Origin of the sequence: Phytohabitans kaempferiae, assembly GCF_042433955.1 — a bacterium.
GTDB classification, from domain to species: domain Bacteria; phylum Actinomycetota; class Actinomycetes; order Mycobacteriales; family Micromonosporaceae; genus Phytohabitans; species Phytohabitans kaempferiae.
In genome coordinates this window covers 1-55001 of the sequence record NZ_JBHLUH010000094.1, presented here as the reverse complement: position 1 = coordinate 55001, position 55001 = coordinate 1, and the positions used below count along the sequence as shown (strand labels likewise).

Genomic DNA, 55001 nt, shown 5'->3' with positions numbered 1-55001 from the left:
CGCTGGTCATTCAAGGGACATTCGGCGAACCCACGACGGGCCAGGTGACGCTTCTAGCGGCCATCCCAGGACTCATCGGAGTGCTGGGGATGGTGGTCGTCTCCAAGAGCGTGAAGCGGTTCGGGCACGAGATGCTGCACCTGTCAGTCATCTTGTCGACGTGTGGCGTCCTCGTGGCCCTCAGCGTCATGGCCGGACCCAATCCGCTCGGCTTCGTGCTGCTGGTGGTCGGCGCGGGTGCCGCGTTCTCGGTCGGACCTGTGATCTGGCAGATCGCAGGCCGCTACATCACCGGCGTCGCCGCGGCCGCCGGATTCGCGCTCATCAACTCGGTGGGTGGTGCCGCGGGCTTCGGGATCCCATATCTGATCGGTGCGGTCAAGGATGCGACCGGTTCCTTCTCGATCCCGCTGTACGTGGTGGCCGCGGCGCTGTTTGCCGCCAGTCTGGTGGCCCAGCTCCTCCGATTCCTGCCTGATCCGGCCGCACGCGGGGTCAGCCATCCGGACTCCGCGGAGATGGTGCAGGACCGGCAGGCCTGAACCTCCCGCCGGACCTTCAACCCGTCGGTAGGTCCACGGCACTGGCAGAGTCCGTGGACCCACCGCACGAACCTTAAGGAACTCACGTGAAGCAACTCGATGGCAAGGTCGCACTCATCACGGGCGCAGCGCGCGGGCAAGGGCGAGCACATGCGGTGCACCTCGCGCGGGCAGGCGCGGCCATCATCGCCCTCGACGTCGGCCAGCAGGACGCCGTCACGAGCGTGCCCTACCCGCTGGGCAGTTCGTCAGACCTCGAGGAAACGAGCCGCCTCGTCAGGAAGGCCGGCGGCGAGATCATCCACGCTGTCGCAGACGTCCGCGATGTCTCGGCGCTGGAGCACGCGGTCCGTCATGGCATCTCCAGTTTCGGCCGGCTGGACATCGTCGTCGCCAACGCGGGCATCTCCAGCCCCGCCTCGTGCCTTGGCATGTCCGAAGACACCTGGCAAGAAATGATCGATGTCAACCTGACAGGGGTATGGAAGACGCTCAAGGTCACGGTTCCGCACATCATCGACGGGCGCCGTGGCGGGAGCATCGTCATCGTGAGCTCGGGTGCGGCGGAAGGCACCTTCGAGCACCTCGCTCACTACAGCGTCGCGAAGGCAGGCCTTCTGCCACTCATGCGGATTCTCGCGAAGGAACTTGCCCCTCACAACATCCGGGTCAACAGCCTTCACACCGCCACGGTCGCGACGCCGATGGTGTTCAACGACGCGACCTACCGCGCGGCGAGCCCGCATCTGCCGTCGGCCACACGGGAGGACTTCGAAGAGCGGGTCAGGGCGACGACGCTCCTGCCGATTGGCGCGATCGAGCCTGACGATGTCGCGAACGCGGTCCTGTACCTGGTCGGCGACAGCGGAAGGTGCGTCACCGGAACCAAGCACTACGTGGACGCAGGCGCCGCGCTGCGCGGCTAGGGAGCTCATGAACGACGTTCGCCGGCCGCGATCCGGGGCCGCTACGGAGTCACCTCGGTATGCTCAGACTGTGGATCTTCGCCTGCTCAAGTACTTTCTCGCGACCGTCGACCACGGGAGTGTGACGCGGGCGGCCGAGGCTCTCTACATCACCCAACCTTCGCTTTCGCAGGCCATCAGGACGCTGGAACTCGACTTGGGCGTCAAACTCTTCGACCGCTCCAGCCGTGGGGTCACCCTCACCGCGGAGGGCTCGGCCTTCACCGCGCCCGCGCGGCAGTTGCTCGCCGATGTCCACAGGGCTAGACGCACGGCCCAGGAGGTCGGAGAGCTGCGGCGCGGTCGACTCGACCTCTCGGTGCAGTCAACACTCGCGCTCGAGCCGCTTCCGCACCTCACGAACGCGTTCTCGCACCATCATCCTGATGTCCTGATCGTCGTCAGAAACCCTGGCGGTGCTGCCGGGGTCGAGCAGGACCTACGTAAGGGCCGAGCGGAGCTCGGCATCACCGACATGTCCGAGACGCCCGAGGGTCTCGCACGTCGCACCTACCGGACTCAAGAAACCGTCATCGTTCTCCCGCCGGACCTCGCGCAGGATCTGCCTGACCCGGTCCCACATGCTCTCGTCGCGGCGATTCCGCTGATCGTCGAGCTTTCGAACGACCGAAACCGGATTCTCGTCGACAAGCCACTTGAAGCGCTCATCGGCAATGTCGCCATCGAATGCGCCCACCGCCAAGCGGTCTGGGAACTCGTCATGCGCGGAGCGGGAGCGACGTTCCTGCCCAGAGACTTCGCGGAAGCCGCTCTCAGGAGAGTCGTGGTGAGGTCGCTCGAACCGAAGATCGTCAGAGAGGTCAGCTTCGTGTTTCGACCCGGTCTTTTGTCGCCGGCCGCTCAAGCCTTTCTCAGCCTGGCGAATCTGGGTTCAGGCGGGCGAAGCGGTGGGCCACCTCGATGAAGGCGCTGCCGGGCGGGGAGAGCGCCGTCCTGTCATAGACGATCCCGTACTGCCTGCTGATCGCCGGCTCGACCGCCCTCACGACGGCACCACATGCACGCGCCAGCTCGGCCATCGACCGCTCGAGGAAACTCGCGCCCACGCCGGCGAGGACGAACGGCATGCGCGCTTCGTGGTCTTGGACGACAGCGACCGGCCTGATCACGCGGCCCGCTCGGATCACGGCCTGCTCGATCTCACGAGCTTGGGATCCACCTCTGGGCACGACCGTATGGGGAATGTCGGGCAACTTCGACAGTGGCAGTGGATCGTCGGGAGGAAGCTCCGTGCCTTCGGGACACGCGAGCCACCACTCTTGGGTGCCCAACGGGATCACGTCCAAGCCCTCGATGTCCTGCGCGGGCAGGTGGCACACCACGAGTTCGCAATGGCCGTCTCTGATGAGGCGCCCGCCCTTTTCCTCGTCGCGAAGGTCGGTGACTCTGATCGCGACCCTGGGATAGCGCGCCCTGAACTCCGCGATCGTATCCAGGATCGGTTGGGCGGCGAACGAACCGATCGCGACCAGGTCGAGCCGCCCCGTGACTCCGGTCGACGCGTGGACCAGCGAGTTCTCCAGCATGACGACATCGCGCATGATCCGGCGCGCCGGACCGACGAACGCGTGACCAGCGGAGGTCAGAACGACACCGCGTCCCAAGCGGTGGCAAAGCTGGACGCCTAGTTCGCGCTCGAGCCGGGTGATGGAGTACGACACCGTCGGCTGAGCGAGATCCAAAGACGCGGCGGCCGCGTTGATCCCGCCGTGATCGACAACGGCGAGGAAGCACCTGATCTGTGCTAGATCCACTAATGGATACTAGTACGGCAGCCGCCGTTCGGGATCATGGTCGGGCTTTGAGATTGAGGTGTCGGTTCAGGGCTCGGTGTGCGCGGCCTTGGTGCTGGCGTCGCGCAAGGTCCCAGGACATCACCGCGTTCCCGCTGGGTCTCCTTCGTAGCCGTGCGGCGGTCGACGATCCATCCAAGGCATCGCGACCTCGAGTTGCCGGGCGACCCGGATGAGTACGTCCTCTCGTCCGTAGGCCGCCGCCAACTGCACCCCCTGGGGCATGCCGTCACGTCGCTGAACCAGGGGGAGGGACAGGGCAGGCTGGCCGGACACGTTGAACATCTGAAGGTTCTGGACGAGGGAACGCGTGACTGATGCCCCGGGATTCTCGGCTGTGGCGGCCAACTGGCCGAGCTGCGGCGCGCCCACCGGCACGGTGGGCGTCAGCAGCAGATCCCAGCCGTCCTCCTCCCACCAGCGTTCCATCTCTCGCGCCTGCTCGCGGAGAGCATCCACTCCTGCGGCGTACGCGATCCCGCCCACCTTCCGGCCCTGCTGCATGTATCCCCACGTCGCCGGTTCGACATCGTCTTCAGTGAATTCGCGGCCGATGAGCCCTGCGAGCCGATCGAGTTCACGCGCGATGATGACCCCGACGCTCTGGAACCAGAGTTCGTTGTAGGTACCGGATCCGAGGATCTCGGGGTGCCCCTCGGCGACATCGTGTCCAAGCTCCGCCAACACCTCGGCGACCTTCATCGTGGCCGCGACCGCTTCGGGATCGGCATGCGTCTTGCCACTTGGGTCGTCCGCCATGACACCGATGCGCAGGCGTCCGGGGTCCGCATCCACCTCCGTGGCGAAGGATCGCCGGGGCGTCGGAGCCCAGTACGGATCGCCCGCATGATGACCACTGATCAAGTCCAGGACAGCGGCCGCATCGCGGATCGACAGCGTATGCAGCCCTTCGGTCGCTTTGCCGGAGACGTTGTCGGACTCCGCGATCAGGGGTCCCGAAGAGACGCGGCCCCGGGTGGGCTTCAGCCCCACGACGCCACAAAAGCTCGAGGGCATCCGGATCGAACCACCGCCGTCGTTGCCATGCGCGATCGGCACCATCCCCGCCGCGACCGCGGCCGCTGAGCCCCCGCTGGAACCGCCGACCGACCTCGTCACATCCCAGGGATTCCGCGTTGGGCCCCATGCCAGCGGCTCCGTAGAGGCGTACATGCCCATCTCCGGCGTGTTGGCCTTACCGACCAGGACGAACCCGGCCTCGCGCATGCGCCGCACGAAATGAGAGTCGTGATCCGACCGGTAGCCGGCTGACTTGAGACCGCGGATTCCCCCGCTGTACGGGTCGCCCTTGGAGTGGACGGTCAGGTCCTTCAGCACGTACGGGACGCCAGCGAACGGCGCGTCACGTGGAACGGTCTCCGCCTCTGCCCTGGCCTTCTCGAACAGCGGGACGATGACCGCGTTGATCTGTGGGTTCGTAGACTCGATTCGCTTGATGCACTCGTCGAGTATTTCGACGGGCGTGGCCGTACCGTCGTGGACGAGTCGTGCCGTTGCGGTGGCGTCGAGGTACTGAGTCGACATGGTGGAATCCTTTCCGTTCTTTCCGGCGCACTACGTCGTAGATTCAGGCTCAATCGCGGGTGGTTGAGCCGATCGTGGCGTACTGCTGACGGAGTTGCGTCTTCAGTACCTTCCCGCTGGGGTTTCTCGGCATCTCCGCGATGACGACCAGATGCTTGGGGCGCTTGAAGCCGGCCAGGCGTTCCCTGCTGAAGGACTCGATCTCAGCGAAGGTGGGAGGATCGGCGGGAGCGAGCGGGACGACGAGGGCCATGGGGACCTCGCCCCACTTCTCATCTGGGACACCGATGAGGGCGACTTCCGAGACCTTGGGGTGCGTGGCAAGGACGTTCTCCACCTCCGCGCAATAGATGTTCTCGCCGCCGGAGATGATCATGTCCTTCTTGCGGTCCACGACATAGACGTAGCCCTCCTCGTCCTGTCGAACGAGGTCGCCGGAGTGAAACCAACCGCCACGAAACGCCTCCGCGGTCTCGTCCGGCTTCCTCCAGTACTCCTTCATGACCATCGGGCTCCGGTAGACGATCTCGCCGACTTCGCCGCGCTTGACGTCGACCATGTCCTCGTCGACCACTCGGATCTCGACGTTGCGAATCGGCTTGCCCACCGACCCGAGCTTGCGGATCGAGTCCTCGCCACGGAGCAAACAGGTCACCGGACTGCACTCGGTCTGGCCGAACGCTGACGAAACCTCGGCCGTCGGGAACTTTTCGATCATGGTCCGCAGGAGCGTCGTCGTGGCTGGAGCGGCTCCCCAGGAGGCCCTGCGCAGGCTCGACAGATCGAAGGAACCAAGGTCGGGGACGTTGCAGACCGCCGCCCACTGCGAAGGAACCATGAAACAGGAGGTGACCTTCTCATCCGCCATCTTCTTGAGCGTGCTGCGCGGATCGAAGCTTCCAGAGCGCGGGATCACGATGGTTCCGCCCACCATGAGCGCCGATGCCGAACCAGACACGCCGGCGACGTGGAAGAGCGGAGCCGCTGACATCCACACCTTGAACGAACTCGTGTTGCCCACCGTGGTGATGGCGCTGAACGCGTGCACCATCAGATTGCGGTGAGTCAAGACGGCGCCCTTGGGCCGTCCCGTCGTGCCCGAGGTGTACATGATGTATGCCGGGTCGAGGTCGGACGGCTCCAACTCCGGAAGCGGCTCGCCGGTCGGGCGACTCACGATGCGCTCGTACTCGGACCCGTAAGAGATTGTCGGGGCGTTGGACCCGGCCAACTGCTTGGCCGTTTCGACGGTTGCCGCCAGGTCCTCGTCCACCACGATGACCTTGGCCTCAGAATCGCCGAGCATGTAGGCGATCTCGTCGGCGACGAGTCGAAAGTTCAGGGGAACGGCGATGGCCCCCAGGCGTAGCGTGGCAAGCCAGGTTTCGATGACCTCGCCGCGATTCTTGCCCAGCACCGCGACGCGGTCACCGCGGCCGACCCCCAGGTCAGCGAGAGCGCGCGCCAGTCCCGTCACTCGGAGGTCGGCCTCTCGATATGAACGCCGCTGATCGTCGAACACGAAGACGACGGCGTCCGGAGATCGCCGTGCCGTGCGGGCGAGAACGTCGCTCATCGTCATGCCGTGGCCGAACATGTAACCTCCGAACTTTGATCCAACAGGGATGCGGAAATGAGTGCCCGGTGATGCCGGGGAGCGCCAAGGAGTTCGTTCGTGGACAGGGCTCGCTTGAGATAGAGGTGAGCGTCGTGCTCCCACGTGTAGCCGATCCCGCCATGGATCTGGATGCTCGCCTTCGCCGTCTCGACGAATGCCTGAGAGGCATAGGCCTTGGCGAGGCTCGCGTGACGCCCTAGGTGCGTCGGATCATGGTCGACGGCCCACGCCCCGCCGTACGCGATCGCTGTGGCCGTGGTGTTGGCGAGGAAGCGGTCGGCCAGGATGTGCTTGATCGACTGGAACGAACCGATCGGCTGGCCAAACTGGGTCCGGGTCTTCGCGTAGTCGACCGTGAACTCAAGACAGCGCTCAGCGGCGCCAGTCTGTTCGCACGCAAGGGCGATCGTCGCCTCGACCAATGAATCGCCCAGGGCCTCACCGGCAGCGCCAACGGTGCCGATGACCTCAGCCGCCGCTTGTCGCAGCACGAGACGTCCCTGCGGTCTGGTGGGGTCGATGCTCTGAAGCGGTTCGGGATCGACGCCTTCTCCTCGGCGGACCGCGAACAGCGTCGGCCCATCGGGAGCTTCTGCGAGGACGACGAAGAACTCTGCCGCGAGGGCGTCCGTCACGTAGCTCTTGACTCCGTCCAGCCGCCACTGCTTGCCGGCGCGGACCGCGACTGTCTTGGGGTCGTGGGCTCCCCAGGTCTGACCCTGCTCGAGGACAGCCAGCGTGCCGACGACATCACCAGTGACCAACGGAGGTACCCAGCGTTCGCAGGCAGCCGCATCCCTGGTCGCGAGTAGCGTTCGTATCGCCAGAATCGACGAGGAAAGGAACGGAACGGGGGTGAGCGACCTACCGAGCTCACCCATGACCACGGCGAGTTCGCAGAATCCTTCGCCCGCGCCACCGTACTCTTCGGGAACGCCGATACCGCAGACGCCGATCTCCTCGACGAGCCTCCTCCACAGCGGCTCGTCGTAGCCGTGAGGCTCGGCGATGACAGCCCGCACGCGTGACAGAGGGGCATGCCTGCTGAGGATGTCGCGCAGCGATTCGCGTAGGGCCGCCTGTTCCTCGCTGAGCACGAATGTCATGCGCGCCCTCCCTTGTCGTGAGCCCTGTTTCTGTCGCGAGGCAACCCGAGGACGTGCTCGGCGATCGTGTTTCTCTGGATCTGGCTGGAACCGCCGTAGATGGTCCCCGCGCGAGCGCTCAGATAGCCGTCCTGCCACGCCGCCGGAGAATTCGGCGAGCCGAGCGGGTCTGCGCCGCGGAGCCCGACCGCGCCAGCGCCGCTGCACACAGTGGCATCCATACCCAGCACGTCGAGGGCGAACTCGGTCACCGTCGCGTGGTACTCACTCGTGCACAACTTGAACAGCGACGACTCAGGGCCCGGCTGATTGCCGTTGGCCGCCGCGATCAGGATTCGTAGGCCGAGGTGGCGGATTCCTTGAAGCCGCGACCAGCAGTCGGCCAGGCGATCCCTCACGATGGGATCATCGGCGAGACCTCGTTCTCTGATCAGCTCGATCAGGCGCTCCAGTTCTATCTGGAACTTGGCGTACACGGCTCCCGAGGCGGATCCGCGCTCGTATCCCAGGAGAGTCAACGCGACCCGCGCTCCCTCGCCTCGCGGACCCACGAGATTGTCAGCCGATGTCGTCGCGTCGCTGAAGAACACCTCGCAGAACTCGTGATGACCGACCATCGTGCGAATCGGTCGCACTTCGACCTGTGGCTGGTCTATGGGAACCAGTAGCATCGACAGTCCGCGATGCCTAGACTCGTCGGGCTCTGTCCTGGCGAGGATGAAAATCCAGTTCGCGGTGTCTCCGGCCGTCTGCCAGATCTTCTGCCCGTTGACGACCCACACGCCGTCTTCCAAGGCCGCGCGCGTGCGCAACCCGAAAAGGTCGCTCCCAGCCTCTGGTTCGGAGTAGCCCTGCGCCCATCGGTGTTCCCCGGAGAGGATCTTGGGAATGAAGTAGCTCTTCTGCTGTTCAGTTCCCCACTTGAGCAGCGTCGGCCCGATCAGGTTCAGCCCGAAGGAGTCGTTTGGCATGGGCAGCAGCGGCGCGCCGGCCCGGGCGAACTCCTCCTGAAGCACACTCTGCTCCAGGATGGACAGGCCCGCACCTCCATACTCTCGGGGCCAGGAGATTCCGAGATATCCATTGCGCTGTAACACCTCGCGCCAGCGCCGGCAGAAGTCCGGGCGGTCGTCGGGATCCAATGCGCCGAAGCCGGCCCAGTTCGAGGGTAGGTGCCGTGCCAGGAAGTCTCTGACGCTCTCGCGGAAGCGTTTGACATCGGGATCACGTGTTGGGTCCATTCCGCTACGGACCCTCGACTGGCTCGCCGCCGGCCGCATCCTTGCGTGCCGGACGGATCGGCCCCGCATCGCGCCAACGAGGGACGCCGTCCGAGCCGGTGGCTATCGAAGCGCCATTTGGGTTGATCTCGGCCCAGTGCGAGTGGTTGATGGTGTGCAGGCTGAAGGCGGACGCCAGCGCGTTGGAGAACCCCTGCTGGTCCAATGTCTGGTTGACCGAGTCCTTGATCAGCAAGGCTGTCATCGTCGGTACGTCCGCGATTCGCTCCGCGAAGCGGAGTGTCTCCTCGACCAGGCGATCGGCCGGAAAGACCTTGTTGACCATCCCGATGCGATACGCCTCGTCGGCATCGATCGAGTCTCCGGTCAGCAGCAGCTCCTTGGCCCGCCGGGGACCCAGCTCCCAGGGGTGGCCGAAGTACTCCAGCCCACACATCCCGTACCTGGTACCGACGACGTCGGCGAAATAGGCATCGTCCGCGGCGACGATGAGATCGCACGCCCACATGAGCATGAGCCCACCGGACACGACAGGTCCCTGGACCGAGGCAATCGTCGTCTTTCGGAGGTTGCGCCAGCGCTTGGTGTTGTCGAAGAAGTAATGCCACTCCTGGAGCATTCGACGCTCCGCGCCGTGGCGGGTTCCCCCGTTCTCCCGGTATGTTTGGTGTTGATCCGGGCCAGGCTCCCGAAGCTTGCGAGCGTCGGCCGACCCGAGGTCGTGCCCCGCCGAAAACGACGCGCCCTCGCCGCGCAGCACGACCACGCGGACCTCGTCGTCGGCTTCGGCCTTCATAAATGCTTGATCCAACTCGACAAGCAAGCCGCGATGCTGTGCGTTTCGGGCCTCCGGCCGCTGCAGGGCAATGATCGCGATGCGTCCGTTGCTCGTCTTCTCATACGACATGTATTTCCACGACGTCATCGGTACTCACTCCCTGCCGGACGCGCCGTCCAGCGCCAGGCCAACTTCTTCGGCAGCGCGCTCTCCCGAACGGAGCGCACCTTCCATGTAACCCATCCATACCGTTGACGTCTCAGATCCGGCCCAGTGCACGCGGCCTGTCGAGCGACGCAGGGCCGGTCCGTACCGCGTCCAGCCCCCGGGCGCCAGGTTGGCGCTGTAACAGCCGCGCGTCCACTCCTCCTCAGACCACTCGAACTCCAGGTACTCGTCGGGATCCGCGGCGCGCTCGCCGAAGAGTTCGACGAAGCGCGCCACCACGGCGTCGCGACGATCCGTGTCGGAAAGACCTATGAATTGGCGCGCCTTGTCGGCCTCGATGAATCCGACCAGCACACCTTTCGAACCATCCGGCGGCGAGTTGTCGAACGTGACCGAAACATATCCCGAGCCGGTCAGCGATCGACCGTTCCATCCGTTGTCACGCCAGAAGGCATCCGGATAGACACAGTGAACCTTCACCGCGGCGCCGGTCGCAAAGCGCTGAATCAGCTGGACCCGAGCCGCCGGAAGCGGAGGCTCGAAGGAGATGCGATCCGTGAGGACGATCGGGACGGCGACGATGGCTCGTCGCGCGGTGATGACCTCCGAATCGGTCGTGACGCGGACGCAGGAGTCATCCTGGGCGATGGCCGTGGCCGGAGATGCGAGCCGGACGACGTCCGGCCCCAATTCGTCTGCCATGCGAAGGGACAGCGTCTGGGCACCACCGGTGAGTCGATTCTCTTGAGCCACCTTGATCAGCTGATGGAGGGATCCGGCCGACCTGATGTAAGTGATCACATGCAGCAGCGACAGCTCTTCGGGCTCCATCGTGAAGAGGCCGGTCATCAACACTCGGAGAAGCTCCCGAGAAACGTCGTCGAGCGAGCGACCCAGCAGCCAGCTTTGAAGCGTCTGTCCGTCCCACGCACTTGCCTCGTCGGCCTCCCAGGGCGCTTCGACCGGAACCTGAGCGGCCATGCGGTCGAGCTCGTCCATCGCCGCCCGCGCGTCGGCTCGCTCCACCTGCGAGGTCTCCAGGATGGAGTACTGGGTGGAACCGGCGGCGTACGTCGGGAAGGTCTCGATCCCCAACTCGGCGGCGAGTGCCGTGACGCGTTCCTGACTCGGTCCGATCCACTGCCCGCCGAAGTCGATCGGAACACCGGAGGCGGCGGTCCTGGTCCACGTCCGACCTCCCACCCGGTCGCGGGCCTCCAGGACCCTCACGCTGCGTCCAGAAGCGCTCAGAGCCCTGGCGGCCATCAGCCCGGCCAGGCCTCCTCCGATTACCACCACGTCAACCTCAGGGGTCGCCATGACGACTTCCTTTCTAGCTTCTGCTCCATCCGTCGCGTTGCGCGCTTCGGAACGGCGTCTTGGGGGTGCGGGCCTACGTGCAGGACCGACCGAGCGCCCTGACCACCTGAGTCTCACGCGGGCTGGCGAGGAAGGCCAAGGTCGCGAGAGTTCTTGATCCCATCGAGACAGCCTATGGCTGAGCAGGTTCTCTACGGCGCTGACCTGCACGACTCGGCCCGGTCGCCGCCGGCCCGACATAGGAAGGCGCGAACGACACGATCGATCGGATCCTCTTGTCGTACCTCAGCCCAGAACGTGATCCTTGCCGAGTCAGGCCTGAAATCTCGATGGTCGGAGGAACCGGTGACTGATCACGTCGTATTCGAACGCGACGGGCACATTGACCTGTGGACGCTGAACCAGCCTGCTACCCGCAATCCGGTCTCGGATCCCGCGACCGTCGACGCACTGGTCGCCCGAGCCGCAGAAGTCAACCTCGACCGCTCCGTCCGAGCGGTCATCATCACCGGCCGCGGCAAGGCGTTCTCGTCAGGCGGAGACGTCAAGGCCATGAAGCGTCACACCGAGTCCGATCCACCAGCTCCCCATGTCGTGGTCGACGACTACCGCAACGGGATTCAGCGCCTCACCAGGGCGATGTACGCCTGTGACGTCCCCACGATCGCCGCGGTCAACGGACCGGCCGTCGGCGCGGGATGTGATCTGGCCCTGATGTGCGATCTGCGGATCGCTAGCGAGTCGGCCTTCTTCGCCGAGAGCTTCGTCAAGGTCGGCCTGATTCCCGGGGACGGTGGAACATGGTTCCTTCCGAGGATCCTGGGAACGGCGCGAGCCGCCGAGATGATCCTCACGGGTGACCGAGTCAGCGCGCAGCTCGCAGCGAGCTGGGGCCTCGTCTCCCAGGTGGTCCCCGACGCCGAGCTCGCGCGCGCAGCGCGCGAGCTCGCGGACCGAGTAGCCGCAAATCCCCCCATCGCGACGCGGGCAGCAAAACGCCTGCTGAGAGAGAGCATCCGCGCCGATCTCGATGCCGTGTTGGAGCGATCCGCCATCGAGCAGGCGATCTGCCACCAGACCGAAGACCATCACGAGGCGGTCCTGGCATTCATCGAGGGCCGAACGCCGGCGCCGTTCACCGGAAACTGAAGCGACCGCTCGGAACAGCACCTTCTGCCAAGCCAGTAGCCGCACGCATGAGAGAGGCCACCTGTGAACGCACGTGTGTTCCCGTGGGGCGAGCCCGAGGCTGCACCGCTTCGCACCCTGCGAAGCGACGTCCGGACCTACCTGAAAGAACAGATCCAGAGGGGGCGATTCAGACCGAGTGTCGATGGGTGGAGCACAGGTTGGGACGAGGACTTCTCGAAGGACCTGGCGTCGCGAGGGTGGGTCGGCATGACCATTCCCACGGAGTTCGGTGGGCACGGAAAGAGCTTCGCCGAACGATTCGTCGTGACTGAGGAGCTGCTGGCATCCGGTGCTCCGGTGGCGGCGCACTGGGTCGCTGACCGGCAGATGGCTCCGTCGCTGCTGCGATACGGTTCTGACGGACAAAAACGACGGTTCCTGCCGGAGATTGCCCGCGGCGAGAGCCATTTCGCCATTGGAATGAGTGAGCCAGACTCCGGTTCTGACCTCGCGAGTGTCAGAACCAAGGCCACACAAACAAAATCCGGGTGGAAAGTCAGCGGCTCAAAGGTGTGGACCTCAGGAGCTCATAAGTCGACGTGGGTCTGTGTACTCGCGCGTACGGCTCCGGTAGATCCGCATGACCGCCATGCCGGCCTGAGTCAGTTCATCGTGAATTTGGCATCGGCGGGAGTCGAGATACGCCCCATCATCTCCATGTCGGGTCACCATCACTTCAACGAGGTGTTCTTCGACGACGTCGTCGTACCGGACGAGCTGGTACTGGGACAGATCGGCGAAGGATGGCGACAAGTGACCTCTGAGCTGGGCTTCGAGCGAAGCGGGCCCGAGCGTTACCTGTCAACGTACCTGATCCTTGCCGAAGTCATCAGGCAGGTCCGCGCCGGCGCGCTTCCCCACACAACCGCTGTGGGTCAGTGGATCGCGAGACTGGCTGGCTTGCGGAAAATGGCGTTCTCGGTTGCGACCGCCATCGATCGTGGCGAGTCGGTGAACTCCGCGGCTGCGATCGTCAAGTCATTGGGCACGAAGACCGAAGGGGAAATTGTTGAGTTCGCGGATCGTTTTCACGACCAGGCAGGACAGGAGCTTGCCGTTCTTCGCCAGTACGTGGAGACCGGGCTACTCCAGCGTCCCAGCTTCACGCTACGCGGAGGAACAAACGAGATTCTTCGCGGCGTCATCGCGCGTGAAATAGGGCTCCGCGGATGACCGTCAATCACGTTGACCGTGACCTCAGCGCGATGATCAACGCATTTCTCGCCGACCAGCCGGCTCCGACGTTCTCGCGCTCGCCTCAGGCCCTTCGCGGACGGCTCCGATTCGACCGCTCCCAGTGGCAGGAGCTCGATGCCCTGGGGTTGGCCAGGCTCACGACCGGCACGGAACTCGGCGGGAGCGGTGCCGGGCTGCCTGAGGCCTCCATCCTGCTCTCCTCCGCCGCGTATCACGGGGTCTTCGCACCTCTCGCGGAGAACGACCTGCTTGCGAACTGGCTACTTCAGACCGCTGGACTCCCGATCCACGGCGGGGTGAGGACGGCCTGCGTGCGCCGGGAACCCACCGAAGTCCTGGCGGTGCCGTGGGCCGGCGACGTCGATGGCGTGGTGGTCCTCGACGTGTCCGACGACGGTTGTTGGGTTTCGGATCTCCGGTCGTCGGACTTCCAGACCTCGCCTGGATCGAACATCGCTGGCGAACCCCGAGACGACGTCCGGCTTCTCTCGGATCGATCCGAACGGGTTCAGGTCCCGCGATCGGTCGCTGAGGAGTTTATGCTCCGGGGAGCGCTCGCCCGGGCCATCCAGATGTGCGGGTCGATGAGCCGGATCCTCGAACTCTGCGTCGATCACGCAACGACGCGTCAACAGTTTGGCCGTCCGATCAGTCGCTTTCAGGCCGTCCAGCATCTCATCTCGGACATCGCCGCGGAAACGGCCCTGGCGCGGATGGCAACCGATGCGGCCGTGCGTGAGGTGTCCACCGACAGGTGGGACACGAACAGTGCGAAGTTTGCCATCGCTACCGCGCGCTCGTGCGCGGGTCACGCCTCATCTGTGGTGGTGCCGAACGCCCACCAAGTCCATGGAGCGATCGGTACGACCCTGGAACACAGTCTCCATCTCTACACGCGGTCGGTGCTGGCGTGGCGATCCGAGTTTGGATCGGTCAGCCATTGGGACGACGTCGCAGCCCGCCTGGTTACAGAACAGGAGGACGCATGGGGCTTCATAGTGAGCGGTGAGTCTCCCGCGACCGTGGTCTGATCCATCCAGCCACGCGGTCGCGGATCCGTCTCGTCGCCGTCAGGCGCACTCCGCCGGACCTCCGATGACGCGACGGCACGCGCTCCGGATTCGCGCGGGTCGCGGACCAACACTTTTCTCACGACGAACGAGCCCGAGGGACTCATGCACACCACAGCACGGTCGAAAGATCATGATGCCTTCCGCAAGATGGCACGGGACTTCCTGACCAATGAGATTGCGCCATCATTCCCGGAATGGGAAGCGGCGGGGATCGTCCCGAGGGAGATCTTCCACAAAATTGGCGATCTTGGCGTACTCGGACTTCAAGTGCCAGAGCGCTATGGCGGCGGTGGCGTCGACACATTCGCATACTCCGCCATCTGGATGGAGGAGACAGCACGTTCGCATGTGCACCTCGGCGGCCTGAGCGTACACATGAACGTCTGCATCCCGTACTTCGTTTCCTACGCCACCCCGACTCAGGCAGAGCAATGGCTACCTAGACTCGCAAGCGGTGAGGCGATGGCCTCGATCGCCATGACCGAACCCAGTGCCGGTTCCGACCTGGCCGGGATCAAGACCACCGCAAGGGACGGTGGCGACCACTACGTGCTGAACGGCGCCAAGACGTTCATCACGGGCGGAATCAACGCCGATGTCGTTCTCGTGGTCGCTCGAACGAGCACGGGCGCCAGGCGGCAGGACGGGTTGTCGATCTTCATCGTCGATGCCAAGAGTCCAGGCTTCTCACGCGGACGCAACCTCGACAAGTTGGGGCTCCGAACGCAGGACACCGCGGAACTCTTCTTCGAGGACGTCGTCGTTCCCGCCGACAGGCTTCTCGGAGAACCTGGACGTGGCTTCGAATATCTCACGAGCAACCTTCCCCAAGAGCGCCTCAGCATCGCGATAGCCTCCCAGGCCGCCGCCGAGACCGCCTTGGCGACGACGACCGAGTATGTGAAGAGTCGAGCCGTCTTCGGCACCACCGTGGCAGCCTTCCAGAACACCAAGTTCGAGCTGGCCTCGTGCGCCGTGGAGATTGAGGCCGGGCGGGCGTTGGTCGACCAAGCGCTCGCGGCTCTCGACGCGGGCGTGTTGAGTCCCGCCGACGCGGCCAAGGTGAAGATCTATTGCACCGAGTTGCAGGGGCGCGTGGTGGACCGATGCCTCCAACTCCACGGCGGATACGGCTACATGCGCGAGTATCCGATCGCCAGGTTGTACGCGGACGCCCGCGTGACCCGGATCTTCGGTGGCTCGAACGAGGTGCTGAGGACGATCGTCGCCAAGTCAATCGGACTCTAGCCCGAAACTGAAGGTGAGCGGGCGTGCGGCAGGTTCCGGCCGGGACCTGGCGGCGGTGATGGTGTAGCCGAGCGCTTTCGAGTTGGCGGATGTGGTCGCGGGCTCGTCACACGGGCTTGATGCGGCTGCCGAAGAGGTCGACGCCGGGGTCACGGAAGATGGCCTCGGCGTCGGACACCATGTCCACATGCGATGAGGGCGGATCTCGCGAGACCGCCTGCCACGGGTCGAGATCGTCTACACCTACGCGGCGGCCGGCGACGAGCCGGTCAAGGCGCTTCCGGCGGCAGGTGCGCTCGGGCTGGTGGTCGCCGGAACGCCTTCGCCGAAGCAGACCGAGGCATTGATGGAGGCGGCAAAGACGGGCACGGTCGTCGTCGCGGCCACCCCCGTCGATGGCGGCGCCGGCCGGCGGCCCGGTGGTATGGGCTTGTCGGCGCGGACCTGGCAGCGGAGGCCGGGGTTTCGGCGAGCGCCCGCGAGCCGCCGGCCTGCGCGGTGCCCGCGGGAGCGTGCGGTCCGCAGGTGGCCAAGGCGTTGGGCAGGTCGCGTGTCGACCACCGGTGGTTCTAGGAGGACCGCTGAAGGCCGCTTCGTGGATGCGCGGGTCGGTGATGGCGTAGGCCGGGTCACCGCGACGACAACCTGCCAGGCGGGTCCTGGTCGCGGTCTCGCCCGGCGTGCCGGCGGTCGCGCGTCGCGAGGTCGGTGAGCATCCGGTTGTAGGCGGCCAGTTCCGGGTCTTCGCCGCCGTCGGCTTCGGCGCGGTCGGCGGCGCGATCGCGGCGGCGCTGTTCGCGTTCGTCGGCGCGGGCCCACTGGAACAGCAGCGCGCCCATGACGACGAGCGTGGGGAGTTCCCCGAACGACCAGGCGATGCCGCCGGCCGTGCGCTGGTCCTGAAGAGGTGTGGGACCCCAAGGGCGGGCCAGCGTGGTGTACCAGTCAGTGGCCAGTACGGTGCCGGACTGCATGAGGGCGACCCCGAGGAAGGCGTGCAGGATCATGCTGACCAGGACCAGGAGCATCCGCGGCGGGTAGCCAGGCCGGTTGGGGGCGGGGTCGACGCCGAGGACGACCCAGAAGAACAGACAGCCGACGGCCAGCATGTGGGTCAGCATGAACAGGTGCGCGGCGTGCGAGCGCAGCGCGGTCTCGTACAGGCCGGTGAAGTAGAGGGCGTAGAGGCTGCCCACATAGAGGGCGAGCGCGATCAGCGGATGCGTCAGCAGTGCGACCGGCCGGGAGTGCAGGAGGCCTTGGATCCACTCGCGGGGGCCGGGCCACGCCGGGTCGGTGTTGGCGGGTAGCGCGCGTAGGGCGAGGGTGACCGGGCCGGACAGCACGATCAGGATGGGGACGACCATGGTCAGCAGCAGATGCTGGACCATGTGGACGCTGAACAGCACCGGTGCGTAGCGGGCCAGTCCGCTGCTGGTCGCGAGCACGATGACGGCGCAGCCGGCCAGGAAGGCGGCGGTCCGGGCCGCGGGCCAGGCGTCGCCGCGCCGACGCAGCCGCCACGCAGCGATCGTGTAGAGGCCAGCGGCGGCGAGGGCCGCAGTCAGGTAGAGCGGGTCGGGGAGCCAGTCGCCGAGCAGCCGGCCGGCGCTCAGCGGGCCGGGCATGGGATAGCCGAGCAGGTCTTGGGCGACGCTTTCCTCACCGGTGTCGGCGCCGACCGGCGCCGGTGTGCGCGCCAGGGCGACGGCGGCGCCCATCGCGGCGGCGAAGACGAGCACCTCGACGGTGGCGACGCGGACGAAGGGGCGCCGGTCGCCGGCGGCCAGCGCGGGTATCGCGCGTGCGCGGTGCCACAGCCCGGCGAACCCGATCGCGACCAGGGCCGCGGTCTTGACCAGGATCAGTTGCCCGTAGCGGCTGCCGGTCAGGGCGTCGAGGCTCGGCAGCCGGACGTAGGCTGACAGCAGCCCGGAGACGGTAACCGCGGCCAGGCAGGTGGCGGCGAGGGGTGAGAAGCGGCGGACCGCGCTGGCCAGGTGTTTGGTTTGGGCGCGCCAGGCCAGGACGAGGGCGAGCAGCCCGCCGGCCCAGAAGGTGACCGGGACGACGTGCAGCAGCAGGCCGGAGATGGCCAGCTGGTGATTGCCGGCCGCGGCCGCGTGACCGGTGAAGATCGGCGGCAGCACCGCCGCGACCGCGGCCACGAGCGCGATCATCGCGCCTTTCGGCGTGAGCGTGGCGCAGCAGACCAGGAACACCACCGCGGCCAGCCCGGCCGACGTGGCCAGGGCCTGGCCGAGGCTGACGGTGGTGGCGAAGTTGAACACCGAGTTGACCGACACCGCCTCGCCGAACGGCTGCCCGAGCAGGTCGGCGAGGGTGTAGCAGAGGGCGGCGACCGCGCAGACAAGCCAGCCGAGGGCGGTCCACGCCGCGGCCCGCACGCGTCGGTAGGCGGCAGCGGACAAACCTCCGCCCTCCGCGCGCGGCGAGAGCAGCACGGCGGCGAGCAGCAGGCCGATGGTGGCCACAGCGCCGACCTGCATGCCGAGCCGAGCCGCCGGTAGCGCCCACACGGTCGCCGCGCCTGGGTCGGGCAGGCCGGGGATCGGTTGCCGGTCGGTGGTGCCGCCGAACCGCAGCAGCGCGGCCATCACGCCACCGGCCACCAGCAAACCTCCGGCGGCGAGTCCAGCGGCGTGCTGGCGGCTCCTGCCGGCGGGGGGAGCGGCGGTCATGGCCTGGCGGCCCGCCGCCGCCAGAGCAGCATCCCGAGGCCGGCCATCAGCACGGCACCGGCTGCGGCCAGCACGACCGTCAGGCCGGCCCCGCCCGTGCCACTATCGTCGTCGCCGGCCGCGACCGCTGGTGACGGCGGGACGTCCGGGGACGGGGAGGTGGCCGGCGGCTGGGTGACGATCGGGCTGTTCAACGGCGTGGCTGTGGCGGCGACGGTGAACGACAGCGAGCCCTGCACGGGGTGGCCGTCGAGGGAAACCACCCGGTAGGCCACGGTGTACTGGCCGGCGGGCATGGCATCGGTCAGCGGCTGCACCGCCTGCGTTCCGTTCACCTGGAGTGGGCCGGTGGCTATCGTGCTGCCGTCGGCGCGGCTGACCGCGATCGTGGTGAACTTCGGGTCGAGGCGCTCGGCGAACCGCAGGACGACCTGCTCGGGTGGCGCCGACAGGCGGGCGTCCTCGGCCGGGGTGGCCGAGCGCAGCTCGTTGTGCGCCCATGCCGGCGATCCCACCAGCGGCACCGCGGCCATCGCCGTGACGGCCACGGTCAGCAGACGGGACATGATCTTCACGATGGGCTCCGGTGGGTGACGACGCTGGGCGTGGCATCTCGGTAGTCGGTGCCAGGGCCCAGGATGGTTCCCGCCATGCACCCACTCGTGGCGCGGCTCACCGGCCGGCTCGACCCGCGAGGTGGCGGGGTCGATGGCGACCACGGCGTCGGTCGGTCTTCCAGGCTCGTCACCCGCACGACGTCTTCGCCACCGACCGGGTCAGCAACCACACACGTGGACGAGCCGTTGACCTTTGGGCGGTCGACGGACGAACCGTCGCCGCGCAGCGTGGCGATCCGGCGAGCGCGGCACAGGCTCTCATGGGCGAGGCGTTGCGTGGGGGCAGCACCGAGGTCGGCGGCCCGTGGGTGGTGTCGGCGAATGGTCGCACCAGCTTCACCAACACCGTCTCGGATTCGACTGACGCCAGTCGCGAAAGGAATGACCGCGCGTGGGCTCACCCAGCGGGCCGATGGCTCCCCGTCCGGATGCGACCAGGGACGGGCGGCGTGACCGGCGCCGGTCGCCGCGACGGATCCTGGCGGGGGTCACGGCACTGGCCGTGCTCGCCCCGGTGGTGGTCGTCACCGGGTACGCGTACGCCGGCGATGTGCCGCGCGGCACGACCGTGCTCGGGATCGAGATCGGCGGACGCGATGCGGCGGACGCCGCCCAGGCGCTGCGTACCGGCCTGGCGCGGCAGAGCGACCGGCTGGCGGCGCCGGTGCCGGTCCGGCTCGGCGACAACGCGCGGGACACTCGCGTGATCCCCGGTGAGGTGGGGCTGGGCGTCGACGTGGACGCCACCGTGCGGGCCGCCTCGGTCGGCGGCGCGAATCCCTTCACGCTGCTGTTCGGTTCCCGTGCGGTGGCACCTGTCGTGACGGTCGACGCCGCCAGGCTCGACGAGGTGCTGCGCGAGGATGTCGGCGAGGACGCGCGGGCGATGCGGATACCAGCCATCACCTTCGACGGCACCACCGCTCGCGCCGTGCGCCCCAGGCCCGGCCGAGGGCTGGACCCGCAACGGTCGGCGCAGGCGTTGCGCGACGGCTGGCTCGGCGGTCACCCGGTCCTCGTGCCGCTCGTGGACGTCCATCCGGTGACGACCGCCGACGAGGTCGAGCAGCTCCTGACCGAGCTGGCCGAGCCGGCCGTGGCCGCCCCGGTCACGGTGACCACCGACCGGGGCACGATAACGGTGCCGCCGGCCGCGATCGCCCAGAGCCTCCTCCTGACCGCCGACCAGACCGGCAGGATCACGCCTCGGGTGGACGAAGGAAAGCTGCGTGCCGCCCTCGCCGCCCCGTTGGCCAGGATCGAGACGCCGGCCAGGGACGCGACCGTCTCGACGGTGGCCGGCAAGCCGAAGCTGGTCGACGGCCGCGACGGCCAGCGGCTGGACACCGCGGCGCTCAGCCGCGACCTGCTCGCCGTCCTACCCGAACGGGACGCCCGCGTCGTCCGCGGGGGGTTCACGCCGGCCGCCCCGGCGGTGACCGGCGACCTGCTGGCCAGCCTGGGCATCAAGGAACAGGTGTCCACGTTCACCACGACGTTCACCGGTGGACTCTCCTCGCCCCGCAGCCAGAACATCGTGCGGATCGCGGAGGAGGTGGACGGCGCGATCGTCAGGCCCGGGGCGGTCTTCTCACTCAACGAACACACCGGTGAGCGCGGCTACGCCCAGGGCTACAAGGACGCCCCGGTCATCATCGACGGCAAGCTCACCCCCGGCGTCGGCGGCGGCGCTTCCCAGTTCACGACGACGCTCTTCAACGCCTCCTACTACGCCGGGCTGGAGGACGTCGAGCACAAACCGCACTCCTACCACTTCAGCCGCTACCCGTCGGTGATCGAGTCGACCATCTTCTATCCAAACCTGGACCTCAAGTTTCGCAACAACACCCCCTATGGCGTACTCATCCACACCTCCTACACCGCCGACTCGATCACGGTGTCCATGTGGTCCACCAAGCTGTACGACAGCGTCACCACCGAATGGAGCGCCCGCCGCGACATCACCAAGCCGCGAACCGTCATCCTCGAGCCAGGCCCGAGCTGCATCGCCACGGACGGCATCGACGGCTTCACCCAGGACGCGTTCCGGATCATCCGGCAGGACGGCAAACAACTCAAACGGGAGAAGTTCACCTGGACCTATCAGGCCGAGCCGCGTTTCATCTGTGGCGGCAGCCAATCCTGACGGTCCGTCCCCGCTCAATCGTGTTCCGGGGCCCCGGTCAGGTGATGGTCCGCGGCGCCGAAGCTTGAGCTGGCACGCCGGCCACGCTGATGGACGCAGATGGGTTACGAGGACGGTTCGATTCACCCCGGCGAGCCGTACCGCCCGCCGGGTCACTTCAGGTATTCGTTCACTCCAGCCGTACTCGAACCAGGGATCGCGGCTCCCGTCCGGCGAGCAGCCAGCCAAGAGCTGTGGCGACCATCGGGACGCCAACAGCGATCACGAGTAGGTCCACGACTGGCACACGCGCCAGCTCGTTGAACTGGTCGCGGGATGAGCCGGCCAGGATGACGGTGTATGCGGCGCCGATGCCCAGGATCCCGCCGAGCAGGGCGAGCCCGCCGGCCGTTGCCGAGGTGAGTGTGCGGCGGACGCGATTTGTCGCGCCAGTCGCAGTCAGGGTGCGCAGGTCGCCCGTCGCCTCGGCCCGGATCAGCCCGACGGTCATGGCAAGGACGGCGAGCGCGAGTAGGGCTCCGGCCGTTGTCGCGCTCGTGCGCAGTGCCAGGAGCCCATCGAGCTTGTCGCGGTCCTCGACGACCAGCCCTGCGTCGAGCGCGAATTTCCGCGCCCCGGTGAGCTGCTCGTCGGTCAAGGGTTGGGAGGACTCGACCAACCAGCCGGACCGCACTGGTTTCCAGTTGTTGCGTTGCAGCGCGGCCGGAGTCAGGAACGTCGTCGGGAGCGACTCGAACTGCGGGGTCGGCAGTCGCTCGGTGGTCGCCTCGGGGAAGGACCGCGCCGTTCCGCCGGACTCGGAAATCAGCAGCAGGTCCGAGCCGGGATGCGTGGTCAGTACGTCCGTGAGCTGGTCGATGCTGGCAGGATCGGCGCGGTAGTAACGCAGCAACTCGGGTGTGGCGACCACCGGTACCGCCTCCGAACCGCTGTACGAGTCTGTGTCGTTCTGCTGGCCGACGCCGACCGGGATCCGCCCGATCCGAACACCGTCTGCGTCCGCCTGCGGTGTCTCGACCGGATCTATCGCGATGTCGAGCGGGATGACGGTCGGGTCGGCAAGCGTGGCCGTGTATTGCCGAACGCGGGCCTCGATCGCCTCGAGTTGGGCCGGTGTGCGGTCGGGAACGCGTAGGCCGGGGGAGTCGATCCAGATGAGGAGTTGGCGATCGGAAAGGTTGCCCTCGGTGGCGGTCTGCTCGAGGGTTCTCGCCGTGACCACGGTCGCGGTCGGGATCGCGAGCGCCAGGCTGATCGCGGCTAGCGCGGCGCTCGACCGTGCCTGGTGGCGGGCGAGGTCACGTAAGGCCAGCCGGGGAGCGACGGGAAGCCGGGCGCCGATGGCGGCAAGCACCCGGATCGCCAGCGGGCCGACGAACAGCAGTGCGAGCCCGATCGCCAGCGTGCCACCGACAATTAGCGCCACGTCGGCGATCTCCAACACGTCGCCATTTGCCGCGTGGTTCCGTTGCGCGAGCCGCAGCGACACGATACCCAGCACGACGAGCACGGCCGCGGCCGCAGCCGACCGGCGTACCCGCTTGGGCCGTGGCGGGCGTGAGGACAGGGCAAGCGTTATCGGTACCCGGCCAGCGGCGCGCGCCGGCCGCCACGCCGCCGCGGTCGCAGTCAGGACAGCCAGCAGTAGGGCGACGGCGATCTGCCACCACGGCAGGTCCAGCCGGTCGATGCGGTGCCCCGCCGCCGTTTCGAACCGTGGCGTCGCGGCGAACCACACCAGGACACCCGCGACCGCGCCGACGACCGACGACGCGACCCCGACCGCGGCACCGTTGGCCAGCAGCACGAGACGAAGGTGTCGTTGAGTGGCCCCGACCGCGGCGAGCAGGCCGAGCTGACGCAGTCGGCGGTGCGCGATAACGGCGAAGCCGGCCGCCGCGATGAGGCAGACGAGCAGCATACTCACCGCCATGATGCTGAATACGACGGCGGCCGCCTCGACCCACTCGTATGAAGGGCGCAGCTCGTACACTGGCTGCCCGTGCTGCGCGCGGTACTCCGCGAACCGTGCCGCCTCGGCGGCTGTGAGCACGGTGACCGATTCCGGCGGTTCGGGTTGTGCGGGCGCGATGAGGGCGAACTCAGCGCGCAGATCCCCGGGATTCTCGACCAGGCCGACCACCGTCCAGGTGCGCCCGTCGAGCGTCAGCACGCCGCCGACGCGTACTCGCAGGTCTGCCGCCACCTCGTCGGTGACAGCCGCCTCGCCGGGCGCGGTCGGGTAGCGACCCGTCAACAGCCGTAGCATCGGCCCGCTGTACGGACCGCGTGGATCCTGCGCCCGCAGCTCGATAGTCTCCGCCGAAGCCGGGACCGGCAGATACCGGTGCCCGACCACATCGATCGTGCCAAACCACTCGCGCGCCTGCGCGATCCGTGGCTCCAGCGGCCGATCCTCGTCGGCGTACAACTTGAACCATTGGCTGGCGTCGCCGAACCTGGCGGTGTCCGGCGGCGTCGAGTGGTAGCCGGCCGTCACGCCCACGATGGCCGCCGTGACGGCGACGGTAAGGAGCGTCAGCACCATGACCTGCTGGCGCCACTCGCGGCGGAACAGCCGCCACGCCCAACGGACCACCGCGCGCCGGGCCGGCAGGCCGCCGTTACGACTCATGCGGTCGCCCCCGGGGTCAGGATGGAGTCCAGGCCGGGGCCCGGCACCGTCTGGTCGACCACTCGGCCGTCACGCAGGAACACCACGCGGTCGGCCCAGGAAGCCATCTGAGCGTCGTGGGTCACCACCACGCCGGCCACGCCGTCGTGGCTGGCCAGGCGAAGCATGCGCATCACCACCTCGCCGCTCAACGAGTCGAGCGCGCCGGTGGGTTCGTCAGCCAACAGCAACCGCCGTTCGCCGACGACCGCCCGCGCGATCGCCACCCGTTGACTTTCGCCGCCGGACAACTCGTCCGGGTAGCGGGTGGCCTGCTCGGTCAGGTCGAGCTTGGCGAGTACTTCCATCGCGGCCGCCCGGGCGACCTTGACCTTCACGCCGTCCAGCTCCAGCGGAAGCGCCACGTTCTCGACAGCGGTCAGCCCGGCGAGGAGGTTGTAGTTCTGGAAGACATACCCGATCGACCGCCGACGCAGCCGCGCGCGGTCGTGGCGGGACAGGCGCGCCAACTTCTGACCGGCGATGACGACGTCACCGGTAGTCGGTTCCTCCAGCGTTCCGGCGATCGTGAGCAGCGTGCTCTTGCCCGAGCCGCTCGGGCCCATCACGGCCACCAGTTCGCCGCTGCGAACCGACAGGTCGACCTCGCGCAACGCGTGCACCTCGGTGGGACCCGAACCGTAGACCCTGGACACCTGACGCAGTTCGACGGCCGCGCTCATCGCCGTACCCCGGCGATCCTGCGGCCGACGCGCGTCGGGGACCGATCCACGGTGCGGGCTGGCAGGCGCTTGAGCCGGGCGTCCGTGGTGTCGAGCCACCGGACGATCGCTTCTATCCGGAACAACTCCGAATCCACGACGATCGACACCTCCACCTCACCCTCGGTGATCTCACTCTTCAGACGGGTGTACTCCTGCATCACCTGCACAAGGTGCCGTCGGTGCACCTGGAGGAGTTCGGGCAGATCCACACCCGGCACCCGCATCGCCACCAGTACCTTGATGACGAGTTCGTCGCGTGGTGGTGGAACCACGTCCGGTGGCATTCGCAGCCAGTTCCTCAACTCGTCGGAGCCGGTCGGCGTGATCGTGAATACGTTCTGGGGTCCCTCGCCGCCGCTGTCCTCCGACTCGACCAGGCCGTCGCGCTCCAGTCGTTGGAGAGTGGTGTAGACCTGCCCGACGTTGAGCGGCCAGACCTCCCCGGTTCTGGACTCGAACTCCTGCCGCAACTGAAGGCCGTACTTTGGCCCCTCGCTGAGTAGGGCCAGCAGGGCATGTCGGATGCTCATACTGAGTATAATACTCAGTATGTTGCGCTCGCTGTCAAAAGCTAGCCGACGAGGATGGGGCTAAGCCTGCGGTGGTCTGACGGAGGTGCCGTTGAGGTAGATGCCTCCTGGCAGGTCGAGGGCGCGGAAGCGCCGACCGGGGTGCCGGGCCGCCGGCAACCGACCGGAGTAGCGGGTGTAGTCGCCGACGACGATCCGGGGTGAGTCGACCAGCGGCTTGAGGAGCCTCGCGGCTCACACAGACGGACACGGTCGATCAGTTCGCCGCCAGACCCGACAGCGCTGCCCGGACTTGGGCCCGATGCCACGGGCAGGCAGGCCAACCACGGGCAGGCAGGCCAACAGTGCGAACCACATAAAAACGCGGCCTGACCAGCGGATCTACCGCCTTCGCAGGCCGCGTCTGAGTACGCGTTTCGAGTGGACCATACGTGGCAGAATAGGAACCGCGTTTTCCCAGTTCAGGGACCATCTGTGACCGTTGCGGCAGTTCGCCGCCGGGCCACGCCGACAAGGTCATAAGAAGCAGGGCCAGTTCCGCAAGCGATCTCCAGCACCCGCCCCTCGGACGCATCTGCCCAACCAGACGCGCGATGCGCTCACGAGCCGCCGCAACATCCCCCTACGCCGGCACGTCGTACTCGCTCGCACGGCGACGGTAGTAACCAACCTGATCGGCCAGAACCTCGTCCGTCACACGCACATCATCACCACGGCGAACCGCCACCGCACCCCAGCCGTGCAGGAGCCCTGGAAGATTCAGCCGTTCACGACGGGTCACGCCGGTCGATGCGGCCACCAGCAGCCCGCCCAAGGAGCTGACAGACCCGCCAGTGTTCCGCATCAAAGGCGGCGACACTGCCATGCGGCCGGCGGAACCGGCGGTGGTGGCCGAAGTGGCACCAGCCGAGGCTGCTCGTGTACTGATGATCAAGATGGCAAGAGTGGGGTGACCGGGGATGATCACGCTCCGTTCCGTGGGAGCCCGGAGGTGAAGCTCCTCCGGGCTACCCGACCATGAGGCCGTCGGCCGTGTAACCACAGCCGCGCAACAGCCACAGTGCGACCCCTGTAGCCGACGACATGACCGCCTTCCATCTCGTCGGAGGTGGCTCTGACCCGTCACTGGTCCCGAGGAGGGGGCATCTGGCTGCGCACCCAGGACACGAAGTCGTTCCCAGTCCCCTGAAAGTTGATGTCGTCCAGCACCTGATCGAGTTCGTCGGTCATGCCGCCTTCCAGCAGCAGCACCGCCCGGGCAGCCAACTTCGGGCAAGTGCCTGGCAGCTTCTCACCATCACGCAGACGCTGGAGAAACACATTCCGATCGAGAAGCTCAATGTATGCCGTCGCGACCGCTGGCAGCCGCTCGGTGATCTCACGACCGCAGGCGGCGACCGACTCGCCTGAGTCGACACTCCAGCGAGGCAGCCCAGGCATCAACTCCGAAATGAACGTTCCTCGGGCAAGTACCCGCAAGCCTCTTTCGACGTCGACCGGCTTGTCGGCCGCCGCTGGTTTCAGCCGACACTCCACAAGGCCCTCTCCCACACGCGGTTCGCCTTCGGCCTTCCAGATCGCTTCGTGTCGCATCCATCGCAACCAGACCGACGGCACCAGAGCCAACTCGATCAAGAACACGTAGGTTTCAGGCGTGGAGACGCTCGACGTTCGGAACTCCACGACCACCGCGTCACCCTCAGCGTTGTAGCGCCGATATGCCCGGCCGGTCCGCGCGAACCTCATGGCGGTCATTAGTGGGTTCACATGCTCGTTGAAAAGCGCCTTGACCGCGGCCTTCTTGTCCGCTGTCGACACGCGTTCCATTCTAAGGTTTCGATCCAGGCCCGGTACGCGCACGTCACACCGGCGATGACCGGGCGGCTTCTCGACGGCCTGAGCGAGCTGTGGGCGGTGGCGCTGGGGGAGCGGCGCAACCTCAGCCCTGGCTCACCGGTCGCTGTCCTTGACCGCCTGCTGCGGGAGGGCGCGTCGTGAACCGGCCGACAAGATCGTCTCCCAGATTTCTTCCCGGAGGGCTCTCCCACGAAAGTGGGCCGGTCCCTCGATCAGAGGAAACCGGCCCTGAGCTGCGTCGCTGTCTGGTGGGCGATACTGGGTTTGAACCAGTGACCTCTTCCGTGTCAAGGATCCGACACGGTCGATTGACCTCTACTCGTAGTGCCCTCGACCTGCGTCGCAGCGTCCGTCAGTGTCCGCACCCGTACGGCAGTGTGCGCACCGATTGACGCGCAGTTTGACGCTCAGCCGGGACGTGGTCCATCCCTCTTCCTGCTGAAACATAGGAGAGTTGACGTTGGGCTGATCGGCCCCGCAACGTCAACTCTCCTATGTTTCAGCGCTTTGTCGTTCCGGTGTTTGCACAGGTCAGGGCATGTCCGGGGACACCTTGAACGCGGGTGTCCCCGGGATGATCTAGCGTTTGCGCAGCTCAGGGCATATCCGGGGACTCGGGGGACACCGGGGACACCTACTGCGCATGCGTCCCCGTAGCCGCTGGGTCGTACATGCCAGCAAGCGCGGGTGTCAGCGCACCCAGGTGCCGCGCCCAGTTCGCGTCAAGTGCTGCCCGGTTACTCGCGTCGGTGTCAAGAAGGAAGCGCAGGTGCCGCACGGCATGCAGAAGGACATCGACGTAGCGAGGCACAGGCGGCGCATCTGGCCGATGCTCTGGCGGACGACCAACCGCGTCGGCAAGCTCAAGGCTGACAGGTAGAGCCGTTGTCCACCGGTCGCGGACAAGGCGTTCAAGGCTGCCACCTTGGACCACAGCCACATACGTCAGCACTACACGGGGACCGTCCGGTCGCCAAGACGTTGAGTGCAACAGCACCGTGTCGTTGCGCATATCGGCCGCAGCCAACAGCGCCTCGACCTCGAAATGAGGCTCGCTGTCTGCGGCGACCGGCAGCGAGCTACGTAGAGCGTCATCACCACTGAGCAGCCACACCCCAACCTGGTCTGCCGCAACCGGCCAGACCTCGACCCAAACCGTCATCGGTTCTGCCATTCCTACCCCTCCCCTTGCTGCGTCTTCTTCGAGCCCTGATCATGTGCGCGCCGCCTCTGTACGAGCTGCCCCGCTCGCGCCTTCGACACGCCGATGCGCTCGGCCAATCCCGCGAGTGAAATCTTCTCTTCCTCCCAGATCCGGACTGCTGTTTGAGCGCGTAGGTCGGCAGCGGACTCGGCTGCCTCACGCATGGCGTCTGCCAGCCGCGTAGCGCCTTCAAACGCTCGCTGCGGATCCCCTTGCGCCTTGATGGCGGCTACGACCTGATCAAGCGCGCGGGCCAGCGCACCTAGAGCCGGTTCTACGTCCGGCGGGTCTCCCGTTGGTGGGTCCATGTGAACAGGATACGCCGCTCGTCTAGCCCCCCCTTGACAACCGTCTAGACCCCCCTTTACGGTCTAAGCGTCTAGGGGGACCTAGACGGGATCGGGAAATCCGGTCGGATGGCCCGGGGAACGGCGGCACTTCGTTGCCGTACGCCCATGGGTCGCCGGTCCGGTCGTTCATTGACCAACTCCACAGCGACAGGAACAAGCGCGCGTGAGGCCCGTCAGCATCCCTGCCTGCCGAGCGGCATCCCTGCCTTGAGTCACCTGGTGGCCGACCCCGGTAGATCCCGGGCGAGCGGGGCGAGCGGAGCAGGTCACGTGCGCTGCACATCCCCTTGCTCTGACCCCTTTCGACTTCCTGTGAGGATCAACGATGGACACGTTCAACGTGCCTACGGCCGGTTTCGGCCCCACGGTGGAAGACCTCGCCGCGATCGAGGCTGAGTGGCCGCTGATCGAGGCTGAGCTGAACTTGCTCGACGCCGAGATCCGCATGGTCACGGCGGACGGCAACCCGTCTGACCTGGACTGGCGTCGTCTGCGTCGCGCCACGTCGCGTGTGCTGCGCGAGGCTGCCGCCCTGTCCGCCCGTCCCGCTGACCCGTCCCGCGCCGCGTAGGCCCCGGTGGTCGCCGTGGCCGACCTGCGTACCGCCCCGCTGCCGCCCGCCTACCCGCTTGCCGAGACGAACGATGACGCCCGGTTCACCTACGGCCTGCTGATCGACGTGGCCGACGTGCTGGCGCTGCACGGCTTCCCGCCGGTGAAGGCGGGCGCTGACCTGGTCTCGTTGCAGCGGGCGCTGTTCGCGTTCCTGTACGACGTGACCGGCGGCTAGCCGTGTCCCGCATCCGCGCCGCGTTCCACGACCCGGAAGGCGCCCGGTACGGCATCCCCACCTACTGGTGGCGCGGCGCTCCCGCCGGCTACGCCACCCGCCGCCAACTGCGCGCGAAGGGCCTGTGTCCCGGCCGTCAGCCGGTCGCCGCACAGGTCCTCTGGCGCGGCATCGGCGGCACCCGAACCGCCTACCTGTACCGCCTCGACCTGGCCCGGCCGAAGCGCACCGCGACACCGCGTCAGCGCGCGGCGATCGACCGGGCGCTGGCGGCCCGCCGGACCTGCCGGGAATGCGCGCAGGTCAAGCCCTACTACATCCCGCACTCGCTTGGTGAGTGCCTGGACTGCTCGGAGGGACGGACCATCCGATGACCCGTCAGACCCGTACAACCTCGCCGCCACGGTACGTAGACCGGACGGTGTTCGGCACCCCTGAGCACGTGGCGAACGTGCTCCGGTCCACGATGGACAACGGTCGGTTGGTTGCGGCGACCGCGCCGCGACCGGTGGTGAACATGCCGGGCGCGGTGATGCTGCGGATGCGGCTACACCAGCCGACCCCGGGCACCGTGCACTCGCCCCGCATCGTCACCGCCCGCACGATCGCCGCGCCGCTGCCTCGACGCTGGCGCCGCCGCGCCGCCGTGGTCACGGCCGTAAGCGTGCTGTCGCTGGCCGTGCTGGCTGGCGTGGCCTACCTGGTGTGGCTGGCCGTGCAAGCCCTGATCGCCGCCCTTCCTCTGCTGATCGGCGCCGCGCTCGCGCTGTACGTGCTGAGCCGCTTCCTGACCCGCGCCGGGGTGTGCTGCCCCGGCATGCACTGCTCTGGCTGCAAGCACTGACCTTGACTGTCCTGATTGGAGAGATCCCCTGATGAAGCTCCGTATCGCTGGCCGTGGTTGGGCGTACGTCGGCGCCCTGTTGGGTGGCGGCGTGTCCGTCGCGGCCAACGTCGCACACTCCTACGTCCCGCCCTCCGGCGCCCCGGACGGGTGGCAGCCGCAGACCGGTGCCGTGGTCGGCGCGGTGTTCTGGCCGCTCGCGCTGTTCGTAGCGGTCGAGATCCTGACCCGCGTGCCATGGCCGTCCGGCGCCCGCTGGGCGATCCTGCGGTACGTCGGCCTGCTCCCGGTCGCCGTGGTCGCCGCCGTGGTCTCCTACCGACACCTGTCCGGCCTACTCGCGTTCTACAGCGAGGACCCGCTGACCGTCGCTATCGGCCCGCTCGCCGTTGACGGCCTCATGGTCATGGCCACCGGCGCCCTGCTCGCCACCGGCACCCGCCGCGCCGTCGCCACCGACGCGCCCGCCGTCCCGATCCCCGCCGTCGCACCGGTCGCCGCCCCGGCGATCGACCCGGCACCCGTCACATCGGCCCCGAAGTCGACCGGCAACGCGTCCCGGCCGCAGGTGGCACGGAAGGCGCCATCGGCGGACAAGGTCGCCAAGGCTGCCGCCAAGATGCCCGGCGCCACCATCGCCGCCATCGCCGCCAAGGCGGGCGTGTCCGAGTCCACCGCTCGCCGCTACCTGCCCACCGTCCGCCCCGCCGAGTCTGCCGCCACGGTGGCGTCAGCAACCCCGGCCCGACCTGCCGCAACGCCCGCCCTGGCCGACGCCGCGTAGCTCGACCCGCTGAAGGAAGGACCAACCCATGTTTGCCCGTCGCTACCGCTACCAGGCCAAGCACCGTCGCACCACACCAGCCACCCCGACGCCTCCCCCCACGACCAAGCAGCGGCCCGCCAGGAAGTCCGACTTCCGTCTCGCCGCCTGACCACGCCCGGGGCGCGGCCTCGCCGGCAAGCATCCGGCCGCGCCCCGGCCCCACCATCCGCCCTGCAAGAGCTTCCGGAGGAACCTTCATGGTCGCACCGACCATCACGGCCGCGCTCACCAGCACCGAGCTTGACGAGTTCGCGGTCACCCTCGCCGACCTCGCGTCGGCGGTAGACCGTCGCGACGGTGGCGACGTGCTCACGCACCTGCACGACATCGGCCTGCACGACCCGGACGCCGCCGCCGTGCTCGGCGACTTCCTGACCTTCGCCGGACTATTCGAGGAGGTGACCCTGTGACGACCAACCCCGTCCCCAACCCGAACCCTGACGACCGGTTCGACTGGCAGGCCGCTGAGGCTGACCTGACCAGCGGCGCTGACGTGGTGGACCTCGACGGCGCCCGCGCCCGCCGTCAGCGGGCCGCGACTGACACGCACTTCGAGACGCTGCTTGACGAAGAGCCGACCCCGGGCGGCAACCCGGTAGACCTGCCCCGGCCGGGCAAGGGCGAGGGTCAGGCGCCGATGGTGCCGACCTGGTTGCAGGGGTGGGCGAACGTCAAGGCGTCCCTGCGGTACGCGGCGAAGGTGACCGGCTACCGCGTCGGCTTCCACGCGATCCGCTCGCCGTGGTACGCCGCACAGGCGCTGTTCTGGTCCGTCATCGGCGTGTTCCGGCTGATCGGCCGGCAGGCACGTTGGTGGTGGGTGGCTGAGCAGTACACGCTGCGGCAGAAGGCCGCCGAGGACAACGACCCGGCGACGTGGCTCAAGCTGCACCGGGAGACCAAGTCCACCCGCTCGTGGCGCGGTTTCGTGCTGCTCTGCGAAGCGGTCGCGCTGGTCTGCGGCGTCCCGATCGCGTACGCCATGGCCCCGTGGTGGGCTACCGCGCTCGCGGTAGTGCTGGCCGTCGCTGGCCTTGCCCACATCGGGCGCCCCGCCGATCGGCCGATCATCACCCCGGCCACGGTGGCGGGACGGTTCCGGCGCATCAACTCCGACATCGTGCTACGCGCCTACTACGCCGCCGGACTCGGAAACCCCGACCGTCCAAACCAGACCGTCGAGTTTGGATCGCAGATGTCCCGCGACGCCACGGACAGCGGGTCGCAGGTGGTCATCGATCTGCCGTACGGCAAGACGTTCAACGACGCCATCAAGGCAAAGGGCGCGATCGCGTCCGGGCTCGACGTGTCGATCAACCAGGTGTTCATCACCCGCGACACCACCTCGCACCGCCGGCACCTGCTGTTCGTGGCCGACCGTGACCCGCTGGCCGTGCCCGCCGGACGGACGCCGATGCTGGACGGCAAGCCGCGCGACATCTGGTCCCCGGCCCCGTTCGGCCTGGACGAGCGCGGCCGGAAGGTCGGCCTACTGCTCATGTGGATCAGCGTCCTTGTGGGCGCTCAACCCCGTAAGGGCAAGACGTTCTCGGCCCGCCTGCTCGCGCTGTACGCGGCGCTCGACCCGTACGTGCGGCTGATCGTGGTCGACGGGAAGATGTCCGCCGACTGGGACAAGTTCCGGCTCGTGGCGCACCGGTACGTGTGCGGTGTCGTGCCGAACAGCCGCGACAACGACCCGATCACCCACCTGTTGGAGACGTTGCGCGAGGTCAAGCGGCACATCGAGGAGGTCAACGACTTCCTGTCCAAGCTGCCGGTGACCGAGTGCCCCGAGGGGAAGATCACCCGCGAGTTGTCCCGCCGGTACGCGCAACTGCGGGTGTGGGTGCTGGTCATGGAGGAGTTCCAGAACTACTTCGAGACCGATGACCAGGACGTCAACAAGGAAATCGCCGCCCTGCTGTCGTTCATCATGGCCGTTGGCCCGTCCGCCGGTGTGATCATCATTTCGTCGTCGCAGAAGCCGTCCGGTGTCGGCGCCGGGGACGTGTCCCGGCTGTTCAACCGCTACCGCGACAACCACGCCGTCAGGTTCGCGCTCAAGTGCGGCAACGACGTGGTGTCCCGCGCCGTGCTCGGCGGGGACGCGTACGCCGAGGGCTACGACGCGTCCGCGCTGCCCACCGGCAAGCCCTACCTGGGTGTGGGCATCCTCTACGGACACAGCGACGACACCGCGATCGTGCGGACCTACCTGGCCGACCACGAGGACGCCGAGAAGATCCTCACCGCCGCGCGTAAGCACCGGATCGCGGCCGGGACGCTGTCCGGCCTCGCCGCCGGTGAGCAGATCGAGCGCGAGGTACGTGACGCCCTCGCGGACGTGCGTGCCGTGTTCAACCCCGGCGAGCGTGGCCTGCACTGGCAGCACATCGCCGCCCGCCTCGCCGAGCGGTTCCCGGAGCACTACGCCGACATCACCCCGGACGCGATCTCCGCGCAGTTGCGGGCGCTTCGTGTACCAAGCGTGAACGTGAAGGTTGCCGGGGAGACGCTCAAGGGCGCCCGCCTCGACGCCATCGACACCGCGATCCGGGGACGCGGCACCCCCTGAAAGGTAGCGGCGGCGCTGCTACCGGTAGCGCCGCCGCTACCCCCTGCCGCTACCGCCCTGGCCAGCCGCTACCCCCGCAGGTAGCGGGGTAGCGCCAGCGGCCCCGCACACCCTGAAACCGGCCTCTGGAGGCTTGCTGTGCCCATCCTCGCCGCTACCGCTACCGCCGATGGTGCCATGATCGGCGTTCTTCTCCTTATCATGATCGTTGTCACGCTCGGTTACGCGTTCACGTGCTGGCTCTGGCCGTTCACGGCGTGCCGTCGCTGCGCCGGGACCGGCCGCAAGCGCGGGCCGATCGGCAAGATCTACCGGCTGTGCCGCCGCTGCCACGGCGACGGCCTACGCCTTCGGGCCGGGCGCCGGATCGCCAACCACCTGCGTCAGCTCCACCGGGACGCCCGATGAGAGCTGTTGTCCGCCCCACCGGCATCCAACTGCTTGCCCGCGCGCAGGACGCCGGGGTGACCCTGACCCGCACCGGGACCGGGATCGACCTCGACGGACCGGCGGATGCCCGTCCGCTCATCGCCGCGCGCCGCGACCGGCAACCGTTGCTGCGTAACGCGTTCTGGCTCTACACCGGCGCCGCGCGGCTTCTGGACTGGCGCACCGAGCACCGGGCAACCGTCATCGCCCGGACGGAGCTGTGCCACCTGTGCGACCAACCCACGGTGTTGCTCGACCCGTTCGACCGGCAGCCCTGTCACAAGACCTGCGCCGAAGCGGCGCTCACACCGGCCGCTGTCGTCGGACCGGTCGCCTACCGCGACCGCGCGGAGCGTGCCGCATGAGTGCCTTGCTGGACATCGCTCTTGCTGCCGCCTCGCGGGGTTGGCACGTCTTCCCGATACGGCCGGGGGACAAGCTGCCCGCCGTCCGCGAGTGGGAGACCCGCGCGACCGTTGACCCGGACCGCATCCGCCGGTGCTGGTCAGCGGGCGCCTTCAACATCGGTGTCGCATGTGGACCATCCGGCCTCACGGTTGTCGACCTCGACCGGCCCAAGCCGGGCAAGACCACACCGGCCGAGTGGCAGATGCCGGGCGTGAACGACGGGGGCGACGTGCTGACCGTGCTCGCCGACCGGCACGCCACCCCGACCGCGTACGCGCAGATGTGGGACACCTACACCGTGACCACCGGCGGCGGCGGCACCCACCTGTACTACCGGCACCCCGAGGTCGGGCCGGAGCTGCGCAACACCCAAGCGGCGCTTGGGTGGCTCATCGACACCCGCGCCCACGGCGGCTACGTCGTCGCCGCCGGCAGCGAAGTCAACGGGTTGCCGTACCGCGTCGAATGGGACCGCGATCCGGCGCCGCTGCCCGACTGGCTGGTTACCTTGCTCGCCCCCGCGCCGCTGCCGCCGCAACAGCCGGTCACGGTCGAGCTGGGCAGCGACCGTACCGCCGCGTACCTGCGGGCCGCGATCGACCGGCAGCTAGCGCTGATCGCCGGTGCGCCGGAAGGCAAGCGCAATCACGTGCTCTACATGTCCGCCGTGCTACTCGGGCAGTTCGTGGCCGGTGGTGCCCTGACCGACACGGACGTAACCGGCCTGCTGACGCAGGCTGCCTACTCCAGCGGCCTTCGGCCGCGCGAGACCGACCGCACCATCCGATCCGGCCTGACCGCCGGTGCTCGACGTCCAAGGAGCGTGGCCGCATGACCGCCCCACTACCCGCTGACCGGCCCGACCTGCGGGTCGTGCACCCCGGTGACGACGCCGGGGCGCTGTCCCCGGTGCGCCGGGCGCCGGGACGCCTGCGCACGGCGTGGACCGCCGCTGACCTGATGACGATGGACTTTCCGCCGCCCCGGTGGGCGGTCCCCGGCATCATCTGCGAGGGCGTGTCGCTGCTGTGTGGGCCGCCGAAGGTCGGCAAGTCGTGGATGTCCCTCGCCCTCGGGTTGGCGGTCGCCGCCGGGGGGCGGGCGTTCGACTCCATCCCGGTCGAAGGCGGACCGGTGCTCTACCTCGCGCTGGAGGACACCCCGCGCCGGCTACAGGCCCGGATCGCCACCGTGCTCGGTGGACAACCCGCCCCGGCCGCGCTGACCCTGACCACCGGGTGCCCGCCGCTGCCGCAGGGCGGGGACGAAGCGATCGCCGGATGGCTCGACGCCCACCGCGACGCCCGCATGGTCATCATCGACGTGTTCGCCAAGCTACGCGGACAGTCGCCGCCGGGCGCGTCCGCGTACGACGCGGACTACCACGCTGTGGGCCGGATCAAGAAGGTGGCCGACCAATACGGCATTGCCGTGTTGTTGGTCCACCACGTGCGCAAGGCGGGGTCGGAGGACTTCCTGTCCGAGGTGTCTGGCACCAATGGCATCGCCGGTGCCGCCGACGCCACGTTGGTGCTCAAGCGCCCGCGCGGATCGGCGGACGGGGTGCTGCACGTGACCGGGCGGGACGTGGACGAAGCCGAGTACGCGCTTGGCTTCCAACCCGCCTCGGGTGCCTGGTACATGCTCGACGGACCGGCCAGCGACAACGCCATGGGCGAAACCCGCGCCGCGATCGCGCGCTGGCTCCGCGACAACCCCGGCACCCGACCCAAGGTCATCGCCGAGGTCACCGGCATCGACGCCGAGTTGGTCAAGAAGACCTTGCAACGGATGCTGCGGGACGGACAGGTCGCCGCCGACGCGGGCGGACGCTACCGGCTACCCGGACCGCCCGGGGACACCCCGCAAGATGTGTCCCCGGTGTCCCCCGAGTCCCCGAACATGCTCTGAGCTGCGCAAACGCTAGATCGATCCGGGGACACCCTGACCAGGGGTGTCCCCGGATACGCCCTGACCTGCATAAACCGCCTGAGAAGCCCTGTAAGCCTCAGGCGGTAGGTATCACACCGGACCCCCACAAATCTTGGCTCAGCGTGGCTCTCAGTCGGCCGCCCTGCGCCTTCCTGCCGAATCGATGCCGGTACCCACCATCCGGTACCCCCGACACGGGAGAAGCGTTCACGATGCCAACCAAGGCCCTCTACACGGTGGCTGAGGCGACCGCGATCCTCAGCCTGAGCCGCACCGTCATCTACGAACTCATGCGCAGCGGGCGTCTCCGGTCCGTCCGGGAAGGCGCCGCGCGACGCATCCCCGCAGGGGCGATCGCCGAATACGTGGCCCTGCTTGAGACTGAGAGCATCGGGCAGGCCGCCTGATGACCAAGCGACGCAGCAAGGGCGATGGCGCCCTGTACTGGAGTGAGAAGCGGCAGCGCTGGATCGCCGAGGTCACGATCGGCTACACGCCCGCAGGCAAGCGGATCTACCGCAGCGGGAGCGGCAAGACCAAGACGGAGGCGAGGGCCAAGCTCAAGGAGGTCATGCGCGACCACGAAGACGGGCTGACGATCGCGCCGCAGCACTACACCGTGGCCGATGCCGTGAACGACTGGCTCACCTACGGTCTGCCAGGCAGATCAACGAGCACCATCGCCAAATACGGATACCTGTGCCGAGGACACATCATCCCTGACCTTGGCGCGCGCAAGCTCCGCGACCCCAACAAGCGCCATGAACTAAGCGCCGAGGATGTGGACAAGTGGCTCGCCGTGAAGGCCAAGACGCTGAGCACTAGCACCGTGCAGCGGCTGCATGAGTGCCTGAGTCGGGCACTCGATCGGGCGATGGCGCGAGACAAGGTCAAGCGCAACGTCGCCGCGCTGTGCGGCGTGCCGAAGGGCCAGGCGGGACGCCCGTCGAAGTCCCTTACGTTCGACCAAGCGCGGGCGCTGCTCAACGCGGCTGAGGGCACGCCGCTCTACGCCTACATCGTGATCTCGCTGGTCGTGGGCGCGCGCACTGAGGAGCTTCGCGCTCTCACCTGGGATCACGTCGACCTCGACGGCCGGCCAGGCGACGATCCGCCCGTGCCACCCTCGATCGAGGTATGGCGTTCAGTGCGCGAGCATGGCGACACCAAGACGAAGAAGTCGCGCCGGACGCTAGCGCTACCGCTGCGTGGCGTGGCCGCGCTCCGCGAGCACCGGAAGGCGCAAGAGGCGGAACGGGATCGAGCCGGGAAGGCGTGGCGGGACACCGGGCTAGTGTTCGCCTCGCGCGTCGGCACCGAGTTGGACGCCGCCAACGTCCGGCGCGGTTTCCGGCGAGTCGTCAAGGCCGCAGGGCTCGACCCGAAGGCATGGACACCTCGGGAGCTGCGACACAGCTTCGTGTCGCTGCTGTCTGACAACGGGGTGTCCCTGGAGGAGATCGCGGAGCTGTGCGGGCACGCCGGAACGCGGGTAACGGAAGCGGTCTACCGCCACCAACTGCGCCCGGTGTTGCTCAACGGCGCGGTCGCCATGGACCGGATCTTCGCGGGCGACGCGGCGGTTTCAGATGCATAGACGCGCAGATTGACGCGCAGACAGCAACAGGGGCCACATTCTTCGATGGAATGTGGCCCCTGACCTGCGTGGGCGATACTGGGTTTGAACCAGTGACCTCTTCCGTGTCAAGGAAGCGCGCTCCCACTGCGCCAATCGCCCGTATGTGGTGCGAGGTGGAGACGGGATTTGAACCCGTGTAGACGGCTTTGCAGGCCGTTGCCTCGCCTCTCGGCCACTCCACCGAGGTGACCCCCGACGTCTTGTCGCGGCCTCACTCCGAGCGGACGACGGGACTCGAACCCGCGACCCTCACCTTGGCAAGGTGATGCGCTACCAACTGCGCTACGTCCGCACTGCCAGCCGGGGTGTTTCCCGGCGACGGATGAGAACTTTAGCCGAGTCGCGAAGCAACTGCCAACTCGGTTGCCGCTCGGCGCGTCGTGTCGCGGCGAGGGCGGTCGGCCTGGTCAGCGCTCCGGGCGGCGTCCGACCGCGTAGCGGAAGGCGTTCACCAGGCGGTATCGACCATCCTCCGTGCGGTACGGGCGGGCGGCGGCCAGCACGATCGGTGCTCGTGCGGCGATCGTGTCGGGGTCTTCGCCCAGGAGTACGCCGCGGGCCAGTGTGTCGTCGTCGCTCGCGTGCCAGGGGAGCCGCACCAGGCCGGCGGTGACCAGTTCGAGGCCGCCCTCGGCGAGCAGGCGCTCCAGGCCGCCCGGCTGGCGCAGCTCGCCGTCGGGCATGGGCTCCTCGCCGTCCGCGTGGGCGACGGCTGCCTCGATCGTGTCCAGGTCGTTTTGGGAGCCTTCCGCCCAATTGGCAATGGCCACATAGCCGGCCACTGCGGTTGTTACGCGGACAAACTCCGCCAGTGCCTCCAGCGTGTCCTCGGCGAACTGGAGGGCGTTCACCGACACGACCAGGTCGAAGGTCGCGTCAGGCCAGGGCAGCCGCTCGGCGGAGCCCAGCCGGATGTCGGCCCCGGGGAGGCGGGCGCGCGCGTACTCGACCATGCCGGGCGCCGGGTCGATGCCGGCCACCGCCAGCCCGCGGGCGGCGGCGTACGCGAGGAGGTCGCCCGCGCCGCAGCCGACGTCGAGCAGGCGCGCGCCGGGCACCACGCCGCTCGCATCGAGGATCGCGTGCCAGGCGGGCTCGGCGAACCCGCCCCACAGCTCAGCCCAGCTCGCGGCGACGGTGGACCAGTGGTCCGGGTCGGCTCCATCCATGATCCGAGCATAGGTTTCGATAAATCTTGATGTCGCGCTCGTCCTGATCGTGCCGGGAACTGATGGCTTCCCCGGGAGGGTCCCGTCGCCATATACTTGCACTGTGAGTGTAAAAACATGGGCGGCGGGCGAGCTGCGGGCGTTGGTCCAGGAGTTGCTGGCCCACGACACGGGCGATCCGCTCGCCTTCCTCCGCGCCCGCTTCGACGCGGGGCTGGCGTGGGTGCACTTCCCGGTCGGGCTCGGCGGGCTGGGCGCGCCGCGCGCGCTCCAGGCGGTGGTCGACGCGGAGCTCGAAGCGGCGGGCGCGCCGGACAACGATCCCGGCCGGATCGGCATCGGGTTGGGCATGGCCGCGCCGACCATCCTGCGCCACGGCACGGAGGAGCAGCGCCGGCGCTTCCTCCGTCCACTCTGGACCGGCGAGGAGGTGTGGTGCCAGCTCTTCAGCGAGCCGGGCGCCGGATCCGACCTGGCCGCGGTCGGCACGCGAGCCGTCCGCGACGGAGACGCCTGGATCGTGAGCGGGCAGAAGGTGTGGAACTCGCTCGCCCACAAGGCGCGCTGGGGCATCCTGTTGGCACGCAGCGACCCTGACGCGCCCAAACACCGCGGGTTGACCTACTTCGTCTGCGACATGACCGCCCCCGGTGTCGAGGTGCGACCGCTGCGGCAGGCCACCGGCGAGGCGGAGTTCAACGAGGTCTTCCTCAGCGACGTGCGCCTCCCGGACGACCTGCGGCTGGGCGAGCCGGGCGAGGGCTGGGCGGTCGCCCGCACCACGTTGATGAACGAGCGGGTCGCGATCGGCGGCACCCCCGTGTCCCGCGAGGGCGGCCCGATCCAGCCGCTCGCGCAGACCTGGCGGGAGCGGCCCGAGTTGCGTACGCCGGGGATGCACGACGAGCTGATGCGGCTCTGGGTGCGGGCCGAGGCGGCGCGGCTGACCGGCGTGCGGCTGCGCCAGCGACTGGCCGCGGGCGAGCCGGGTCCGGAGGGCTCCGCGGTCAAGCTCGTCCACGCCACGCTCGCCCAGCGGATCACCGGCGTGGAGCTGGAGCTGCTCGGCCAGGAGGGGCTGCGGCACGACGACTGGAGCCTGCGCCGCCCGGACCGCACCGACGTCCTGGACCGCGTGGCGACACACCGATACCTGCGGGCCAAGGGCAACTCGATCGAAGGCGGCACCTCGGAGATCCTGCGCGGCATCATCGCCGAGCGCGTGCTGGGGCTGCCGGCCGAGCCGCGCACCGACACCGGCATCGCGTGGAAGGACCTGCCCCGATGAGCGCGTCCACGGTTCCCGACCTGCGCTACGACGACACCGAGGAGGACCTGCGGGCCAGCCTCCGCGCGCTGCTCTCCACAGAGGACCGTTTCACCGACACGCTGGCCCGGATCGACGGCGGTGAGCCGTACGACGCGAAGCTGTGGCGCGTGCTCGCGGGCGAGATGGGGCTCGCCGGGCTGCTCGTGCCCGAGGCGCTCGGCGGCGCCGGGGCGGGGCACCGGGTCACCTCGCTCGTGCTGGAGGAGCTGGGGCGCGCGGTGGCGCCGGTGCCGTACCTGGGCAGCGCCGTCGTCGCCACCACCGCCCTGCTCGCCTGCGACGCCTCCGACCTGCTGCGCCGCCTGGCCGGCGACCACATGATCGCGGCGCTCGCGGTGCCGTTCTCCCGGTCGCCCCACGAGAGCCCGCCGGCGACCGCCACCGCGACGGCGGGGAGGGTCGCCGGCACGATCACGAGCGTGGCGGACGCACTCCCGGCGGACGTGCTGCTGGCGCCGGCGGCGGATGGCCTCTGGGCGGTGGACGCCGAGGGTCCGGGCGTGGTCCGCACTCCGGTCGTCTCCCTCGACGCGACCCGGCAGCTCTGCGACCTCACGCTCGACGGCGCGCCGGGGGAGCGGATCGCGGACGGAGACGCCGGGCGCGCCGCCGTCCGCGCCGCGCTCACCGTCGGTGCCGCCCTGCTCGCCGCCGAGCAGCTCGGCGTCGCGTCGTGGTGCCTGGAGCGGACGGTGGCGTACGTGAAGGAGCGCCGCCAGTTCGGCCGCCCGGTCGGCTCGTTCCAGGCGGTCAAGCACCGGCTGGCCGACCTGTGGGTCGACGTCACGCAGGCGCGGGCGGTGGCCCGCTACGCGGCGGCATGCGCGGCCGCACCGGGCGCGGAGGCGGAGATCGCGGCCGCGCTGGCGCAGGCGCACTGCGGCCCGGTCGCGGTGACCGCGGCCGAGGAGTGCGTCCAGTTGCACGGCGGGATCGGCTTCACCTGGGAGTATCCGGCGCACCTGTACCTCAAGCGGGCCAAGGCGTCGGCGATCGCCTTCGGCACGGCCGACCGGCACCGCAAAGCCCTCGGCGATCTCGTCGACCTGCCCGCCGTCTGACTCCAAAGGGCAACCGCGTAACGAGCACGTAACAGGGGATTGGACCGCTCGATCCAACAACCTACACTCCTGGTGTAATCACCCGGTGAGGTGAGCATGGGCCTGGCGTTGCACGGCATCACCGCACGGTTCGGCGGACTGGTCGCGCTCGACGACGTGTCGATGCGCGTGCCGCCCGGCCACATCGTCGGTGTGATCGGGCCCAACGGCGCCGGCAAGACCACGCTTTTCAATGTCGTGTGTGGCTTCGTCGCGCCGTCCGCCGGCTCGATGACGCTCGACGGCGCGCCGCTGCGCCTCCGGCCCCACCGGCTCACCGCGCACGGCATCGCCCGCACGCTCCAGGGGGTCGGGCTCTTCGACGGCCTGACCGTGCTGGAAAACGTGATGGTGGGGGCGAGCCACACGGCCCGCGCCGGCTTCGTGCCGGCACTCCTCGGGCTGCCGTGGAGCGACCGCGACGAGCGCCGCCTGCGCGCGCTGGCGATGGAGTGCCTGGCCGAGGTGGGCGCGGAGGGATACGCGGGCGCCGCGCCGGCCACTTTGCCGTACGCGGTGCGCAAGCGGGTCGCCCTCGCCCGCGCGCTCGCCGCCCGGCCCCGCCTGCTCCTGCTCGACGAGCCGGCCGGCGGCCTCGGCGCCGAGGAGGTCGAGGAGTTGGGCCAGCTGATCCGGTCGCTGCCCGAGCGGGGCGGTGGCGACTGCGCGGTCGTGTTGGTCGAGCACCACATGGATTTGGTGATGGCGGTCTGCGACGAGATCGTGGTGCTCGACTTCGGCCGCGTGGTCGCCGCCGGCACGCCCGACGAGGTGCGCGACAACCCCGCCGTCGCGGAGGCATACCTGGGCGCCGATGCGAGCACAGTGGACGCGGAGGCACCGGCATGACCGAGTCCATCCTGGAGGTTCGCGGCCTGGTCGCCGGCTACGGAGCCGCGCCGGTGCTGCGCGAGGTCGACCTGACCGTCCCGCGCGGTGCGATCACCGCCGTGCTGGGCGCCAACGGGGCCGGCAAGACCACGCTGTTGCGTACCCTCTCGGGGCTCCTGAAGCCCACCGCGGGCCGGATCGTCTTCGACGGCACCGACCTGCGCGGATCCAAAGTGGAGCACCTCGTGCGGCGCGGGCTCGCGCACGTGCCGCAGGGCCGGGGGGTCGTGGCCGAGCTGACCGTCGAGGAAAACTTGCGCCTCGGCGGCCTGTGGCGCGGTGACGCCGCCGGCCTCCGGCGTGACATGGCCGAGGCATACGAGCTGCTTCCGGCCCTCGCCCGCCGGCGCGGACACAGTGGACACCAGCTCTCCGGCGGCGAGCGGCAGATGCTCGCGCTCGCCCGTGCACTGGTCGGGCGGCCGCGGCTGCTGCTGCTCGACGAGCCGTCGCTGGGGCTGGCGCCCCGCGTCACCGCCCAGATCATGGCGCTGCTGCGGCGGCTGCGCGACACCGGCGGGCTCACCGTGCTACTGGTCGAGCAGAACGTGCGGGGCGCCCTCTCCGTGGCCGACGACGGCGTGGTCATGTCGCTCGGCCGGATCGCCGTGACCGCCCCGGCGGCGCGGCTGCGCGACGACACCGCGCTGCGCCACGCATACCTGGGCTTCTGAAGGGAGGGGGCCGGTGGACCGGTTCGTGTTCCTCACGTTCGACGGGCTGTCCCGCGGCGCGGTCTACGCCGCGTTCGCGCTGGCGCTGGTGCTCATCTGGCGGGGCGCCCGGATCGTCAACTTCGCGCAGGGCGCGATGGCGGTGGCCACCGTCTACGCCGCCTACAGCGTCACCGCCGCCACCGGCTCGTACTGGCTGGGCTTCGCCGCCGCGCTCCTCAGTGGACTGGCGCTCGGCGTGCTGGTGGAGCGGGGCGTGATGCGCTTCGTCGGCCACGCCTCGCCGCTCAACGCGGTCATCGTCGCGTTGGGACTCGTGCTGGTCATCCAGGCCGGGCTGGGCATGGCGTACGGCAACGAGTACCGGCCCGCCGAGGCGCCCTTCAGCCGCACCGCGTTCACGGTCGGCGGGCTCGCCTTCCTCTCCCGGTACGACCTCTTCGTCTTCGGGGCCGTGGTGGTGCTGATGGTCGGGCTGGCGCTGCTGTTCACGCGTACGCCGGTCGGGCTGCGGCTGCGGGCCGCGGCGTTCGCCCCGGAGGTCTCCCGCCTGCTCGGCGTCAACGTGGCCGGCATGCGGACGCTGGCCTGGGCGCTCGCCTCGGCGGTCGGCGCGCTCGCCGCGATGCTGGTCGTACCGACCGGACTCGGCCTCCATCCCACCTCGATGGACCTGGTCTTCGTCACCGCCTTCACCGGCGCGGTGGTGGGCGGGCTGGACAGCCCGCTGGGCGCCGTCGCCGGCGGTCTCACCGTCGGGCTCGTCCTCTCCTATGTCAGCGGGTACGCGGGCGCGGAGATGACCCCGCTCGCGGTGCTGGCCCTGCTGCTCGCGGTGCTGCTGGTGCGCCCCTCCGGCCTCTTCTCCGGCGTCGCGGCGAGGCGCGTGTGAACGCGCTCCGGCAGTCCACAGTGGTGCGCCACCTCGCGCTGACAGCGGTGGCGGCGGCCGCGCTGCTCGCCCTCACGTACGGGCTCGCGCCGTTCCGCAACTACCAGCTCGCCACCGTGGCCGCGTACCTCTGCGCGACCGCCGGGCTGACCGTCCTCACCGGACTGAGCGGGCAGCTCTCACTCGGGCACGGCGCGCTGATGGCCACCGGCGCCTACCCGGTCGCGCTGGCGCAGAACGCGTTTCGTGACCGGGAAATCAGTGAGGGCTGGGTCCTGCCGGTGTCGCTCGCGATCGGCGTGGCCACCGCGCTCGTCGCCGGGCTGGTGGTGGGGCTCGCGGCGGCACGGCTGCGAGGGCCGTACCTTGCCGGTGTCACGCTCGCCGTCGCGGTCATCGTGCCGGCGATCACCACCGCGTTCGACGGCGTCTTCAACGGCGACCAAGGGCTCTCCATCTTCGTCGAGCCACCGCCGCTCGCGCTCGGCGCCACGTTCCCGTACGAGCGGTGGCAGGCCTGGCTCGCGCTCACCGGTGCGCTGCTCACCATGTTCCTGCTCGCCAACCTGGTGCGCAGCCGGTACGGGCGGCAGTTCCGGGCGGTCCGCGACGACGAGGTGGCCGCCCGCCTCGCCGGCATCAACGTGGCGCGTACCCAGGTGCTCGCGTTCGTGGTGAGCGCGGCGTGCGCGGGGCTCGGGGGAGGGCTGCTGGCCGTGCTCGCGCAGAGCGTCTCGCCCGGCGCGTTCTCGCTGACGCTGTCGCTGTTCCTCGTGATGGCCGTCGTCATCGGCGGCCTGGGGCGCCTCGCCGGCGCGGTGTGGGGTGCGGTGCTGCTGGTGCTGCTCCCCGAGGCGACCCACTCGCTGACCGAGGCGCTCTCGCTCTCGCCGGCCGCCGCCCAGCGGCTCGACGGCAACCTTCCACTGGCGATCTTCGGCAGCACGCTGGTCGCCGTCATGCTCCTCGCGCCCGGCGGCGTCCAGGGCCTGCTGGCCCGCGCGGGCGGGCGGATCCGCGCCGGGAGGTGGGGCGGGGGCCGGCGGGGCGCCGGTCCGGCCGACCGACCCCCGGAGCAGCGCCGGCCGGTGACCCAGCCGCCGGCGGACCACGCCGTGTGACCACAGAGAGGTGGGTATCCATGCAGCTCAAGCAGTTTCTGGCCGCCGGCGCGTCGGTCGCGCTGGTGCTGGCCGCCGCGGCGTGCGGCGGTGACGACGGAGGTGGCGGCAGCGCGGCCGTCCCCGGCGTGACCGACACCGAGGTCGTGGTCGGCACGCACATGCCCCTCACCGGCCAGGCCTCGGCCGGCTACTCGAAGATCGCGCCGGCCACGAAGGCGTACTTCGACCACGTCAACGCCAACGGCGGCGTGCACGGCCGGAAGATCACGTACAAGATCATGGACGACGCGTACAACCCGGCCAACACGCAGCAGGTGGTGCGCCAGCTCGTGCTCCAGGACAAAGTCTTCGCGATCCTCAACGGTCTCGGCACCGGTACGCACACCGGCGTGCTCGACTTCCTCGCCAGCAACCGCGTGCCCGACCTCTTCGTCGCCTCCGGCAGCCGCAGCTGGGACCAGCCGGACAAGTACCCGGGGACGTTCGGCTTCAACCCGGACTACACGGTCGAGGGCAAGATCCTGGCCACGTACATCGAGCAGAACTTCGCTGGGCAGAAGGTCTGCTTCCTCGGCCAGGACGACGACTTCGGGCGGGACAGCCTGCTCGGCGTGGAGAACGTCCTCGGCGCGAACGGCGTGGGCGTGAAGGAGAAGTACGTCACCAGCAACCCCAACGTCGGCCCGCAGGTGGGCGCGCTCAAGGCGGGCGGCTGCCAGGTGGTCGTGCTGGCCACGGTGCCGCCGTTCACCGCGCTGGCGATCGGCACCGCGGCCCGGCTCGGCTTCCGTCCACAGTGGGTGGTGTCCAATGTGGGCGCCGACCTCACCACGCTCGCCGGCCTCCTCGGCGAGAACAAGGCGCTGCTCGAAGGGCTGCTCGCGGTCAACTACCTGCCGTCGCAGTTCGACCTGGACGACCCGTGGACCGCGCTGTTCAAGCGGATCAACGATCAGTACAACGCGGCCGCGCCGTTCGACGGCAACATCGTGTACGGCATGGCGGTCGGCTACCTCTTCGTGCAGGCGCTCCAGGCCGCCGGCAAGGACCTGACCCGCGAGGGCATCACCGAGGCCGTGGAGAAGGGCGGCTTCCGCGGGCCCGGTCTCGCGCCGCTGCGCTTCTCCGCCGACGACCATTCCGGGTACGGTGGGCTGCGGATGACCAAGGTCACCGGGAGCACGCAGGAGTACTTCGGCCCCATCTACGAGACCGACGAGGCGGACGGTCCGGTGCGGGAGTACGCGGAGCAGCCGCCAGCGCCGCCGTCCAACGGGATACCCGCGGCGTGAGCGAGCGGTGCCCGCGCGGCCGGCTCCCGCCGTGCGGGCACCGCCTACCCGGGAGGGGTACACAGTGGATGGAGCCGGCGCGGCGGCACTGCGGCTGGCGGGCGCGGTCACGGTCGTGACCGGCGGCGGCTCGGGCATCGGCGCGGCACTGGCCCGGCGCTTCGCCGAGCGGGGCGCGGTGGTGGTGGTCAACGACCTCGACACGGATGCCGCCCGGGGCGTCGCGGAGCGTGTGGGCGGCGTCGCGCTCTCCGGCGACGCGGGCGACCCGGCAGCGGTGGGCCAGCTCGTGGCGACCGTCTGGGAGCGCTACGGCGGGATCGACCTCTTCTGCGCCAACGCGGGCGTCGCCGCCGACGAGGCGACCGGCGATCCTGACGCCGCGTGGGAGCTGTCGTGGCGGGTCAACGTGATGGCCCACGTGTACGCCGCCCGGGCCCTGCTGCCCCGATGGCTGGCGGCCGGGCGGGGGCGGCTGCTGGTCACCGCCTCGGCGGCCGGTCTGCTGACCATGCTCGGCGGTGCGCCGTACGCGGTCACCAAGCACGCGGCGATCGGCTACGCGGAGTGGCTGCGCGCCACGTACCACCACCGGGGCATCACCGTGCAGGCGCTCTGCCCGCAGGGCGTCCGTACGCCGATGCTCGACCGGGCGGGGCGGGCCGGCGCGCTCCTGGAGGAGGGCGCGATCGGTGCCGAGGAGGTGGCCGACCGGGTCGAGGAGGCGCTGGCCGGCGACCGGTTCCTGGTGCTGCCGCACGCCGAGGTGGCCGAGCACTACCGCCGCCGGGCGACCGACCCCGATCGCTGGCTGCGCGCCATGAACGGCATCCAGCGTTCCCTGGAGTCATCTGATCAAGGAACGACCTAGACTCGGCGCATGACCGGGACGGAGGCGGCGGGACGCGTGGACGGCCGGACCGCGCGGGCGGAGCGTACCCGCCGGGCGATCGTGGAGGCTCACCTCGCGCTGATCTCCGAGGGCGACCTGCGCCCGACCGGCGAGCGCATCGCGGAGCGGGCCGGCATCTCGCTGCGCACGCTCTGGATCAACTTCAAGGACATGGAGACGCTGTTCGAGGCGAGCGGCGTGACGGTGCTGGAGCGGCAGGACGCGGCATACCGGCAGGTGCCGACCGACCTGCCGCTGCGGCAGCGGGTCGACGCGTACTGCCGGCAGCGCGCCGAGCTGATGCAGATGTTCGCGCCGATCTTCAAGGCCGCGGCGATGCGCGAGCCCACCTCGCCCCAGCTGCGCCGCAACCGCGCCAAGCACATCGGGCGGGTACGCCGGGAGGTGGAGCAGCTCTTCGCCCCGGAGCTGCAACTGGCCGGCCCGGGGGCGGGGGAGCTGGTCGACGCACTGGTCGCCGCGAGCATGTGGCCGGCGTGGTCGATGCTCCGCGACGGGCTGGGGCTGGACTGCGAGGGGGCGCGGCGGGCGATGACCCGCACGGTCTCGGCGCTGCTGGTCGCCGCGATCGCGGCGAGCGTGGGCCCGCCCGCGTCTTAGGGCTGTCATAAGGGGCATGTCCGGCCCGCGGCGGACCCGGACCAGACGGCGTCCGGCGGCACCGGACACCGCCTGGACCTCGGCTCGACCGACCCTGATGAACAGGCCCTGAGGCTGGCGGGCCCGTTACGGGCGTCAGCGCAGCCGCGAGCTGAGCATCTGCTTGCCCTGCTCGGCGCCCTTGCGGCTCTCGCTCTGCGCGCGCCGGAAGAAGTCGGCGAGCTCCTGGTCACCCGCGCGCTCGGCATCCTGGATGTAGGTCTCCAGGCGCAGCGCGTTTTTCAGGCACGCCTCGGTAAACCAGATGATGTTGTAGTCCTTGTCCTTCGTACCGGTGATCTGGCCGGTCTCCTGTGTCATCGTCATGCCCATCGGCTACCCGCGATGGCGCGATCCATGCCTCACAGGTCGTCGAAGGGCGCGGCGTAGGTGAACGGGCCGCGCAGCGACTCCCGGTGCGCGGTCAGCGGCCGCGCCTGGAAGTGCGCGCCCCACTCGGCCACCGGCGGCGTGATGCCCAGCTCGGCGGCGGCGCGGAAGCCGAAGCGCGGGTAGTAGTCGGTGTGCCCGAGCAGCACCACGACCGGCTCGTCGAGCGCGTCGGCCGCGCCGAGCACCGCGTACATGAGCGCCGATCCCACGCCGCGCCGCTGCCACGCCGGCGCGACGCCGAGCGGGCCGAGGCCGAGCGCGACCGGCTCGCCGGCGATCCGTGCGCGCGTGCAGACCACGTGCCCCACCACCGCCCCGTCGGGTGCGGCGCAGACCAGCGAGAGCGCCGGCAGCCAGGCGTCGCTGGCGCGCAGGGCGTCGACCAGGCCGGCCTCCACCGGTACCCCATCGGGATCGTCAGGTGCCGCGAAGGCCGCGCTGTGGACGGCCCGGACCGCGGCGGTGTCGGCGGGGGTCTCGCGTCTGACCAACATCCGCGCCACCGTAGCGGTGCGCCCGCCTCCGCGCAGCCGATTTCTCAGAGCGGGGAAATGATCTGAAAGCGGTGGTACGCAGGCTGAGTGGCCGCGAAAAAGACCGTTTGGGAAGAGGTGCCGGAATCAGGGGCATCGCGGCCGACTGATTTGTGCAACGCTGCTCCTCGTTCGCGCGTCTTGGTGGCGAAGCGGTCGTTCATAGGGGGAGCGGTGGCGGTCGTGCGGATGCCGGAGCCTGTGCTGCGGGCACTGCCGGCGTTGGGCGTGTTCGTGGGGCTGCACCTGGCCGGCGTGGTGGTGCTGGCGGTGATCTCGCACCAGGTGGGCGGCTGGGATGTACCCAGCCTGCTGGGCAACCGCTACGACTCGCACTGGTACTCGCGGATCGCCAACGACGGGTACGGCCCGCACGCGCCCAAGGCGTACGCGATGTTTCCGCTCTTCCCGGCGATGATCGCGGTGCTGGCACCGATCACGCCCGGTCCATCGTGGACGGCGGGAGTGCTCATCGCGTGGGGCGCGGCGCTGGCCGCCGCGTGGGGCCTCTACCTGCTCGGCGCGCACCTGCGCGACCGGCGCACCGGCATCCTGCTGGTCGCTCTCTGGGCGGTGCTGCCGCACGCGGTCATCCAGGTGAGCGGCTACACCGAGAGCCTGTTCACCGCGTTCGCGGCGTGGGCGCTGTACGCGCTGGTCAGCGGCCGATGGGTGATCGCCGGCGGGCTCACCCTGGTCGCGGGCCTCACCCGCCCGTCGGCATCCGCGCTGGTCGCCGCGGTGGGACTCGCCGCCGCGGTGGCGGTGGTCCGGGGGCGGGACGGCTGGCGGCCGTGGCTGTGCGGCGCGCTCGCCCCGGTCGGCTTCCTCGGCTACGTCGGCTGGGTCGGCCTGCGGATGGACCGCTGGGACGGATACTTCTGGGTGCAGGCCAACGAGTGGGGGTCCAAGTTCGACGGTGGTGGATACACGGTCGAGGCGCTCTGGCAGTACCTGACCCGCCGCTCCGACATCGCCTTCTACGTGTGCGCGTTCGCGCTGCTGGCCGCCCTCCTGCTGGTGGTGCTGCTGGCGGTGGAGCGGTGGCCGTGGCCGCTTTTCGTCTACGGCGCGGTGCTGTTCGCCACCATCGTGGCCACCGCGGGCTACTTCCACTCCAAGGCACGGCTGCTGGTGCCCGCGTTCACGCTGCTGTTGCCGATCGCCGCGGGCATGGCGAAGATACGCGTGCGCAACGCCGCGCTGATCATCGGCGTGCTGGCGCTCTTCTCCGCTTGGTACGGGGCGTACCTGCTGCTCATCTGGCGCTATTCGCCCTGATGCCCGGGAGTCCGCCACCTCCCGCCGGGCTCGCCTCCCCTTGACACTGTTAGTCAACTTTACTTACCTTTTCCATCGACACTCTCGGATCGATGGAGGAGACTATGGCGAAGGTGCGCATCCTGTTGGCCGCGCTCCTGGCGCTGGGCGTGGGCACCGCCGGGATCGTGGTGGCCGGCCCCGCACAGGCCGCCTCGGTGACGGCGACGTTCACCAAGGTGCAGGACTGGGGCTCCGGCTACGAAGCCAAGATGACCATCACGAACGGCACGGGCAGCTCGCTCACCGGATGGACCGTCGCCTTCGACCTGCCGTCGGGCTCGCGGGTCGGCAGCTACTGGGACGCGCTGCTGACCAGTTCGGGCAACCGGCACACGTTCCGCAACCGCGAGTACAACGGGACGCTCGCCGCCGGCGCCAGCACGACGTTCGGCTTCATCGGCAGCGGTCCGGGCGTACCGGCCGGATGCACGGTCAACGGCGCGCCGTGCGGTGGTGGCCCGGTGCCGACCACGGCTCCGCCCTCCTCGTCCCCGCCGCCATCGTCCCCGCCGCCATCGTCCCCGCCGCCGTCGTCCCCGCCCCCCACCTCGCCGCCGCCCACCACCGGCACGCCGGTCGCCAACAACGGGCAGCTGCGCGTGTGCGGCACCAAGCTCTGCAACCGGAACGGGCAGCCGATCCAGCTGCGCGGCATGAGCACGCACGGCATCCAGTGGTTCTCCAGCTGCTACAGCAACGCGACCTTCGACGCGTTGGCCACCGACTGGCGGGCCGACGTCGTGCGCATCTCCATGTACATCCAGGAGGACGGCTACGAGACCAACCCTCGGCTCTTCACCGACCGCGTGCACAGCTACATCGAGCAGGTCAGCGCGCGGGGCATGTACGTGATCGTGGACTGGCACATGCTCACGCCCGGTGACCCCAACTACAACCTGTCGCGCGCCCGCACGTTCTTCACCGAGATCGCCCAGCGGCACGCCGGCAAGCCCAACCTCCTGTACGAGGTCGCCAACGAGCCGAACGGCGTGAGCTGGGCGAGCATCAAGTCCTACGCCGAGCAGATCATCCCGGTGATCCGCGCCCAGGACCCGGACGGCGTCGTGCTGGTGGGCACGCGCGCCTGGTCGTCACTCGGCGTCTCCGAGGGCGCCAGCGAGGCCGAGGTGGTCAACAACCAGGTCAACGCCTCCAACATCATGTACACGTTCCACTTCTACGCGGCCTCGCACGGACAGTCCTACCTGGACACACTGTCCCGCGCGGCGGACCGGATCCCGATGTTCGTGACCGAGTTCGGCACGCAGACCTCCAGCGGTGACGGCGCGAACGACTTCAACCGCGCCCAGCAGTACCTGAACCTCATGGCCACGAAGCAGATCAGCTGGGTCAACTGGAACCTCTCCGACGACTTCCGCAGCGGCGCGGTCTTCACGACCGGCACCTGCCCCAACGGCCCGTACGCCGGCACGAGCCGCCTCAAGCCGGCCGGCTCGTGGATCCGCGACCGCATCCGCAACCGCTAGGTACAGTCTCGTCCCGGGCGGCCGTGGGGCCTGGCACCCCGCGGCCGCCCGCCGGGCTCAGCGCAGTGGGCGGAAGGCCGCCCGCAGCTCCTCGGTGAAGAGCTCCGGCTCCTCCCAGGCGGCGAAGTGGCCGCCCCGGTCGACCTGGTTGAAGTAGATGAGGTCGCGGTACGCCTTCTCGGTCCAGCTACGCGGCGCGCGGTAGATCTCGCCGGGGAACACCGTCACCGCCACCGGGACCGAGACGTCGTCGGTGTGCTGGGCCGCCGCGCTGAAATTGTTGTTGTTGTTCTCCCAGTAGAGCTGCGCGGAGGAGACGGCACTGTTGGTGAGCCAGTAGAGCGAGATGTCGTCGAGCATCTCGTCTCTGGTGAGCGAGCGCTCGGGCTCCCCGCCGCTGTACGTCCACTGCGCGAACTTGTCGTACATCCAGGCGGCCAGGCCGGCGGGCGAGTCGGTCAGCCCGTACCCCACGGTCTGCGGGCGGGTCATCATCATGACGCCGTACGCCCCGTTCTGTGCGAAGAAGGTGCTCAGCGCCTCGAACGCGGCCCGCTCGTCGTCGGCGAGTCCGGACGGCGGCGGTTCACCGCTGTCGATCGCCTTCGCCAGGTCGCCCGGCACGGTCGGCGGCATGTTGACGTGGATGCCGAGCAGCCCTGGCGGTGCCTGGCGGCCCATCGCGTCCGCCACGACCGCGCCCCAGTCGCCGCCCTGTGAGACGTACCGGTCGTAGCCCAACCGTCCCATCAGCTCGTGCCAGGCCCGCCCGATGCGGTCGGGATCCCAGCCCGGGCTGCGCGGCCGCTCTGAGAAGCCGTAGCCGGGCATCGAGGGGATGACCAGGTCGAAGGCGTCCTCGGCCCGCCCACCGTACGCGGTGGGGTTGGTGAGCGGGCCGATCACCTTCAGCAGCTCCAGGATCGAGCCGGGCCAGCCGTGCGTGATGATCAGCGGCAGTGCGTCCGGTTGCGTCGAGCGGACGTGGATGAAGTGAATGTCGAGGCCGTCGATGTCGGTGACGTACTGCGGCAGCGTGTTGAGCCTCGCCTCGACCCTGCGCCAGTCGTAGTCCGTGCCCCAGTAGCGGACGAGGTCCTGGATCTTCCGGAGCTGGACGCCCTGCGACTGGTCCGCGACCGTCTCCCGGTCGGGCCACCGTGTCGCGAGCACGCGGTGGCGCAGGTCGGTGAGGTCCGACTCCGGGACCTTGACACGAAACGGGCGTACATCGTTCGGGGTCGGCATAGGGACGACGCTAGCCACGGGCGGGCACCGCCCGCCTCGCCAATTCCGGGTGAACGCGGAGATTTCCGCCCGCCTGGTCCGCGTGCGGCGCCGCCGGCGGCGTGGGCGCGCTCGTGAGAGAGTTGGCCAGGTGAGCGATCCCATCCGCGCGGCCATCATCGGATACGGGCTGGCGGGCCGCGTCTTCCACGCCCCGCTGATCAGCGCCGACCCGGCGTACGAGCTGGCCGGCATCGTCACCGCCAACCCCGAGCGGTCGGCCGCGGCGGCCTCGCGCCACCCCGGCGCGCGCATCTTCCCCACTGTGGACGATCTGCTCGCCGCCGACGGCTTCGACCTCGTCGTGGTCGGCGCGCCCACTCCCGAGCACGCGGCCATCGCGACCCGCACGCTCGAGCGTGGGCTGGCCACCGTCGTCGACAAGCCATTGGCGGTACGGAGTCTGGAGGCCGCCCAGCTCATCGAGCTGGCCGAGCTTCGCGGTGTCCCGCTGACCGTCTTCCAGAACCGGCGCTGGGACGGCGACTTCCTGACCGTGCGCAAGCTGGTCGAGGCGGGCGCGCTCGGCGACGTGTGGCGCTTCGAGTCGCGCTTCGAGTGGCACAGCACCCGCCCTCGCCCGCCGTGGAAGCAGGAGACGAGCGGCGCCGACGGCGGTGGCGTGGCGTACGACATCGGCGCCCACCTCATCGACCAGGCGGTACGCCTCTTCGGGCCGGTCACGTCGTACTACGGCGAGCTCGACCGGCACCGCCCCGGCGCGGTCAACGACGACGACAGCTTCATCGCGCTCAGCCACGCCTCGGGCGTACGCTCGCACCTCGCGATGAGCAGCATGGTGGCGCAGCGGGGGTTCAGGTTCCGCGTGCTGGGCTCCGGCGCGGCGTACACCAAGTGGGGGCTCGACCCGCAGGAGTCGCAGCTCGCATCCGGGATGTCGCCGCTCGACGAGGGCTTCGGCGTGGAGCCGGCGGAGGCGTGGGGCAAGCTGGGGCGCGAGCCCGACGTCGAGCCGGTGCCGACCGAGCGGGGCGGCTACCGCGAGTTCTACGCGCGGCTGGCGGCGGCCTTGCGCGGCTCCGGCCCGTTGCCGGTAGACCCGCGCGAAGCGTTCGTGGCGATCGGGATCATCGAGTCACTGCACCGCGCGGCTCGGTAGGGAGCTGTCGGGCTCAGTCGTGAAACGAGGCGCGGGCCAACTCGCCCGGCGCGGCGCCGGCCTGGGCGACCACCTCGCCGGTCGGGGTGCGGATGCTGGAATGGCCGGCCGTCGTGGCGAAGCCGCCGCCCGTGGGGCCGGCGAAGCTGGCCACCGCCACCCACACGCGGTGCGTGGTCGCGGTGCGGTGGGCGCGCTCCTCCAGCTTGGCGACCGAGTCTTCGGCGACGCCCGCCACGTACGCGTCGATGCCGAGCGCCGCCGTGTCGGCCGCGTGCTGGGGTACGCCGGTGTCCTTGCAGATCGCCAGCCCGAGCCGCCAGCCGTCGACGTCGATCGCGGCCGGCTTGTCGCCGGGCACGAAATGTCCGGGCTCGTCGCCGGCGATGTTGATTTTGCGGTACGCCACCGTGACGCCGCTCCCCGCCACCCCCAGCATCGCGATGTGCCGGCCGCGCTCGCCCTCGACCGGGGCGCCCACCAGCGCGAGCGTGCCCGCCGCCGCGCACGCCTCGACGAGCGCCCCGAGCCGCGGGTCGGTGATGTCCACAGTGGTGGCTTCCAGCTCGTACCCAGTGAGGGAGAGCTCGGGGAAGACCACGACGCGCGTGCCCGCGGCCCGGACCACGGCGGCGTGCGTGGCCACGTTGGTGGCCAGGTCGTGTGAGACGGTCGGTGGCTGGGCGACGGCGATGGTCAGCGGCTCACGCATGGGGCGAATCTAGCGGTAGTTTGTTGACTTAGGTCCGATTTGAGTTGTAGCTTCAGGTTAGGGTG

The 55001-nt window shown here is 69.2% G+C and carries 56 protein-coding genes and 3 tRNA genes (1 of these 59 running past the window's edge); 34 read left to right on the top strand and 25 right to left on the bottom strand.

The window, feature by feature from the left end; genetic code table 11:
* The 3 genes from ACFFIA_RS40905 to ACFFIA_RS40895 all read left to right on the top strand — a co-directional run.
* Window positions 1–542, top strand: the end of a protein-coding gene (locus ACFFIA_RS40905; RefSeq protein ID WP_377262270.1) for an MFS transporter. Its footprint begins 742 nt before the window's first position; the window shows 542 of its 1284 coding nt (coding positions 743–1284); its start codon lies beyond the left edge, outside the window; its stop codon occupies window positions 540–542.
* Between the two features lie 86 nt (window positions 543–628).
* Window positions 629–1468, top strand: a complete 840-nt coding sequence (locus ACFFIA_RS40900; RefSeq protein ID WP_377262268.1) for a mycofactocin-coupled SDR family oxidoreductase — start codon at window positions 629–631, stop codon at window positions 1466–1468.
* 70 nt (window positions 1469–1538) lie between these two features.
* Window positions 1539–2432, top strand: coding sequence for a LysR family transcriptional regulator (locus ACFFIA_RS40895; RefSeq protein ID WP_377262266.1), 894 nt, complete (start codon window positions 1539–1541; stop codon window positions 2430–2432).
* Here ACFFIA_RS40895 and ACFFIA_RS40890 read toward each other — a convergent pair.
* From ACFFIA_RS40890 to ACFFIA_RS40860, 7 genes are all read right to left on the bottom strand, one after another.
* Entirely contained in the window at window positions 2380–3282 is a 903-nt protein-coding gene (locus tag ACFFIA_RS40890; protein ID WP_377262264.1) for a LysR family transcriptional regulator, read from the bottom strand. The genes ACFFIA_RS40895 and ACFFIA_RS40890 overlap by 53 nt on opposite strands.
* 120 nt (window positions 3283–3402) lie before the next feature.
* The gene (locus ACFFIA_RS40885) at window positions 3403–4866 is read right to left on the bottom strand and encodes an amidase (protein ID WP_377262262.1); all 1464 of its coding nucleotides are present in this window, start codon (window positions 4864–4866) and stop codon (window positions 3403–3405) included.
* A 49-nt stretch (window positions 4867–4915) separates the two neighbouring features.
* Window positions 4916–6463 (bottom strand): long-chain-fatty-acid--CoA ligase, encoded by a 1548-nt coding sequence (locus ACFFIA_RS40880; RefSeq protein ID WP_377262260.1) that lies wholly within the window; start codon window positions 6461–6463, stop codon window positions 4916–4918.
* A complete protein-coding gene (locus ACFFIA_RS40875) occupies window positions 6445–7590 on the bottom strand; it encodes an acyl-CoA dehydrogenase family protein (RefSeq protein ID WP_377262258.1) in 1146 nt (381 codons plus the stop codon). Before ACFFIA_RS40875 ends, ACFFIA_RS40880 begins: the two co-directional genes overlap by 19 nt.
* Window positions 7587–8831: an acyl-CoA dehydrogenase family protein gene (locus tag ACFFIA_RS40870; protein WP_377262256.1), complete on the bottom strand. Its 1245-nt coding sequence runs from the start codon at window positions 8829–8831 to the stop codon at window positions 7587–7589. Before ACFFIA_RS40870 ends, ACFFIA_RS40875 begins: the two co-directional genes overlap by 4 nt.
* A 4-nt stretch (window positions 8832–8835) precedes the next feature.
* A complete protein-coding gene (locus ACFFIA_RS40865) occupies window positions 8836–9756 on the bottom strand; it encodes an enoyl-CoA hydratase (RefSeq protein ID WP_377262254.1) in 921 nt (306 codons plus the stop codon).
* 6 nt (window positions 9757–9762) lie between these two features.
* Window positions 9763–11097: a flavin monoamine oxidase family protein gene (locus ACFFIA_RS40860; RefSeq protein WP_377262252.1), complete on the bottom strand. Its 1335-nt coding sequence runs from the start codon at window positions 11095–11097 to the stop codon at window positions 9763–9765.
* 345 nt (window positions 11098–11442) lie between these two features.
* Between ACFFIA_RS40860 and ACFFIA_RS40855 the strand changes: the two genes are divergently transcribed.
* The 4 genes from ACFFIA_RS40855 to ACFFIA_RS40840 all read left to right on the top strand — a co-directional run bounded on the left by ACFFIA_RS40855 (window position 11443) and on the right by ACFFIA_RS40840 (window position 15806).
* On the top strand, window positions 11443–12246 hold the full coding sequence (locus ACFFIA_RS40855; protein ID WP_377262250.1) for a crotonase/enoyl-CoA hydratase family protein: 804 nt from the start codon (window positions 11443–11445) through the stop codon (window positions 12244–12246).
* Between the two features lie 63 nt (window positions 12247–12309).
* Window positions 12310–13461, top strand: coding sequence for an acyl-CoA dehydrogenase family protein (locus tag ACFFIA_RS40850; RefSeq protein WP_377262248.1), 1152 nt, complete (start codon window positions 12310–12312; stop codon window positions 13459–13461).
* Window positions 13458–14516, top strand: a complete 1059-nt coding sequence (locus tag ACFFIA_RS40845; protein ID WP_377262246.1) for an acyl-CoA dehydrogenase family protein — start codon at window positions 13458–13460, stop codon at window positions 14514–14516. Before ACFFIA_RS40850 ends, ACFFIA_RS40845 begins: the two co-directional genes overlap by 4 nt.
* A 144-nt stretch (window positions 14517–14660) precedes the next feature.
* Window positions 14661–15806, top strand: coding sequence for an acyl-CoA dehydrogenase family protein (locus tag ACFFIA_RS40840; RefSeq protein WP_377262244.1), 1146 nt, complete (start codon window positions 14661–14663; stop codon window positions 15804–15806).
* Between the two features lie 629 nt (window positions 15807–16435).
* Here ACFFIA_RS40840 and ACFFIA_RS40835 read toward each other — a convergent pair.
* Window positions 16436–18508, bottom strand: a complete 2073-nt coding sequence (locus ACFFIA_RS40835) for a bifunctional copper resistance protein CopD/cytochrome c oxidase assembly protein (RefSeq protein ID WP_377262241.1) — start codon at window positions 18506–18508, stop codon at window positions 16436–16438.
* Window positions 18505–19074: a copper resistance CopC family protein gene (locus ACFFIA_RS40830; RefSeq protein ID WP_377262239.1), complete on the bottom strand. Its 570-nt coding sequence runs from the start codon at window positions 19072–19074 to the stop codon at window positions 18505–18507. The genes ACFFIA_RS40835 and ACFFIA_RS40830 overlap by 4 nt, the downstream gene beginning before the upstream one ends.
* 463 nt (window positions 19075–19537) lie before the next feature.
* Between ACFFIA_RS40830 and ACFFIA_RS40825 the strand changes: the two genes are divergently transcribed.
* Window positions 19538–21271, top strand: coding sequence for a VanW family protein (locus tag ACFFIA_RS40825; RefSeq protein WP_377262282.1), 1734 nt, complete (start codon window positions 19538–19540; stop codon window positions 21269–21271).
* Window positions 21272–21440: 169 nt separating this feature from the next.
* On the opposite strand, the gene ACFFIA_RS40820 is transcribed toward ACFFIA_RS40825, so the two are convergent.
* The 5 genes from ACFFIA_RS40820 to ACFFIA_RS40800 form a co-directional block, all read right to left on the bottom strand.
* Window positions 21441–23906 (bottom strand): FtsX-like permease family protein, encoded by a 2466-nt coding sequence (locus ACFFIA_RS40820; RefSeq protein ID WP_377262238.1) that lies wholly within the window; start codon window positions 23904–23906, stop codon window positions 21441–21443.
* A complete protein-coding gene (locus tag ACFFIA_RS40815; protein ID WP_377262236.1) occupies window positions 23903–24628 on the bottom strand; it encodes an ABC transporter ATP-binding protein in 726 nt (241 codons plus the stop codon). The genes ACFFIA_RS40820 and ACFFIA_RS40815 overlap by 4 nt, the downstream gene beginning before the upstream one ends.
* The gene (locus ACFFIA_RS40810) at window positions 24625–25200 is read right to left on the bottom strand and encodes a PadR family transcriptional regulator (RefSeq protein WP_377262234.1); all 576 of its coding nucleotides are present in this window, start codon (window positions 25198–25200) and stop codon (window positions 24625–24627) included. The genes ACFFIA_RS40815 and ACFFIA_RS40810 overlap by 4 nt, the downstream gene beginning before the upstream one ends.
* Before the next feature lie 622 nt (window positions 25201–25822).
* Window positions 25823–26167: a hypothetical protein gene (locus ACFFIA_RS40805; RefSeq protein WP_377262233.1), complete on the bottom strand. Its 345-nt coding sequence runs from the start codon at window positions 26165–26167 to the stop codon at window positions 25823–25825.
* Window positions 26168–26322: 155 nt separating this feature from the next.
* The gene (locus tag ACFFIA_RS40800) at window positions 26323–27018 is read right to left on the bottom strand and encodes a hypothetical protein (protein WP_377262231.1); all 696 of its coding nucleotides are present in this window, start codon (window positions 27016–27018) and stop codon (window positions 26323–26325) included.
* 54 nt (window positions 27019–27072) lie between these two features.
* On the opposite strand from ACFFIA_RS40800, the gene ACFFIA_RS40795 reads away from it, so the two are divergent.
* Window positions 27073–27198: a hypothetical protein gene (locus ACFFIA_RS40795; RefSeq protein WP_377262229.1), complete on the top strand. Its 126-nt coding sequence runs from the start codon at window positions 27073–27075 to the stop codon at window positions 27196–27198.
* A 493-nt stretch (window positions 27199–27691) separates the two neighbouring features.
* Here the strand turns inward: ACFFIA_RS40795 and ACFFIA_RS40790 are convergent, their stop codons facing one another.
* A complete protein-coding gene (locus ACFFIA_RS40790) occupies window positions 27692–28231 on the bottom strand; it encodes a hypothetical protein (RefSeq protein WP_377262226.1) in 540 nt (179 codons plus the stop codon).
* Window positions 28232–28233: 2 nt separating this feature from the next.
* Complete coding sequence (locus tag ACFFIA_RS40785; protein WP_377262224.1) at window positions 28234–28569, bottom strand: hypothetical protein; 336 nt, start codon at window positions 28567–28569, stop codon at window positions 28234–28236.
* Between the two features lie 367 nt (window positions 28570–28936).
* Between ACFFIA_RS40785 and ACFFIA_RS40780 the strand changes: the two genes are divergently transcribed.
* From ACFFIA_RS40780 to ACFFIA_RS40720, 13 genes are all read left to right on the top strand, one after another.
* Window positions 28937–29182: a DUF6284 family protein gene (locus tag ACFFIA_RS40780; protein WP_377262222.1), complete on the top strand. Its 246-nt coding sequence runs from the start codon at window positions 28937–28939 to the stop codon at window positions 29180–29182.
* Between the two features lie 6 nt (window positions 29183–29188).
* Entirely contained in the window at window positions 29189–29401 is a 213-nt protein-coding gene (locus tag ACFFIA_RS40775) for a hypothetical protein (protein ID WP_377262219.1), read from the top strand.
* Between the two features lie 2 nt (window positions 29402–29403).
* Complete coding sequence (locus tag ACFFIA_RS40770) at window positions 29404–29775, top strand: RRQRL motif-containing zinc-binding protein (protein WP_377262216.1); 372 nt, start codon at window positions 29404–29406, stop codon at window positions 29773–29775.
* Window positions 29772–30245, top strand: coding sequence for a hypothetical protein (locus ACFFIA_RS40765; RefSeq protein WP_377262213.1), 474 nt, complete (start codon window positions 29772–29774; stop codon window positions 30243–30245). The genes ACFFIA_RS40770 and ACFFIA_RS40765 overlap by 4 nt, the downstream gene beginning before the upstream one ends.
* A gap of 31 nt (window positions 30246–30276) precedes the next feature.
* Complete coding sequence (locus ACFFIA_RS40760; protein ID WP_377262211.1) at window positions 30277–31029, top strand: hypothetical protein; 753 nt, start codon at window positions 30277–30279, stop codon at window positions 31027–31029.
* Window positions 31030–31268: 239 nt separating this feature from the next.
* Window positions 31269–31481 (top strand): hypothetical protein, encoded by a 213-nt coding sequence (locus tag ACFFIA_RS40755; protein WP_377262208.1) that lies wholly within the window; start codon window positions 31269–31271, stop codon window positions 31479–31481.
* The gene (locus ACFFIA_RS40750) at window positions 31478–33649 is read left to right on the top strand and encodes a cell division protein FtsK (RefSeq protein ID WP_377262205.1); all 2172 of its coding nucleotides are present in this window, start codon (window positions 31478–31480) and stop codon (window positions 33647–33649) included. The genes ACFFIA_RS40755 and ACFFIA_RS40750 overlap by 4 nt, the downstream gene beginning before the upstream one ends.
* Window positions 33650–33787: 138 nt before the next feature.
* Entirely contained in the window at window positions 33788–34057 is a 270-nt protein-coding gene (locus ACFFIA_RS40745; protein ID WP_377262203.1) for a hypothetical protein, read from the top strand.
* Window positions 34054–34443 (top strand): hypothetical protein, encoded by a 390-nt coding sequence (locus tag ACFFIA_RS40740; RefSeq protein ID WP_377262200.1) that lies wholly within the window; start codon window positions 34054–34056, stop codon window positions 34441–34443. The genes ACFFIA_RS40745 and ACFFIA_RS40740 overlap by 4 nt, the downstream gene beginning before the upstream one ends.
* Window positions 34440–35321 (top strand): bifunctional DNA primase/polymerase, encoded by an 882-nt coding sequence (locus ACFFIA_RS40735; RefSeq protein WP_377262197.1) that lies wholly within the window; start codon window positions 34440–34442, stop codon window positions 35319–35321. The genes ACFFIA_RS40740 and ACFFIA_RS40735 overlap by 4 nt, the downstream gene beginning before the upstream one ends.
* Complete coding sequence (locus ACFFIA_RS40730; RefSeq protein ID WP_377262194.1) at window positions 35318–36397, top strand: AAA family ATPase; 1080 nt, start codon at window positions 35318–35320, stop codon at window positions 36395–36397. The genes ACFFIA_RS40735 and ACFFIA_RS40730 overlap by 4 nt, the downstream gene beginning before the upstream one ends.
* Before the next feature lie 233 nt (window positions 36398–36630).
* Complete coding sequence (locus ACFFIA_RS40725) at window positions 36631–36825, top strand: helix-turn-helix domain-containing protein (protein ID WP_377262192.1); 195 nt, start codon at window positions 36631–36633, stop codon at window positions 36823–36825.
* On the top strand, window positions 36825–38015 hold the full coding sequence (locus ACFFIA_RS40720; RefSeq protein WP_377262189.1) for a site-specific integrase: 1191 nt from the start codon (window positions 36825–36827) through the stop codon (window positions 38013–38015). Before ACFFIA_RS40725 ends, ACFFIA_RS40720 begins: the two co-directional genes overlap by 1 nt.
* Before the next feature lie 69 nt (window positions 38016–38084).
* Here the strand turns inward: ACFFIA_RS40720 and ACFFIA_RS40715 are convergent.
* From ACFFIA_RS40715 to ACFFIA_RS40700, 4 genes are all read right to left on the bottom strand, one after another.
* Window positions 38085–38156: transfer RNA gene (locus ACFFIA_RS40715), tRNA-Val, on the bottom strand.
* A 12-nt stretch (window positions 38157–38168) separates the two neighbouring features.
* A tRNA-Cys gene (locus ACFFIA_RS40710) sits at window positions 38169–38239 on the bottom strand.
* 37 nt (window positions 38240–38276) lie between these two features.
* Window positions 38277–38349 (bottom strand) — tRNA-Gly (locus ACFFIA_RS40705).
* Between the two features lie 115 nt (window positions 38350–38464).
* A complete protein-coding gene (locus ACFFIA_RS40700) occupies window positions 38465–39226 on the bottom strand; it encodes a class I SAM-dependent methyltransferase (protein ID WP_377262186.1) in 762 nt (253 codons plus the stop codon).
* A gap of 103 nt (window positions 39227–39329) precedes the next feature.
* On the opposite strand from ACFFIA_RS40700, the gene ACFFIA_RS40695 reads away from it, so the two are divergent.
* The 9 genes from ACFFIA_RS40695 to ACFFIA_RS40655 all read left to right on the top strand — a co-directional run bounded on the left by ACFFIA_RS40695 (window position 39330) and on the right by ACFFIA_RS40655 (window position 48042).
* Window positions 39330–40514 carry an acyl-CoA dehydrogenase family protein gene (locus ACFFIA_RS40695; RefSeq protein ID WP_377262183.1) on the top strand — a complete coding sequence of 395 codons (1185 nt, stop codon included), beginning with the start codon at window positions 39330–39332 and terminating at the stop codon, window positions 40512–40514.
* The gene (locus tag ACFFIA_RS40690; RefSeq protein WP_377262180.1) at window positions 40511–41617 is read left to right on the top strand and encodes an acyl-CoA dehydrogenase family protein; all 1107 of its coding nucleotides are present in this window, start codon (window positions 40511–40513) and stop codon (window positions 41615–41617) included. The genes ACFFIA_RS40695 and ACFFIA_RS40690 overlap by 4 nt, the downstream gene beginning before the upstream one ends.
* Window positions 41618–41713: 96 nt before the next feature.
* The gene (locus ACFFIA_RS40685) at window positions 41714–42505 is read left to right on the top strand and encodes an ABC transporter ATP-binding protein (RefSeq protein WP_377262177.1); all 792 of its coding nucleotides are present in this window, start codon (window positions 41714–41716) and stop codon (window positions 42503–42505) included.
* Window positions 42502–43221, top strand: a complete 720-nt coding sequence (locus ACFFIA_RS40680) for an ABC transporter ATP-binding protein (protein WP_377262174.1) — start codon at window positions 42502–42504, stop codon at window positions 43219–43221. The genes ACFFIA_RS40685 and ACFFIA_RS40680 overlap by 4 nt, the downstream gene beginning before the upstream one ends.
* Before the next feature lie 13 nt (window positions 43222–43234).
* Window positions 43235–44113, top strand: coding sequence for a branched-chain amino acid ABC transporter permease (locus ACFFIA_RS40675; protein ID WP_377262171.1), 879 nt, complete (start codon window positions 43235–43237; stop codon window positions 44111–44113).
* Entirely contained in the window at window positions 44110–45234 is a 1125-nt protein-coding gene (locus ACFFIA_RS40670) for a branched-chain amino acid ABC transporter permease (protein WP_377262168.1), read from the top strand. Before ACFFIA_RS40675 ends, ACFFIA_RS40670 begins: the two co-directional genes overlap by 4 nt.
* 20 nt (window positions 45235–45254) lie before the next feature.
* The gene (locus ACFFIA_RS40665; protein ID WP_377262165.1) at window positions 45255–46529 is read left to right on the top strand and encodes an ABC transporter substrate-binding protein; all 1275 of its coding nucleotides are present in this window, start codon (window positions 45255–45257) and stop codon (window positions 46527–46529) included.
* A gap of 31 nt (window positions 46530–46560) precedes the next feature.
* Window positions 46561–47400 (top strand): SDR family NAD(P)-dependent oxidoreductase, encoded by an 840-nt coding sequence (locus ACFFIA_RS40660; RefSeq protein ID WP_377262162.1) that lies wholly within the window; start codon window positions 46561–46563, stop codon window positions 47398–47400.
* A 9-nt stretch (window positions 47401–47409) separates the two neighbouring features.
* Window positions 47410–48042 (top strand): TetR/AcrR family transcriptional regulator, encoded by a 633-nt coding sequence (locus ACFFIA_RS40655; protein ID WP_377262159.1) that lies wholly within the window; start codon window positions 47410–47412, stop codon window positions 48040–48042.
* A gap of 135 nt (window positions 48043–48177) precedes the next feature.
* On the opposite strand, the gene ACFFIA_RS40650 is transcribed toward ACFFIA_RS40655, so the two are convergent.
* Genes ACFFIA_RS40650 through ACFFIA_RS40640 form a run of 3 tightly spaced genes read right to left on the bottom strand, consistent with a single transcriptional unit; the run spans window position 48178 to window position 49171 of the window.
* The gene (locus tag ACFFIA_RS40650) at window positions 48178–48408 is read right to left on the bottom strand and encodes a hypothetical protein (protein WP_377262156.1); all 231 of its coding nucleotides are present in this window, start codon (window positions 48406–48408) and stop codon (window positions 48178–48180) included.
* A 35-nt stretch (window positions 48409–48443) separates the two neighbouring features.
* Window positions 48444–48968 (bottom strand): GNAT family N-acetyltransferase, encoded by a 525-nt coding sequence (locus ACFFIA_RS40645; RefSeq protein ID WP_377262153.1) that lies wholly within the window; start codon window positions 48966–48968, stop codon window positions 48444–48446.
* Window positions 48969–49012: 44 nt separating this feature from the next.
* Window positions 49013–49171: a hypothetical protein gene (locus tag ACFFIA_RS40640; protein ID WP_377262150.1), complete on the bottom strand. Its 159-nt coding sequence runs from the start codon at window positions 49169–49171 to the stop codon at window positions 49013–49015.
* Between the two features lie 25 nt (window positions 49172–49196).
* On the opposite strand from ACFFIA_RS40640, the gene ACFFIA_RS40635 reads away from it, so the two are divergent.
* Complete coding sequence (locus ACFFIA_RS40635; protein ID WP_377262147.1) at window positions 49197–50288, top strand: hypothetical protein; 1092 nt, start codon at window positions 49197–49199, stop codon at window positions 50286–50288.
* Between the two features lie 92 nt (window positions 50289–50380).
* Window positions 50381–51817: a cellulase family glycosylhydrolase gene (locus ACFFIA_RS40630; protein WP_377262145.1), complete on the top strand. Its 1437-nt coding sequence runs from the start codon at window positions 50381–50383 to the stop codon at window positions 51815–51817.
* Between the two features lie 57 nt (window positions 51818–51874).
* Here ACFFIA_RS40630 and ACFFIA_RS40625 read toward each other — a convergent pair whose 3' ends face one another.
* On the bottom strand, window positions 51875–53065 hold the full coding sequence (locus ACFFIA_RS40625) for an epoxide hydrolase family protein (RefSeq protein WP_377262142.1): 1191 nt from the start codon (window positions 53063–53065) through the stop codon (window positions 51875–51877).
* A gap of 130 nt (window positions 53066–53195) precedes the next feature.
* Between ACFFIA_RS40625 and ACFFIA_RS40620 the strand changes: the two genes are divergently transcribed.
* On the top strand, window positions 53196–54224 hold the full coding sequence (locus ACFFIA_RS40620) for a Gfo/Idh/MocA family protein (protein ID WP_377262141.1): 1029 nt from the start codon (window positions 53196–53198) through the stop codon (window positions 54222–54224).
* Window positions 54225–54237: 13 nt separating this feature from the next.
* Here ACFFIA_RS40620 and ACFFIA_RS40615 read toward each other — a convergent pair whose 3' ends face one another.
* A complete protein-coding gene (locus ACFFIA_RS40615; RefSeq protein WP_377262139.1) occupies window positions 54238–54936 on the bottom strand; it encodes a carbon-nitrogen hydrolase family protein in 699 nt (232 codons plus the stop codon).
* Window positions 54937–55001: the final 65 nt, after the last annotated feature.

What these genes read in the sequence shown, in the direction of transcription:
- ACFFIA_RS40885 (WP_377262262.1), bottom strand. Translation starts at nt 4,866, where the DNA reads ATGTCGACTCAGTACCTCGACGCCACCGCAACGGCACGACTCGTCCAC.
- ACFFIA_RS40880 (WP_377262260.1), bottom strand. Translation starts at nt 6,463, where the DNA reads ATGTTCGGCCACGGCATGACGATGAGCGACGTTCTCGCCCGCACGGCA.
- ACFFIA_RS40875 (WP_377262258.1), bottom strand. Translation starts at nt 7,590, where the DNA reads ATGACATTCGTGCTCAGCGAGGAACAGGCGGCCCTACGCGAATCGCTG.
- ACFFIA_RS40870 (WP_377262256.1), bottom strand. Translation starts at nt 8,831, where the DNA reads ATGGACCCAACACGTGATCCCGATGTCAAACGCTTCCGCGAGAGCGTC.
- ACFFIA_RS40865 (WP_377262254.1), bottom strand. Translation starts at nt 9,756, where the DNA reads ATGACGTCGTGGAAATACATGTCGTATGAGAAGACGAGCAACGGACGC.
- ACFFIA_RS40860 (WP_377262252.1), bottom strand. Translation starts at nt 11,097, where the DNA reads ATGGCGACCCCTGAGGTTGACGTGGTGGTAATCGGAGGAGGCCTGGCC.
- ACFFIA_RS40845 (WP_377262246.1), top strand. Translation starts at nt 13,458, where the DNA reads ATGACCGTCAATCACGTTGACCGTGACCTCAGCGCGATGATCAACGCA.
- ACFFIA_RS40840 (WP_377262244.1), top strand. Translation starts at nt 14,661, where the DNA reads ATGCACACCACAGCACGGTCGAAAGATCATGATGCCTTCCGCAAGATG.
- ACFFIA_RS40835 (WP_377262241.1), bottom strand. Translation starts at nt 18,508, where the DNA reads ATGACCGCCGCTCCCCCCGCCGGCAGGAGCCGCCAGCACGCCGCTGGA.
- ACFFIA_RS40830 (WP_377262239.1), bottom strand. Translation starts at nt 19,074, where the DNA reads ATGTCCCGTCTGCTGACCGTGGCCGTCACGGCGATGGCCGCGGTGCCG.
- ACFFIA_RS40825 (WP_377262282.1), top strand. Translation starts at nt 19,538, where the DNA reads ATGGCTCCCCGTCCGGATGCGACCAGGGACGGGCGGCGTGACCGGCGC.
- ACFFIA_RS40820 (WP_377262238.1), bottom strand. Translation starts at nt 23,906, where the DNA reads ATGAGTCGTAACGGCGGCCTGCCGGCCCGGCGCGCGGTGGTCCGTTGG.
- ACFFIA_RS40815 (WP_377262236.1), bottom strand. Translation starts at nt 24,628, where the DNA reads ATGAGCGCGGCCGTCGAACTGCGTCAGGTGTCCAGGGTCTACGGTTCG.
- ACFFIA_RS40810 (WP_377262234.1), bottom strand. Translation starts at nt 25,200, where the DNA reads ATGAGCATCCGACATGCCCTGCTGGCCCTACTCAGCGAGGGGCCAAAG.
- ACFFIA_RS40795 (WP_377262229.1), top strand. Translation starts at nt 27,073, where the DNA reads ATGACCGGGCGGCTTCTCGACGGCCTGAGCGAGCTGTGGGCGGTGGCG.
- ACFFIA_RS40790 (WP_377262226.1), bottom strand. Translation starts at nt 28,231, where the DNA reads ATGGCAGAACCGATGACGGTTTGGGTCGAGGTCTGGCCGGTTGCGGCA.
- ACFFIA_RS40785 (WP_377262224.1), bottom strand. Translation starts at nt 28,569, where the DNA reads ATGGACCCACCAACGGGAGACCCGCCGGACGTAGAACCGGCTCTAGGT.
- ACFFIA_RS40780 (WP_377262222.1), top strand. Translation starts at nt 28,937, where the DNA reads ATGGACACGTTCAACGTGCCTACGGCCGGTTTCGGCCCCACGGTGGAA.
- ACFFIA_RS40765 (WP_377262213.1), top strand. Translation starts at nt 29,772, where the DNA reads ATGACCCGTCAGACCCGTACAACCTCGCCGCCACGGTACGTAGACCGG.
- ACFFIA_RS40760 (WP_377262211.1), top strand. Translation starts at nt 30,277, where the DNA reads ATGAAGCTCCGTATCGCTGGCCGTGGTTGGGCGTACGTCGGCGCCCTG.
- ACFFIA_RS40755 (WP_377262208.1), top strand. Translation starts at nt 31,269, where the DNA reads ATGGTCGCACCGACCATCACGGCCGCGCTCACCAGCACCGAGCTTGAC.
- ACFFIA_RS40740 (WP_377262200.1), top strand. Translation starts at nt 34,054, where the DNA reads ATGAGAGCTGTTGTCCGCCCCACCGGCATCCAACTGCTTGCCCGCGCG.
- ACFFIA_RS40735 (WP_377262197.1), top strand. Translation starts at nt 34,440, where the DNA reads ATGAGTGCCTTGCTGGACATCGCTCTTGCTGCCGCCTCGCGGGGTTGG.
- ACFFIA_RS40730 (WP_377262194.1), top strand. Translation starts at nt 35,318, where the DNA reads ATGACCGCCCCACTACCCGCTGACCGGCCCGACCTGCGGGTCGTGCAC.
- ACFFIA_RS40725 (WP_377262192.1), top strand. Translation starts at nt 36,631, where the DNA reads ATGCCAACCAAGGCCCTCTACACGGTGGCTGAGGCGACCGCGATCCTC.
- ACFFIA_RS40720 (WP_377262189.1), top strand. Translation starts at nt 36,825, where the DNA reads ATGACCAAGCGACGCAGCAAGGGCGATGGCGCCCTGTACTGGAGTGAG.
- ACFFIA_RS40700 (WP_377262186.1), bottom strand. Translation starts at nt 39,226, where the DNA reads ATGGATGGAGCCGACCCGGACCACTGGTCCACCGTCGCCGCGAGCTGG.
- ACFFIA_RS40690 (WP_377262180.1), top strand. Translation starts at nt 40,511, where the DNA reads ATGAGCGCGTCCACGGTTCCCGACCTGCGCTACGACGACACCGAGGAG.
- ACFFIA_RS40685 (WP_377262177.1), top strand. Translation starts at nt 41,714, where the DNA reads ATGGGCCTGGCGTTGCACGGCATCACCGCACGGTTCGGCGGACTGGTC.
- ACFFIA_RS40680 (WP_377262174.1), top strand. Translation starts at nt 42,502, where the DNA reads ATGACCGAGTCCATCCTGGAGGTTCGCGGCCTGGTCGCCGGCTACGGA.
- ACFFIA_RS40665 (WP_377262165.1), top strand. Translation starts at nt 45,255, where the DNA reads ATGCAGCTCAAGCAGTTTCTGGCCGCCGGCGCGTCGGTCGCGCTGGTG.
- ACFFIA_RS40655 (WP_377262159.1), top strand. Translation starts at nt 47,410, where the DNA reads ATGACCGGGACGGAGGCGGCGGGACGCGTGGACGGCCGGACCGCGCGG.
- ACFFIA_RS40650 (WP_377262156.1), bottom strand. Translation starts at nt 48,408, where the DNA reads ATGACGATGACACAGGAGACCGGCCAGATCACCGGTACGAAGGACAAG.
- ACFFIA_RS40645 (WP_377262153.1), bottom strand. Translation starts at nt 48,968, where the DNA reads ATGTTGGTCAGACGCGAGACCCCCGCCGACACCGCCGCGGTCCGGGCC.
- ACFFIA_RS40640 (WP_377262150.1), bottom strand. Translation starts at nt 49,171, where the DNA reads ATGAACGACCGCTTCGCCACCAAGACGCGCGAACGAGGAGCAGCGTTG.
- ACFFIA_RS40635 (WP_377262147.1), top strand. Translation starts at nt 49,197, where the DNA reads ATGCCGGAGCCTGTGCTGCGGGCACTGCCGGCGTTGGGCGTGTTCGTG.
- ACFFIA_RS40630 (WP_377262145.1), top strand. Translation starts at nt 50,381, where the DNA reads ATGGAGGAGACTATGGCGAAGGTGCGCATCCTGTTGGCCGCGCTCCTG.
- ACFFIA_RS40625 (WP_377262142.1), bottom strand. Translation starts at nt 53,065, where the DNA reads ATGCCGACCCCGAACGATGTACGCCCGTTTCGTGTCAAGGTCCCGGAG.
- ACFFIA_RS40615 (WP_377262139.1), bottom strand. Translation starts at nt 54,936, where the DNA reads ATGCGTGAGCCGCTGACCATCGCCGTCGCCCAGCCACCGACCGTCTCA.